Annotated in this window: 19 protein-coding genes and 1 pseudogene; 9 read left to right on the top strand and 11 right to left on the bottom strand. The window is 71.7% G+C overall.

What is annotated here, in order from left to right; translation table 11 throughout:
* Together ACWDSL_RS25670 and ACWDSL_RS25665 are read right to left on the bottom strand one after the other, a co-directional pair.
* Nucleotides 1–7057 (bottom strand): type I polyketide synthase (locus tag ACWDSL_RS25670; RefSeq protein ID WP_450489162.1); only part of this gene is annotated, 7057 nt, incomplete at its 3' end.
* Between the two features lie 386 nt (nucleotides 7058–7443).
* On the bottom strand, nucleotides 7444–8481 hold the full coding sequence (locus ACWDSL_RS25665; RefSeq protein WP_450489160.1) for a GDP-mannose 4,6-dehydratase: 1038 nt from the start codon (nucleotides 8479–8481) through the stop codon (nucleotides 7444–7446).
* Nucleotides 8482–9249: 768 nt separating this feature from the next.
* On the opposite strand from ACWDSL_RS25665, the gene ACWDSL_RS25660 reads away from it, so the two are divergent.
* From ACWDSL_RS25660 to fxsT, 8 genes are all read left to right on the top strand, one after another.
* Complete coding sequence (locus ACWDSL_RS25660; RefSeq protein WP_450489158.1) at nucleotides 9250–9852, top strand: LuxR C-terminal-related transcriptional regulator; 603 nt, start codon at nucleotides 9250–9252, stop codon at nucleotides 9850–9852.
* Nucleotides 9853–10083: 231 nt separating this feature from the next.
* Complete coding sequence (locus tag ACWDSL_RS25655) at nucleotides 10084–10299, top strand: hypothetical protein (RefSeq protein WP_450489156.1); 216 nt, start codon at nucleotides 10084–10086, stop codon at nucleotides 10297–10299.
* A 42-nt stretch (nucleotides 10300–10341) separates the two neighbouring features.
* Nucleotides 10342–17505 (top strand): SDR family NAD(P)-dependent oxidoreductase, encoded by a 7164-nt coding sequence (locus ACWDSL_RS25650; protein ID WP_450489154.1) that lies wholly within the window; start codon nucleotides 10342–10344, stop codon nucleotides 17503–17505.
* On the top strand, nucleotides 17436–17636 hold the full coding sequence (locus ACWDSL_RS25645; protein ID WP_450489152.1) for an acyl carrier protein: 201 nt from the start codon (nucleotides 17436–17438) through the stop codon (nucleotides 17634–17636). Before ACWDSL_RS25650 ends, ACWDSL_RS25645 begins: the two co-directional genes overlap by 70 nt.
* 2 nt (nucleotides 17637–17638) lie before the next feature.
* Nucleotides 17639–18433, top strand: a complete 795-nt coding sequence (locus ACWDSL_RS25640) for a thioesterase II family protein (RefSeq protein ID WP_450489164.1) — start codon at nucleotides 17639–17641, stop codon at nucleotides 18431–18433.
* A 120-nt stretch (nucleotides 18434–18553) separates the two neighbouring features.
* Complete coding sequence (locus ACWDSL_RS25635; RefSeq protein WP_450489150.1) at nucleotides 18554–20149, top strand: VMAP-C domain-containing protein; 1596 nt, start codon at nucleotides 18554–18556, stop codon at nucleotides 20147–20149.
* Nucleotides 20150–20178: 29 nt separating this feature from the next.
* Entirely contained in the window at nucleotides 20179–21291 is a 1113-nt protein-coding gene (locus ACWDSL_RS25630) for an AAA family ATPase (protein ID WP_450489148.1), read from the top strand.
* Nucleotides 21284–25783 (top strand): FxSxx-COOH system tetratricopeptide repeat protein, encoded by a 4500-nt coding sequence (gene fxsT / locus ACWDSL_RS25625; protein WP_450489146.1) that lies wholly within the window; start codon nucleotides 21284–21286, stop codon nucleotides 25781–25783. Before ACWDSL_RS25630 ends, fxsT begins: the two co-directional genes overlap by 8 nt.
* A 29-nt stretch (nucleotides 25784–25812) precedes the next feature.
* Here the strand turns inward: fxsT and ACWDSL_RS25620 are convergent, their stop codons facing one another.
* The 3 genes from ACWDSL_RS25620 to ACWDSL_RS25610 form a co-directional block, all read right to left on the bottom strand.
* On the bottom strand, nucleotides 25813–27735 hold the full coding sequence (locus ACWDSL_RS25620; RefSeq protein ID WP_450489144.1) for an HEXXH motif domain-containing protein: 1923 nt from the start codon (nucleotides 27733–27735) through the stop codon (nucleotides 25813–25815).
* 56 nt (nucleotides 27736–27791) lie between these two features.
* The gene (locus ACWDSL_RS25615; protein WP_450489143.1) at nucleotides 27792–27953 is read right to left on the bottom strand and encodes a hypothetical protein; all 162 of its coding nucleotides are present in this window, start codon (nucleotides 27951–27953) and stop codon (nucleotides 27792–27794) included.
* Between the two features lie 130 nt (nucleotides 27954–28083).
* Nucleotides 28084–28440: an effector-associated domain 2-containing protein gene (locus ACWDSL_RS25610; protein ID WP_450489141.1), complete on the bottom strand. Its 357-nt coding sequence runs from the start codon at nucleotides 28438–28440 to the stop codon at nucleotides 28084–28086.
* Between the two features lie 106 nt (nucleotides 28441–28546).
* Between ACWDSL_RS25610 and ACWDSL_RS25605 the strand changes: the two genes are divergently transcribed.
* The gene (locus tag ACWDSL_RS25605) at nucleotides 28547–29161 is read left to right on the top strand and encodes an O-methyltransferase (RefSeq protein ID WP_450489139.1); all 615 of its coding nucleotides are present in this window, start codon (nucleotides 28547–28549) and stop codon (nucleotides 29159–29161) included.
* Here ACWDSL_RS25605 and ACWDSL_RS25600 read toward each other — a convergent pair.
* The 6 genes and pseudogenes from ACWDSL_RS25600 to ACWDSL_RS25575 form a co-directional block, all read right to left on the bottom strand.
* Complete coding sequence (locus ACWDSL_RS25600; protein WP_450489137.1) at nucleotides 29136–29810, bottom strand: hypothetical protein; 675 nt, start codon at nucleotides 29808–29810, stop codon at nucleotides 29136–29138. The genes ACWDSL_RS25605 and ACWDSL_RS25600 overlap by 26 nt on opposite strands.
* A gap of 16 nt (nucleotides 29811–29826) precedes the next feature.
* Nucleotides 29827–30300: pseudogene (locus ACWDSL_RS25595) on the bottom strand (3-hydroxyacyl-CoA dehydrogenase family protein); the annotation flags it as partial.
* Between the two features lie 76 nt (nucleotides 30301–30376).
* Nucleotides 30377–31600, bottom strand: a complete 1224-nt coding sequence (locus tag ACWDSL_RS25590; RefSeq protein ID WP_450489135.1) for a cytochrome P450 — start codon at nucleotides 31598–31600, stop codon at nucleotides 30377–30379.
* 45 nt (nucleotides 31601–31645) lie between these two features.
* On the bottom strand, nucleotides 31646–34906 hold the full coding sequence (gene fabD, locus ACWDSL_RS25585; protein WP_450489134.1) for an ACP S-malonyltransferase: 3261 nt from the start codon (nucleotides 34904–34906) through the stop codon (nucleotides 31646–31648).
* Entirely contained in the window at nucleotides 34890–36173 is a 1284-nt protein-coding gene (locus ACWDSL_RS25580) for a cation:proton antiporter (protein WP_450489132.1), read from the bottom strand. The genes fabD and ACWDSL_RS25580 overlap by 17 nt, the downstream gene beginning before the upstream one ends.
* Complete coding sequence (locus tag ACWDSL_RS25575) at nucleotides 36170–45712, bottom strand: SDR family NAD(P)-dependent oxidoreductase (protein WP_450489130.1); 9543 nt, start codon at nucleotides 45710–45712, stop codon at nucleotides 36170–36172. The genes ACWDSL_RS25580 and ACWDSL_RS25575 overlap by 4 nt, the downstream gene beginning before the upstream one ends.
* Between the last annotated feature and the right edge of the window lie 44 nt (nucleotides 45713–45756).

Here is a 45756-nt window from a genome sequence, read left to right as displayed (position 1 = left end):
TGGCGAGCGAGAGCGCGACATCGGCGGTGTCCGCCCCGGGGTCGGTGTCCACGCGGGCCGCCAGGCGGGCGGCCTGGGCCCGCAGCGCCGCGCGGCCACGGCCGGAGAGCAGCCAGACGACGGATCCGTTGCCACCCCGGGGTGCGGTCTCCTCGGGCTCGGGGGTGGGCGGCGTGGGCTGTTCGACGATCAGGTGGGCGTTGGTGCCACTGATCCCGAACGAGGACACACCCGCCCGGCGCGCCCGGCCGGTCGACGGCCACTCCACCGCCCGGGTGAGCAGTTCGACCTCGCCCGCCTCCCAGTCCACATGCGACGACGGGGCGTCCACATGCAGCGTGCCCGGAAGCACACCGTGCCGCATCGCCATCACCATCTTGATCACACCCGCCACGCCCGCCGCGGCCTGGGTGTGCCCGATGTTCGACTTCACCGACCCGAGCCACAGCGGTCGTTCGCGATCCTGCCCGTACGTGGCCAGCAGCGCCTGCGCCTCGATGGGGTCGCCCAGCGTGGTGCCCGTACCGTGCGCCTCCACCGCGTCCACGTCCGCCGCCGACAGACCGGCGGTGGCCAGCGCCTGGCGGATCACCCGCTGCTGGGACGGGCCGTTCGGCGCCGTCAGACCATTGGACGCGCCGTCCTGGTTGACCGCCGAACCCCGCACCACGGCGAGCACTTCGTGACCATTACGGCGCGCGTCCGACAGCCGCTCCAGCACCACCACACCCACGCCCTCGGACCAGCCCACACCGTCGGCCGACTCCGCGAACGCCTTGCACCGGCCGTCCGGCGACAACCCCCGCTGCCGCGAGAACTCGATCAACGACGCGGGTGTCGACATCACCGTGACGCCGCCGGCGAGCGCGAGCGAGCATTCGCCCTCCCGTAGCGCCTGTGCCGCCAGGTGCATGGCCACCAGCGAGGACGAACACGCGGTGTCCACGGTCACCGCCGGCCCCTCCAGGCCCAGCGTGTACGACACCCGGCCCGAGGCCACGCTCGGGGACGTGCCGCTGCCCAGGAAGCCCTCGAAGTCGCCGCCGCCCGCGAGGACGGTGCCGTAGTCGTTGTACATCACTCCGGTGAACACGCCGGTCCGGCTGGAGCGCAGCGACACCGGGTCGATCCCGGCCCGTTCCACCGCCTCCCAGGAGGTCTCCAGCAGCAGCCGCTGCTGGGTGTCGGTGGCCAGCGCCTCGCGCGGGCTCATATTGAAGAAGGCGGCGTCGAACTCGCCCGCGTCGTGGAGGAATCCGCCACCACGGGTGTACGTGGTGCCGTGGTGGTCGGGGTCCGGGTCGTACAGCGTCTCCAGGTCCCAGCCGCGGTTGGCGGGCAGCCCGGAGATCGCGTCGGTGCCCTCGCTGACCAGCCGCCACAGCTCCTCGGGCGAGCCGACGCCGCCCGGATAGCGGCAGCCCATGCCCACGATCACGATGGGGTCCTCGACAGCCGTGACGGGATTCGGCCGTGCCGGGTCGGGGGCTGCCGCGGCACGGCTGCCGAGGAGTTCATCGCGTACGTGGACGGCGAGCGCGGTGACCGTCGGGTAGTCGAAGACGGCGGTGGCCGAGGTGCGCAGCCCGGTGGCCGCGCTCAGCCGGTTGCGCAGCTCGATCGCGGTCAGCGAGTCGAACCCCAGGTCCTGGAAGGGGCGGTCCGGGTCCACAGCCTCGGGGCCCGCGTGCCCGAGCACGGCGGCGACCTGGGCCCGGACCACGTCCACCACGGCCCGGGTGCGCTGGTCGCCGTCGAGCCGGGCCAGCCGCTGCGCCAGCCCCGAGGCAGTCCCCGAGCCCGCCACCACCGCCCGGCGGTGGGCCTTGCGGACCAGTCCGCGCAGCAGATGCGGTACGTCGGCGGAGGCGCGCAACGCCGCCAGGTCGAGCCGTACCGGCAGCAGAACGGGGTGGCCGCTGGAAACCGCGGTGTCGAACAGGGCGAGGCCCTGCTCGGGCGAGAGGGCGGGGGTGCCCATACGGGCCAGCCGCCGCAGGTCGGTCTCGGTCAGGGTGCCGGTCATCCCGTCCGACAGGGCCCAGGGCCCCCAGGCGAGGGACTGGGCCGGCAGGCCCTGGGACCTGCGGTGGCGGGCGAGCGCGTCCAGAAACGCGTTGGCCGCCGCGTAGTTGCCCTGGCCGGGAGTGCCGACGGTGCCGGCCAGCGACGAGAAGACGACGAACGCGGACAGCTCCAGCCCGTCGGTCGCCCGGTGCAGGGCCCAGGCCGCGTCGACCTTGGGCCGCAGCACGGCGTCCATACGCTCGGCCGTCAGCGAGCCGATCATGCCGTCGTCGAGCACTCCGGCCGCATGCACGACCGCGGTCAGCGGATGCTCGGCCGGGATCCCCGCCAGTACGGCGGCCAGGGCGGCGGGGTCGGCCGCGTCGCAGGCCACGACGGTCGCGTCCGCCCCGTGGTCGGCGAGGTCGGCGACCAGGTCGGCGGCGCCCTCGGCCGCGCCGCCGCGGCGGCTGAGCAGCAGCAGATGGCGTACGCCGCGCTCGGCGGCCAGATGCCGGGCGACCAGGGCGCCCAACCCGCCGGTGCCCCCGGTGATCAGGACCGTGCCGTCGGTGTTCCAGCCGGGCTCCGGATCCGCCGCGTTGCCCGTGTCCGCCGCATCCGACACGGGGGCGGTGACCCGGGCGAGCCGCGGGGCCAGCACGGTGCCCTGGCGGACGGCCAGTTGGGGCTCGTCTGCCATCAGCGCCGACGTGGGAAGGACGGCCGAGGGGTCCTCGGGGTCCAGGTCCAGCAGGGTGAACCGGCCGGGTGCCTCGGCCTGCGCGGAGCGCACCAGGCCCCAGACGGCCGCCGCGGCGAGATCGACGGGCGCGCCCGCGTCTTCGCCACGGGATTCCCCGGACGTGGCTGCTCCGCGGTCGGCGGCCACCGCCCCGCGGGTCACGAAGACCAGCCGGGTGCCCGCGGGCCCCTCCTCGGCCGACCAGACGCGCAGCAGATCAAGCGCCCGTGACGTCAGCGTACGGACCGCGTCGGCCGTCTCCTCGGCGGTGTCGTCGAGCATCGGGACCAGCACCGCACCGGGCGATACGCCATCCGGCCCGGTCAGCACGGCAGGGTCAGCCGGGTCAGCCGGGTCGTCATGGACCCGCGCCTCGGTGCCGGCGGCCCATAGCGTCTCGGCGAGGCCCAGGACGTCCGGGCCGAGCACCACCACGGGCCCGGACGCGGCCACCGTCGCCGTCCCGTCCGTCGCCGAGGCGGGCAGCGGCGTCCAGTCCACCCGGAACAGCGAGTCCCGCCCGGCCACGGCACCGTCTCCGGGGCCGTCGGCCGGCATGGTGCGCAGCGTCAGCGCCTCGACGGAGGCGACGGGTTGGCCGGAGGGATCCGCGACCGCGATCGACAGGGTGTCGTCAGCGGCTCGGGACATCCGTACGCGTATCTCGGACGCGCCGGTCGCGTGCAGGGACACGCCCTCCCACGAGAACGGCAGGGCGGTCCCCCCGCCGTCGGGGTCCGGGTCCCGGCCGGGGTCGGCGAGCATCGCGTGGAGGGCGGCGTCGAGCAGCGCGGGGTGCAGTCCGAACGAGCCGTCGGGGGCCTGGGCCGTAGGCTCCAGCGCCACCTCGGCGAACGTGTCCGCACCGCGTCTCCAGGCGGCCCGCAGCCCCTGGAAGAGCGGCCCGTACTCGAGGCCGTCCTCCGCCGCCAGCCGGTCGTAGAGCCCGTCGAGCGAGAGAGGTTGCGCATCGGCCGGCGGCCACTGGGCGGCGTCGAAGGTGATGTCGTGTCCGCCGGTGGTGAGCACGCCCGTGGCGTGCCGGGTCCAGGGCAGCTCGTCGGTGCCCTCACCGTCACCGTCACCGTCGCCGTCGCCGTCGCCGTCGCCGTCGCCGTCGGGCCGGGAGTAGAAGTTCAGGGTCCGCCGGCCGGACTCGTCCGGGCTGCCGACCCACATCTGCACCTGGACGCCGCCGTGTTCGGGCAGTGCCAGCGGCGCGGCGAGGGTCAGGTCCTCGACCCGGTCGCAGCCGACCTCGTCACCCGCGCGGATGGCCAGCTCCAGGAAGGCGGTCGCGGGCAGGATGGCGGTGCCGCGTACGGCGTGGTCGGCCAGCCAGGGGTGGGTCCGCAGGGAGAGCCTGCCGGTGAGCAGGAAGCCGTCGGAGTCCGCCAGGGACACGGCGGCGGCCAGCAGGGGGTGGTGCGCGGCGCCCATGCCCGCGGCCCGCATGTCGCCCGCCGGAGTGGCGAGGCCCTTGGGCCAGTACCGCCGGCGCTGGAACGGATAGGTCGGCAGGTCCACCCGGCGGACGCCGGTCCCGGCGAAGTAGCGGTCCCAGCCGACCGGGACGCCGCGTACGTAGAGCCCGGCCAGCGCGGTGGTGACGGCCACCGGCTCCGGGCGGCCCGGCCGCAGCAGCGGGACGGCGGCGCCGGGACCCTCAGCATCCTCGTCCAGGTCCCCGTCGGTGGCGGTGTTGTCGAGGCAGGTCCGGGTCAGCGCGGACAGGACGCCGTCGGGGCCCAGCTCCAGGTAGGTGTCGACGCCGTGTCCGTGCAGCCAGCCGATGCCGTCGGCGAACCGCACCGCCTGGCGTACGTGGTCCACCCAGTAGTCGGCGGACGTCAGCTCCTGCACGGTGGCCTGGGCGCCGGTCAGGTTCGATACGACCGGCACGACCGGCGCCCGCAGCGACAGCTCCGCGACCACGGCGCGGAACTCCTCGAGCATCGGCTCCATGTGGGGCGAGTGGAAGGCGTGGCTGACCCGCAGCCGCTTGGTCTTGCGGCCCTCGCCCGCGAAGTGCGCCTCGATCTCGGCCACCGCATCCTCGTCGCCCGCCACCACGACGGCCGAGGGGCCGTTGACCGCCGCGATGGAGACGTGGTCGGCGCGCCCGGTCAGCAGCGGCGCCACTTCGGACTCGGTGGCCTGTACGGACGCCATCGCCCCGCCGGCCGGCAGCTCCTCCATCAGCCGGCCGCGTGCCACGACCAGCCGCGCCGCGTCGGCCGGCGAGAACACCTCGGCCACGTGGGCGGCGGCGATTTCCCCGATGGAGTGCCCGGCCAGGAAGTCAGGGGTGATGCCCCAGGACTCGACCAGCCGGAACAGGGCGACCTCGACGGCGAACAGCGCGGGCTGGGCGTATGCGGTGCGGTCCAGCAGGGCGGCTTCCGGGGTGCCCTCGGCGGCGAAGAGTATGTCGCGCAGCGGGCGGTCGAGCCAGGTGTCCAGCGCGGCGACGGTCGCGTCCAGCGCCTGGGCGAACACCGGGAAACGCTCCGCCAGTTCGCGCCCCATGCCCGGCCGCTGGCTGCCCTGCCCGGCGAACAGGAAAGCCAGCTTCCGCGTGGCTCGTGCGGTGCCCCTGACCAGGCCGGCGGGGGAATCGCCCGAGGCCAGGGCGGACAGCGCGGCGGCCGCCGTGGCGCGATCGCCCGCGGTGACGACGGCGCGGTGTTCGAAGCCCGCGCGGGTGGTGGCCCGCGAGAAGGCGAGGTCGGCGAGGTCGAGCCCGGGGCGGGCGTCCAGGTGGGCGTGGAGCCGGGCGGCCTGCTCGCGCAGCGCCTCGGGGGTCCGGCCCGACACAGGCAGCGGCACCACGCCCGGGTCGAGCGTCACGACGGGTTCGGGCAACTCGGCGGGGTCGGCATCCGAGCCGAGCCCAGCCGCAACGCCATCGGAACCGGTCGGCTCGTCCTCCCCTGGTACCTCGGCGGGAGCGGGGGCTGGGGCCTGTTCGATGATGGTGTGGGCGTTGGTGCCGCTGATGCCGAACGAGGAGACCCCGGCCCGGCGCGGCTCGCCGGTGACCGGCCAGGCGGTCGGCTCGGTCAGCAGTTCCACGGCGCCCGACTCCCAGTCCACATGGGTCGAGGGCCGGTCGATGTGCAGGGTGCGCGGCAGCACCCCGTGCCGCATCGCCATGACCATCTTGATGATGCCCGCGACACCGGCCGCGGCCTGGGTGTGCCCAAGGTTCGACTTCACCGATCCGAGCAGCAACGGGCCCCGGTCGCCGCGGCTCTGACCGTACGTGGCCAGCAGCGCCTGGGCCTCGACCGGGTCGCCCAGCGTCGTACCGGTGCCATGCGCCTCCACCGCGTCGATCTGGTCGGCGGACAGCCGTGCGTTGATCAGCGCCTGCTCGATCACCCGCTGCTGCGAGGGGCCGTTGGGCGCGGTCAGGCCGTTGGACGCGCCGTCCTGGTTGACGGCAGTGCCCCGCACCACCGCCAGCACCTCGTGTCCGTTGCGCTGCGCGTCCGACAGCCGTTCCAGGACGAGTACGCCGACTCCCTCGGCCCAGCCGGTGCCGTCCGCGGTGTCGGCGAACGAGCGGCAGCGGCCGTCGGCCGACAGCCCGCCCTGGCGGCCGAACTCGATGAAGGTGGCCGGGCTCGACATGATGGTGATGCCGCCCGCGAGCGCCAGCGAGCACTCCCCCGCGCGCAGCGACTGGGTGGCCAGATGCAGGGCCACCAGCGACGACGAACACGCCGTGTCCACGGTGACGGCCGGTCCGACGACACCGAAGGTGTACGAGAGCCTGCCGGACATGACGCTCGTGGTGTTGCCGGTGAGCTGGAAACCCTCCACACCGTCGGCCGGGCCCACCCGGTAGTCCTGCGCCATCGCGCCCACGAACATGCCGGTCCGGCTGGAGCGGAGGGTGCCCGGTTCGATTCCGGCCCGCTCGAACGCCTCCCAGGCGGCCTCCAGCAGCACCCGCTGCTGCGGGTCCATCGCCAGCGCCTCGCGCGGCGAGATCCCGAAGAAGTCCGCGTCGAACTCGGCGGCTTCATGCAGGAATCCGCCGGAGACGGCCGTCCCGGCCAGCTCGCGAGGATCCCAGCCCCGGTCGGTCGGCAGGGCGGTGATGCCGTCCGCACCGGACTCGACCATGTGCCACAGGTCCTCCGGGCCATTCACCCCGCCCGGGTAGCGGCAGCTCATGCCGACAATGGCGATCGGCTCCTGTGCCGCGGCCTCGATCTCGCCCAGCCGGCGTCGGGTTCGCCGCAGATCGGCGCTCGCCCGCTTGAGATAGTCCCTGAGCTTCTGTTCGTTGTCCATCTCACTCAACCCGTCTCGACGCTGGCGGCAGGCAATCCGCACAGGCAGGGGAGGGATTCGTCGCGACCGAACCCACCGGACATACGCGGCCGGGGTGGCGCCGGGGCCACCGACCGGGGCCGCGACCGACCGTTTCCCCCCACTCGGGAAACGGCGGTCGGCGGCCCCTCGGGGTGGCCACATGTGGAGGCGGTCAAGGGCTCCCCTCGCCCAGTGTCATCACGGGCCCGCGAGGAAACCCCTAGTTCCTCGTCCCCGGTGGCCGGGGAACCGATGGAGCGCGCGAGAACACCAGGGAATACCTGGGATTGCGAGGGGAACACGGGGGAACACGACAATGCCCGGTGGCGTTGGGACACGCCACCGGGCAACCTATGCGGCGGCATTCACCAGCTCGTGGCCGAGAGGAGATCGCCGTAGTCGCGTTCACGGGAGGCCTGGCGGAGGTCGGACTCCACCATCATGTTCATCAGTTCACGGAAGTCCACGGTCGGCTCCCAGCCCAGCTCGGTGCGGGCCTGTGTGCTGTCGGCACACAGCGTCTCCACCTCGGCGGGGCGGACCAGGGTCGGGTCGATGGCCACGTAGTCCTCCCAGTCCAGGTCCACGGACTCGAAGGCCATGCGCACGGCGTCGCGTACCGAATGGATGCGACCAGTGCCCACCACATAGTCGGATGGCTCGTCCTGCTGGAGCATCAGATGCATCGCACGGACATAGTCGCCGGCGAAGCCCCAGTCGCGTACCGCGTCCAGGTTTCCCAGGAAGAGCTTGTCCTGGAGCCCGAGCTTGATCTGGGCCACCGCCAGCGAGATCTTCCGGGTCACGAACTCCGCGCCACGGCGCGGCGATTCATGGTTGAACAACATCCCGGAGACGGCGTACATCCCGAAGGACTCACGGTAGTTGCGGGTGATGAAGTGGCCGTACGCCTTGGCCGCGCCGTACGGGCTGCGGGGATGGAAGATCGTGGTCTCCCGCTGCGGTGTCTCGGTGACCTTGCCGAACATCTCCGACGACGACGCCTGATAGAAGCGGATCCCTCCGCTGCCACCGCCGCCACCGCGGGACTTGTCCAGCCCGCTCACCATGCGGATCGCCTCCAGCATCCGCAGCACACCCATGGCGTTGACCTCGGTGACCAGTTCGGACTGCTGCCAGGACATCGGTACGAACGAGATGGCGCCGAGGTTGTACACCTCGTCCGGCTGCACCGCGTCGAGGGCCGCCACCAGGCTCGCCTGGTCCATCAGATCGCCGTCGACAAAGGTGACGTCCGAGGCCAGCCGGCTGATCCGCAGCTTTCTGGGATTGGCCTGGCCTCTGATCAATCCCCAGACTCGATACCCTTGCGCAAGGAGGTGCTCGGCCAGATACGAGCCGTCCTGGCCGGTAATTCCGGTGATCAACGCACGCTTGGACATAAAGGATCCCTTCCACGACCACGGAAAGACCGTCGAGTGGTTTTTTCACGCAGTGAGCGGTACAGGGAATTCGACGCATTCCACTGCTTGAGGCACACCCGCAATGGCCATGGGTCGGCTGCCCGGATCCGAATGCGAGGTTGTCTAGCTCAACCTTCACAGCCGCTCCGGAATGATGTCAAGGAAGCGCGAATACGCTAGGGGATTTCCGAGACTTGGGGCGCGTCGCCGGGTTCGCCACTATCCACATCCTTGCAGGCAGCGAGGGGATACCGGCCAGTTCGAGGCCCGTAAGTGATCGTGATCAGGTCCACGCACCGAGACTCCCGGCACACCGCGATCATGCCCTCCTCTTACACTCAACACCCCATGAACAAGGGGCCCGTACGGGTGACCGACGCGGGCAACCGGGCAAGAACGGTCACCACAACGTGGCATACGGGCAGCGAAAGAGGGCACGGTTCCGATATACACTTGGAACTGAACCTAACACCCGTCACTGTGCCCCTTTTCGATACGACCGGTTTGACGCTCATGGGGGCAGCACGAAACGTGACCGCACAGCTGTCGCTGAAAGCAGGCTTAAAGCACGGACAATTGACGTCGTCGAGGCCGATTATCAGGTCAGCGCCCTGATCAATTCACGGGCAACGCCCCTCGCGTCGTCGTTGAAACGACCGAAAGAGGTGACTCCTCTTGGCTCTCTCCCACACCATCCCGGTGACTTCCTCGACCTCCCGTCAGAGTGACAACGGGATCCGGACTCGCGTGGCCACGACCGAGCACGGCACGGGCATGGCCACCCTCGACTCGGACCTGCGGGTCCAGGCGGGCAACGACGACTTCTTCCGCTGCTTCGCCGGATCCTCGGCCGAGCTGTGTGGGCGGAACCTGTTCGAGCTGCTGCGCCCCAGCTCGCCCGCAGTCCTCCGGGAACACTTTCTGAGGCTGCACGACGGCCGGCGGACCCGCTTCAGCGAACGGGTCGTGGGACACCGTTCAAGCGGACACCCGTTCTCGGGCGTACTGACCGCCACCGCCGTCCAGGGCTCATCGGACGGACTGTCCGCCATCGTCGTCCTCGTCAAACCGGACAACCACACACCAGAGGACGAACCCGGCACCCAGCGCCGCCTGCTGCTCTCCCCTCTGGAGGCCCGGATCCTGGAAGGCGTGGCCACCGGCGCCTCGACCATCCAGATGGCCTCCAACCTCTATCTCAGCAGGCAGGGCGTCGAATACCACGTGGGCTCGATGCTCCGGAAGATGAAGGCCCGTAACCGCGCGGCCCTGATATCCCGCGCGTACGCGGCCGGCATGCTCACCGTGGGCACCTGGCCGGCCCGGGTCGTCTCGGACTTCGTGAAGTAGGGCAACCTCCGGGACGGACTTTGTCAGTCACCCCCGGGGACGGGACAGGCGACACCCTTCGCCGAACCTGGCGCCGAACCACTTCGGCGCACTCCCCCATCCCCTCCGCGAGGACAGCAGCACCATGGCAAAGCTCGTACAGTTCGACCGGATCAGCGGCCCCGAGGTCTCCCCTCTTCGCTCGGCTACGAGGCCACGGGCGTCGACCCGGTCCAGGCGGCGGGCGTGTGGATGGCCTACATCACCGCGTACGGCGCCCTCGCCGAAGGTGGCCAGGTGCGCTCGGGCGACCATGTGCTGATCACCGCGGCCTCCAGTCGTCACCGACGACGAGGACCTCCCCCCTTCGACCTCGCGGACATCGTCGAGGCCCACCGCTACATGGAGTCCAACGTCCAGGTCGGCAAGATCGTCGTCAGGGTCACACACGAGGACGGCACGGTCTGACGGCGGCATCAGCGGGGGCGCGCATGGGTACTGTCCGCAGGGATGCCAGAAAAGACGATCTCCAATGCGCGTCCCCCCTTCACTCGTGAAGAGCGGTCCGGCGATATCGCCATCATCGGGCTCAGCTGTCGCTTGCCGGGTGGCATCGCGGCGCCCGAGGAGTTGTGGGCCGCGCTTGCCGCCGGGCGCGATCTGGTCGGTGAGGTGCCGGCGGACCGGTTCGACGCGCGCCGCTTCGTGGCCGACGATCCGCGGCGTCCCGGCAAGTCGTACTCGGCCGCGGGCGGGTTCCTGGACGACATCACGGGTTTCGACGCCGCGTTCTTCGGGTTGTCGCCGCGCGAGGCGAGCCGGATGGACCCGCAGCAGAGGCTGCTGTTGGAGATGGCCAGGGAAGCCCTCGACGACGCCGGTGTGGATCCGGGGACACTCGCCGGATCGGAGTCCGGGGTCTATGTGGGGGTGAGCAACGGCAACTACGGCCAACTCCAGTACGCCCGCCCCGAAACGGTCACGGCGTACACGATGGCGGGCTCGGCGCTGTGCAACACCGCCAACCGGATCTCGCATCTGTTCGATCTGCGGGGGCCGTCCATGGCGGTGGACACCGCCTGCTCCTCGTCCCTGGTCGCCCTGCACCAGGCCTGCGCACAGCTCCGCGCCGACGAGGGCGGTATCGCGCTGGCGTGCGGTGTCAACCTGCTGCTGAACCCGGGGGATTTCATCGGGTTCTCCAAGGCGTCCATGCTGTCCCCCAGTGGCCGCTGCCGCTCCTTCTCCTCGCACGCGGACGGATACGTCCGTGCCGAGGGCGGCGCGGTGGTGGTGCTCAAGCGCCTCGCCGACGCACGGGCGGACGGGGACACCGTGCACGCCGTGGTCCTCGGCACCGGAGTGGGCGCGGACGGCCGTACCCCTGGGCTCTCGCTGCCCAGCGCGGAGGCTCAGGAGACGCTGATGCGTCAGGTGCACCGGCGGGCCGGGGTGCGGCCCGAGGACCTGGCCTATGTGGAGGCTCATGGCACCGGCACCCAGGCAGGCGACCCGATCGAGTGCCGGGCGCTGGGCGGTGCCCTCGGCGTGGGCCGCCGCACCCCGCTGCCGATCGGCTCGGTGAAGTCGAACCTCGGCCATCTGGAGTCCGGGGCGGGAATCGCCGGTCTGCTCAAGTGTGTGCTCATGCTGCGGCACGGGGTGATTCCACAGTCTCTGCACGCCGAACCGCTCAACCCCGCCATCGACTTCTCCGCGCTGGGCCTGGAGCCGGTGGCCGCGCCGCGGGCGCTGCCGCCGGGAGCGCTCGCGATCAACTCGTTCGGCTTCGGCGGGGCCAACGCGCACGCCGTTCTCGGCCCCCCGCCCGCGCCCCGTGTGCCCGCGCCACCGAAGGCGAGGCCGTTGCCGGTGCTGGTCTCGGCGGCCACTCCTCAGGCGCTCAGCGAGGCCGCCTTACGCACCGCCGCGCGGCTCCGGGACACCGACTCGTTCTACGACCTCGCCTTCACCAGTTGCGTTCGGCGCGGACACCACCGCGAACGGGTTGCCGTGCTGGCGGACAGCCCCGGCCAGGCCGCAACCCTGCTGGAAGCGTTCGTCGAGGGCACCCCGGTGCCCGGCGGTGCGGCAGGACAGGCGAGTCCGGGGCCCGTGGCATTCGTGTACTCCGGAAACGGCGCGCAGTGGGCGGGCATGGGCGCGGAACTGCTGGCGAGCGAACCGGTGTTCCTCGACGTGGTCACCGAGGTGGACGCCGAACTGGCCGGGCACCTGGGCTGGTCGGTGCTCGAGGCCCTGCGATCCATGGATCCGGGGCCTGAGCTGGACCGGACCGAGATCGCCCAACCGCTGCTGTTCGCGGTGCAGATCGGGCTGACCGCACTGCTGCGGGAGCGCGGCATCCGGCCCGCCGCGGTGGCGGGACATTCGGTGGGCGAAGTGGCCGCCGCATACGCCTGCGGGGCCTTGGACCTGGCGGCGGCCTGCCGGGTGATCGCCGAACGCGGTCTCGCCCAGGCGGAGACGGCGGGTGACGGACGGATGGCGGCGGTGGGACTTCCGGCCGCCGAGGCCGCCGAGCTGATCGCCGGCCGGGACCTGGAGCTGGCCGGCGTGAACAGTCCGTCGGACGTGACGCTGTCCGGGGCCGCCGAGGAACTGTCCGCGCTCGGTGACGAGTTGCTTCACCGCGGGGTCTTCTTCCGGGAGCTGCCCCTGAACTATGCCTTCCACAGCCGGTCCATGGACTCGATCCAGGACCGGCTGCACACCGCGCTGGCCGGATTGGCGCCACGGCCCGGAACCGTGGCGTTCGTCTCCACCGTCACCGGTGGCACGCTGCCGGGCACCGGGCTCGACGCCACGTACTGGTGGCGCAACATCCGGGAGCCGGTGCTCTTCGGACCGGCCGTGACCACGTTGGTGGACGAGCACGACTGCGGCACGATCGTGGAGGTCGGCCCCCACCCGGTGCTGCTCGGCTATCTGCGCAGGCAGTGCGCCACCGCGGACCGGCCGGTGACCACGGTCGGCTCGCTGTCCCGCGCAGCCCGCGACTCGGCCTCAGTGCCAACCACCTACGCCACGGTGCTCGCGGCCGGGGCCGACATCGACTGGGACGCCTGGTTCCCGGTGCGCGGCCGGGTGGTGCCGCTGCCCGGCTACCCGTGGCAGCGGGAGCACCACTTCAACGGCGCCGCCAACTGGTGGTCGGCGGGATCGGGCGGCGAGGAGGAGTCGGGACACCCGTTGCTCGCCGACCGGTTGCCGAGTGTGGAACCCACCTGGCGGACACCGGTCGAGCCGGCGCGGCTCGGCTGGCTCGGCGACCACCGGATCGGCGGGGTGGTGGTGATGCCGGGCGCCGCGTATCTGGAGATGGCGCTCGCGGCCGGCCGAACCACCCACGAGGGCGCGCTGGAGATCACCGGACTGGACATCGGCAAGGCGCTGGTGCTGCCGTGGGACGACCCGAGCGCCACCATCTCCGTACAGACCTGGCTCATCGGCGAGGTGGCCCGCATGGCCTCCCGCCGGGGCGACGAGGACTGGCAGGACCATGCGAGGGCGCGCGTACGCCGGTTGCACACCGGGCCGCCCGCGCCGCTGGACGTGGCGGGCATACGGGCAGCGGCACAGACCGAGATCTCCGGGGAACAGCACTACGCGCGGATGCGCCGGGTCGAGCTGGAGTACGGGCCCGCGTTCCGCGGTGTCCAACGGCTCGCCGTCGCCGACGGTACGGTGCTCGCCGACTACGCCAATCCGAGCGGGGCGCAGGAGTTCTACGCACACCCGGCCCTGGTCGACGCCACCCTGCAGTCCATCGGGGCGCTCCTCCCCCGCGCCGAGAACGGGCAGGTCCACCAGTTCCTGCCGACCGAGTTCGAGCGGGTCCGGTTCTGGCGCACCCCCGCCGACCGGGGCGTAGCGCTGATCCGTGCCCGCGGCCTGTCGCTGCGTGAGGCGGTGGTGGACATCACCGTCGCGGATCCGGACGGCACCATAGCCATGGAGCTGCACGGTGTCCGCGTACGCAGGAACAAGGCGGCGGGGAGCGGCGTCGACCGCATCGTCAGCACCCTCCGGGCGGCTCCGCTGCCCGGGGCCACCGGCCCGACCGGGCTGCCGACCGCCACCGAGCTCGCCGCAGCGCGGGCCGGGCAGGTGGCGGCGCTGACCGCGGCGGCCCGCCGCTATGACAGCCCTTCATTCGTTCGCCGCGTCGCCCATCTGACCGGCCACTTCGTGGCGGCCGCTGTCGCGGAACTGGAGGCGAGCGGCGCGCGGCCGGGGAACCGGCGGCTGTACGAGAAGCTGCGGGCGATCGCCGAACGGGAAGGTGTGCTGGGCCGGACACCGGAACCGGGCCGACTGGTCGCCGAGCTGCTGCGGGACTTCCCCGCCATGGCGCCGGAGCTGCTGTTGTACGCCCGGTGTGGTCCGCAACTGGCCGGGGTGCTCACCGGGGACGTGGATCCGATGCAGTTGCTGTTCTCGGACACCGAGCGGCTGGCCGAGCTGCACTACACGACCTCCGTGGCACATCAGTATCTGAACCGGATGGCCAGGGAACTGCTCACCGGGCTGGTCGATGCCTGGCCCGCGGACCGGCCGCTGCGGATTCTGGAGGTCGGCGCCGGCACCGGGTCCACCACCGCCTGGCTGCTGCCCCGGTTGCCCGCCGATCGCACCACCTACGCCTACACGGACATCTCCAGCGCGTTCTTCCCCCGAGCCCGCCACCGGTTCGCCGCATACCGGTACCTCGACTACCGGACGCTGGATCTGGACGGCGACCCCGCCGAACAGGGCTTCGCCGCCGCTTCCTTCGATCTGGTGATCGCCGCCAACGTCCTGCACACCACCACCGATGTGCGCCGCGCCGTCGGCCACGTCGCCGAACTCCTGGACAGCGGTGGCCGGCTGCTCGCCGTGGAGTTCCACGACAACGACCTCTTCGCCCCCTGCTACGGGCTGCTCGGGTCGGCCACCGGCTTCACCGACACGGAGCTGCGCGAGGACACCCTGCTCGCCCGTGAGCAGTGGCCCGCGGTGCTGCGCTCCGGTGGGTTCACCAGCGTGGTCCAGCTCGGCGAGGAGCCGGCCTGTTCGGTGCTGTTCGCCGACCGGGGCGTGCGAGAACAACACCCACCGACACCTTCGGACGCTGCGCCCGGTCACTTCCTCGTCGCCGCGGACGGTGTCGAGGGCCTGCCCGACGCCGTGGTGGCGCGGCTGCGCACACTGGGCCGCTCGGTGAGCCGCGTCGACGCCGCCACCGACGCCGAGCGCTGGGGCGCCGCGCTCAGCGGCACCGAGGAGAGCGTCGGGATCGTGGTCATGCTGGGCGAGCAGGCCAGTGGGGACGCGGCCCGCGCCGTGGATCCGGTGGTCCGGCAGGCGGCGGTCCTCAGGGCGATGGTCACCGCTTGCCAGGCGTTGCCGGAGAGCCGTGAGGTGCGGGCCTGGGTGCTGACCGGCGGCGAGCGCACCGCAGTCCCCGAACACCCCGTACCAGCCGCAGCCTGGGCCCAGGCGCGCACCCTGACCAGCGAGAACCCTCTGCTGAGGGTCCGCAGGGTCACAGTGGCCCGCGGGGCGACCGAAGCGGACGTGTGCGCGGAACTGCTCGCCGAGACCGACGAGGACGAGGTGGTGCTCACCGCGGGCGGGCGCTTCGTACCGCGGATCACCGAACGCCGCCCCGCCACCCACACCGGCCACCCCTTCGCGCTGGCCGTGGCGGACGACGGACCGGCCTGGACGGCGGTGACCGTGCCCGCACCGGGACCGGGAGAGGTGGTCGTCGAGGTACGGGCGGCGGCGCTCAACTACGCGGATGTGATGGTCTCCCGGGGGCTGGTGCCGCCCATGGCCGAGGCGCCGGACACGGGAATCCCCCTGTTGGGCCTCGAATGCGCCGGAGTCGTGACCCGCGTCGGCGCCGGTGTGACCGACCGGGCCGTCGGCGATGGGGTGATGGTCGCGCACTCCGGGAGCCTCACCTCATATCTGCACTGCCCGGCCCGGCTCACCATCCCGGTCCCCGAGGACATGCCGTTCACCGAGGCGGCCACCATCCCGACGGTGTTCGCCACCGTGCACTACGGCCTCGACTATCTGGCCCGGCTCCGCGCGGGCGAGACGGTCCTCGTACACGGGGCCGCCGGCGGGGTGGGGCTGGCCGCGCTGCGGTACGCCGAACACGTCGGGGCCACCGTCGTCGCCACCGCGGGCAGCCCCGCCAAGCGCCAGTTGCTGCGCCTGCTCGGCTACCGGCATGTGCTGGACTCGCGCAGCCTCGGCTTCGCCGACGAGGTCCGCGAGATCACCGCGGGGCGCGGGGTGGACGTGGTGCTCAACTCGGTGGCGGGCGAAGCGCTGGGCCGCGGGATGGAGTTGCTGCGCCCGCACGGGAGGTTCGTGGAGCTCGGAAAGCGCGACATTCTCGCCGACAATGCGCTCGCCCTGCGTCCGTTCTCCCGTGACCTCTCCTTCTTCGGTGTCGACCTCACCAGTCTGCTCCAGGGCGACAGCCCGGTGGCCGAGCAGATGGTCGCCGAACTGACCGAGCGCGTCGGGTCCGGGGTCTACCGGCCGCTGCCGCATGTCACCTACCCGGCGCAGCAGATCGCCGAGGCGATGGCACTGCTGCGGGACTCCCGGCACATCGGCAAGATCGTCATCACCTTCGACCCCACGGAACCGGTCCCCGTCCGCGTTCCGCGGCCCCCGGTCGCCCTGGACCCCGAGGCGACGTACCTCGTCACCGGCGGGCTGGGCGGTTTCGGCGCGGCCACCGCCCGCTGGCTGGCCCGGTGCGGGGCCCGGCACCTGGCGCTGGCCTCCCGCAGCGGCGCCGCCCACCCGGAGGCCCGTACCGTGCTCGACCGCGTCGCCGAGGAGGGGGCGACGGCGACCGCCTACGCCACCGATATCACCGACCCCGCGGCCACCGGCGCTCTGCTGGACGCGATCGAGGCCACCGGCCATCCGCTGCGGGGTGTCGTCAACGCCGCCATGGTGCTCGACGACGTCCTCGACGACGCCACCGCGGTGGAGCTCGACGACGAGCGGACCCGCGCGGTGGTGAGCCCCAAACTCGCCGGGACGGCACACCTGGACCGGCTCACCCGCGAACTGCCCCTGGACTTCTCCGTGTTCTACAGTTCGATCTCGGCGCTCGCCGGCAATCTCCGGCAGAGCACCTACGCCGCCGGCAATCTGGCGGGCGAGGCGGTCGTCCGGCAGCGCCGGGCCGCGGGGCTGCCGGGACTCGCCGTGCAGTGGTGCGCCATTTCCGACACCGGGTACGCGGACCGCGCCGGTATGGTCGAGACCATGCGACAAGCCGGTTTCGGGGAGCTCGACTCCGTCACCGCCACCCGGGTGCTCGGCGAGCTGATCACCGATCCCGATGTGGACGTCATCATGGTGGGCAACACGGACTGGGCACAGACCGCGAAACTCCTGCCCACCGTCGCCGCGCCGCGCTTCACCGAGGTGCTGACGCGCACGACGCCAGCCCCTGTGACGCCGCTGACGCCGACGGGAACATACCGGAGCTGGTGCGCTCGCTGGCCGAGCCGGAGGCGCTGGGCATCGTCACCGATGTGCTGGTCTCGGCACTGGCCACGGTGCTGCAGAGCACATCGGAGCGGATCGATCCGGACACCCGGCTCGACCAGCTCGGCCTGGAGTCGCTGATGGCGGCCGAGCTGAGCTCCGTACTGCAGCGCAGGCTGGGCTGCGTCGTCCCGGCGATGGAGCTGGCCACCGCGGCCGGCGTACGGCAGCTCGCCCCGCGCATTCTCGGGCGTATCAGGCGGGGCGCGTGACCATGCCCCCGCCCTTCCCCGCCGTGGACCTCAACCGCCTCACCGACCGGCAGACCGCTCGGATCCGGCTGTACTGCGTTCCGCCGTCCGGCGCGGGCTCGGAATTCTTCCTGCCCTGGGTCGCCGAATTCTCCGAACTGATCGACCTGGTCGCCGTCCAACTGCCCGGCCGCGGCACCCGCGTCGGGGAACCGTCGATCACCGATATCAACTGGGCCGCCGCGGGCATCGCGGAAGCGATAGCCGCGGACCTGAGCCATCGGCCACCCGCCGACGGTTTCTACGCGGTCTTCGGCCACAGCTTCGGCGCGCTGCTCGCCTTCGAGGCCACCCACCGGCTCAGCGCGGACCTGCGCACCGAACCGGATCTGCTCGCGCTGTCCGCCGTTCCACCGCCGAACCGCGACGGTCTCGACGACCACATCGCGCGCAACCTCGGCTCCGGAATCGCCGCCATCACCGAGATCATGGGCTGGGAGCAGCCGACCGACGACGCGCTCACCCGGACCGTCTACACCCCCTTCCTCGCGGATGCGGTCGCCCTGCTGCAACACACACGGCAGATCTGGCCGACACTGCGCGCGCGACTGAGCGTCTTCGGCGGAAATGACGACCCGATGGTCGACCCCGAGTCGCTGTACGAATGGAGCGCGTGTACGACGGCCGACACCCGGGTTCACCGTTATCCCGGAGGCCACCACTACCTGCGCACCCAAATCCCCGAGGTGGTCGCTCAGCTCACGCAGGACCTGCTCGCCGCGTACCGGAATCCGGCTCAGCGTCCGGGGTCCGTGTGATTCATACACGGATCGTGCCCAACCAGCCGATTGTGCCTCTACGCTAAACGCTCGTGACGATGGGTATGCCGAACAAGCGCGATGCACGAACGCGTTTGTCGGGTGCGAGGGGGGACGCACGTGTCGGAGCGGTTCGCGGAAAACCGTGCGCGGCGCCGGGTACTGGGGGAGATGGTGAATGTCTTAGGAGACTCGGCGGCACTGGCCGACGCCCGAGGGCGGCACCAGTGGCGGCGTGAGCTGTCCGAGGAGTTCGGCGGGCTGGAGCTGGAGCCCTATCCGACCGCTCATCAGGAGTTCTTCGAGGCGGTGCGCGCCTGCGGCGAGCGCTCCGGCGGCCTTGAGACGCTAGTGGAGATCACCGGCTTTGTGGCCCCGGCACTCCCCCATCGGCTGCGGCCCCTGGTCGATGAGTGGGACGCGGCCGATCTGTACCGGGGGCGTGACTGGTCGGCGCTGCGGCAGGCGCTCGACATCGGCATACCGGAGTTGAACGCGATCGTCGCCGAGGTCTGCGGGGACCGGTTCCGCCTCCCTCCCCACTGCACCACCGCCTGGCATGCCTTTCTCCATCTGGCCTGCCGCAACACCCCGCCCGGGAGTCTGCCGCCCAGCATGGTGCTGCTGGAGCACCTTGCCCTGCACGCGGATCTGGCGGCCTCGGTCGGCGAGTTGTACGCCTGGAATGAGCACTTCGCCCACGAGTGGGATCTCGCCGACGGCGAGGACGGGCTGATCGCGATGCGCGCGGGCCTGGCCGGTGGCCATACGGCTGATGTTCTGCACTGCGGCGGCCCAGGTGTCCGAGGAGTGGACGGGCTGGACGCCGAACCGGAGCGCCCGGTGATCAGGCTGTACGTCAAGGTGGCGCCCGATCTGACCCCGGTGGACGCCAAGGGCAGAAAGCAGGGCCGCCGAGAGGCGCGTTACACGCTCGCCGCCCGGGTGCGCTACGCGGAGTCCTCCGGGCTGCACCGGGAGCCGCAGGGCGAGCCGGGCGAACTGGTGACACGCAGCAGGATCCCCGTCGCGGTCGCGGAGCTGCTGACCCGGATGGCGGAGCTGTGGCAGTCGCGTGCCGAAGACGTGGTGTTGGAGTTCTTTTTACCCACGGAGCTGCTGAACGAGCCCGTCGAGTGGTGGAATCGGAACCCCCAACTAGGCTATGCGAACCCCATCTTGAGCAAGTACCACGAGATATTCATCCACAGCCTCGAGCGAGTGCAGCGGCGCGAGCTCCATCATGCTTGGCGCATGCGCTGGGCCCGGTGGCGGAGTCGGCCCGAGCAGGCGGACGTCCACTGGTGCGACGCCGAAGGTCGCTCGACCGATGAACACCTCGCCTTGCTGGACGCGCGGATCGGGCGGCGGGACGAGGTGGTGGCGATGGTGCTCAGCGAGCCCCCGAGGCCGAGAAGCGGCCTTGGTCTGCGCGAGCTGCGGCTCGGGCTCGATCTCGGGGTCCCCGTGCTGATCCACCATCGTGCGGACAGCTTGTCGGAGGCCTTCCGCAGCGTGGTTCGCGAAGGACTGGCCGAGGACGGACTGTCGAAGCTTCCCGAGCGTGCGAGACAGTGGAAGAGCGACTGCGCCGCAGGTGGAATCGGTTCACAGGATGACCCGGTCAGGGATCTCAGCGTGATCTGGGACAACCCCGAACTGCTCCTGGACGGTGGGCCGTGTGCTCCCGCCACCTTCGTAGGGGGGATCGATTGAACACGCCCGAGAGAACCGGAGGGGCGGACATGCCGGCCGCCACCGCCGCAGTCCGGTACCAGGGGACGGGAGCGGTGCTGCCCGATGTCCCGTACGAGGAGCGCCAGTGGCCGGACGGGCCGCGCTGGCGGACCTTCCAGGGCGGGCCCTGTCTGCCTCAGCCGCCCGACGACGACGAGGCCGACCGGCGGCTCGGCCCCATCGGCGCGGTGCGCAGCCCATCGGCGGAGGAGGTCCGCCTGGTCAACGCGGCGATTCTGCTGCGGCGTCCGCTGCTGGTCACCGGCCGCCCCGGCGTGGGCAAGTCCACCCTCGCCTATCGCATCGCCCGTGAGCTGCGACTGGGCCGGGTGCTCCAGTGGCCCATCACCTCCCGGACGACCCTCGCCTCGGGTCTGTTCGAATACGATGTGATCGGCCGCGCCCAGGCGGGCCAGGCCTGGTACGCGGCGCGGCAGCACAGCGGCCCGGCGGACGGCCCGGACGGGGGCGGCGACCCGGCTTCCGGTGACGAAGCCCGCGTGGACATCGGCGAGTTCATCCAGCTCGGCCCGCTGGGCACCGCGCTGCTCCCCCACCGCTTACCGAGGGTCCTGCTCATCGACGAGCTCGACAAGGGCGACGCCGACCTCCCGAACGATCTGCTCACGCTCTTCGAGGACGGCTGGTACGCCGTGCCCCCACTCGTCCGGGTGAAGCGCCGGTCCCCCGAAGTGATCGTCCACACCGCGGATCCGGGCAGAAATGCCCCCATTGTGGACGGGCTTGTCACCACTCGATCATTCCCTCTGGTCATCATGACCTCGAACGGGGAGCGCGAGTTCCCGGAGGCGTTTATGCGTCGCAGCCTCCGATTCGATATACCGGACCCGGGCCCGGAGGCACTGGGCGAGCTGGTCGCCGCGCACTTCGCCGACCAGTTGGGCGATATGCACGACAGGCTGGTCCGGGACTTCATGACACGCAGCGAGCAGGTGCACGGCCTGGCGGCCGATCAGCTGCTCAACGCCGCCCATCTGGCGACCTCCGGCGCGTATACGCCTGCCGAGGGCGACGACGCCGAGTGGCAGGCCCTGCTCAGGGCCATCTGGCACCCGCTGAGTACCGACGTACGCGCCGACGGGGCGGAACCGCGTGCCTGAACGTCCGCCGGTTCCCGAGCGGTCCGGGGCGGACGGTGCGGCTGACGGCCCTGCCACCCCCCCGGGCCACGGACGTCTGCCGGTCGGCGGGCTACGGTGGTGGGAGGTCGCGGACGCTCTGTGGCTGGCCCGCCACCACCCGGAGCTGGCCGGGCCGTCGCGCTCCGACGCGTCGCCGCCGGCCGACGAGCCGCCGGCGCCCGGGGAGCCGCGGCCCACCATGCCGACACCGCCCGCCATGTCGGCACCGGAGCCGGAACCTGATGCCGCTGGGCGCTCCACGTCGCCCACGGGCGGCGGTAGCGAACCACAAGGGCGGTTACCGGAGGGCCTTCCGCAGCCAGAGCCGCCACCACCCCCCGTGGTCCTTCCCGCCGATCACCCCGCGCCCACCCGATCAGCCCGCTTATCCGACACCCATGCCGTCCGGCGGTGGCCACCACCGCGACCCGGCGCCGCCGACGGCCTCCCCACGGCCGAGGTGGCGTCCGCGTTACGCCCCCTGCGCCAGTGGACGCGTTCGACGCGCCACCAGGAGCTGGACGAGGAGGCGACCGCCGAGCGGCTGGCCGAGGCCCCCGGGCTGCCCCCGGCGATGAGCCCGGGAAACGAACGCCGCTGGGACGCGGTCCTGGTGGTGGACGCGGGCCCGCAGATGACGCTCTGGGCCGCCCTCGCCCGGCGCCTCATGGCGGCGCTGCGCCACCACGGCGGCTTCCGCGATCTGCGGCTGCGCTTCATGGACACCCACTCCGACCGCCCGGGCGAGGTCGTGCTGCGGGGCCCGAACCGCCGGTCGAGGCCCCAGCCGCCGAGGAGCGTGGCCGATCCCACCGGGCGCCGGATCGTGCTCGTCCTCACCGACGGCCTCGCCCCCGCCTGGCGCGCGGGCGCCGTCCAGGAGGCGCTGGCCATATGGGGCCGGCATCAGCCCGTGGCCGTACTCGCGACACTCCCGCAGCGGCTGTGGCACCGCACCGCCCTCGACCCACGGCGAGTCCGGCTGCGCGCCTCCGGCCCCTGGGCCGGGAGCGCCCGCATGGACTGGGAGTTCACCGAGGCCCCTATCGCGGAGTCGGCCGCGGAAGCGCCCCCCGGTCGGCGCCCGGTCCCGGTGCCCGTCCTGGAGGTCGCCGACGAGTGGATCGCCCCCTGGGTCCGCTTCATCGCCGGCGAGGGGCCGCGCTGGACCGAGGTGGCCGCGCTTCTCGTACCCCCGAACCGATCCGAGGCACCCGCCCCGCGGCCGGAGCACACCAGGCCCCTGGCCGGCGCCGTGGAGCGCGTCGCCCGTTTCCGGGTGTGGGCCTCACCGGAGGCCTTCTCGCTCGCCGCCCGGCTGGCCGCGGTCCCGCTCGACCTTCCCGTCATGTACGCCGTTCAGCGCCGCACCCCGCCCCGAACGGGCCCGGCCCATCTGGCTGAATTCTTTATGAGCGGCCTTGTCGAACCCGTGCCCGAGAGCGGTGGGAATTCTTTTCTCTTCGGCCAGGGAGTGCGTGAGGAGCTGCTCGCCTCGAGCACCCGGCAGGCAACGGAAATGGCGTCGAGGATCGCCGCGGAGTTTCTGGCACCACACAGCGGTGCGGCCCGTGAGCTGCTGATCCACCTCAGCGGTGGGGACGTTCCGCCGGAACCCGAGGTCACCGGGGACAACCTCCATTTCCGAGAAATAGAACATGTCGTATTGGAGGCGCTGTCCGGGGCCCATTTGCGCCGGGCTCGCCGAATCCAGCACGTCATTCGCACCACCCGCGCTTCATCGGATCAAAGGATTGCCCCAACGGCGCGCGGAGAGAGCAACCCTGCCGAACACAACGAAGGCCCTGTCACAGTGAATATTCCAGGAACGCCCGAGACGCCTGTCCCCTCACAGCAGGGAGGTGTAGGCGGCGACGGCGCACTTCGAGGAGGTACGAATTTGACCGCGGTTTCCCAGGGCGCGACGACTCCGGATTCGGGCGCGTCGCTCGAGCGAGGCTCCTCCGGACCGTCGACACGCCCCGCCGTCTGGGGGAACATGCCGCCGCGGAACCTCGTCTTCACCGGGCGCGAGGCACTGCTCGAGCGTTTGGAAGGTGATCTCCGTGACGGCCCGACCGCGGTGCTTCCGCATGCGCTGCACGGCATGGGCGGTGTCGGAAAGTCCCAACTGGCCCTGGAATACGTTTATCGACATGCCGCCCGATACGACGTCGTTTGGTGGATTCCGGCCGAACGGCCCACCCAGATCGCCCAGGCGCTGGTGGAACTCGCCCAGCGGCTGCACCTGCCGGTGACCGCCGAGGCCATCACCGCGGTGCCCGCGGTCCTGGAGGCGCTGCGCACCGGGAATCCTTACGGAAATTGGCTGCTGGTGTTCGACAATGCGGAAAGTCCGGAATCGGTACAGGAGTTCTTCCCGAGCAGCCCGGCAGGCGGTCCTTCCGGTTCCATTCTGGTCACCTCCCGCAACCCCCAGTGGAACACGCTGGCCCATCCACTGGAGGTGGATGTGTTCAAACGCTCCGAGAGCATTCAGCTCCTGCAGCGTCGCAACCCCGATCTCCCCAACGCGGAGGCGGACCAGCTCGCGGAGGTCCTTGGCGATCTGCCGCTGGCGGTCGAGCAGGCATCGGCCTGGCGGGCGGAGACCGGAATGCCGGCAGCGGAATATCTGCGGCTCTTCGAGGAGAAGCGGGCCGAACTGATGTCGGTGTCCCCGCCGACCCACTACGAGCAGACGGTGGCCACCGCGTGGAACGTCTCGCTGGACCATCTGGCGAGCAAGAACCCGGCGGCGCTGCAACTGCTGCAGATCTGTGCCTACTTCGCCTCCGAGCCGGTGGCCCGGTCGCTGTTCTCCGGCGCGGCCGTCGAACCTATCGCCCCGGACCTTGACCGGGCGCTGACCGACCCGCTGCGGCTGGGCCGCGCCATCCGGGAGATCAACCGCTACTCCCTGGCCAAGATCGACCACCGCAGCAACTCCATCCAGATGCACCGTCTGGTGCAGGCCGTGCTGATCGCCCGGATGACCGAGGAGCAGCGTGAACGGATGCGGCGCGGCGCCCATATGCTGCTTGCCGCCAATGCCCCGCGCGACGCCGGGGACCCCGAGCACTGGGGGCGGTTCGCCGATCTGTATCCGCATGTGGTGGTCTCCAGGGCCGTGGAGTCGGACTCCCGGAACGTGCGGCAGATGGTCATCAACCTCGCGCAGTACCTCTACTTCTGGGGCGACCACGAGGCCGCGCGCGACTTCGGCCAGCACGCGTACGACATCTGGCGGGAGAAGTACGGGGAGGGCGATCAGCACACCCTGCTGCTCTGCCGCGATCTGTGGTACGTGCTGTGGCGGATGGGCCGCTACCAGGAGGCCTCGGACCTGAGCGAGCGCATGCTGGCACAGGTGCGGGAGCTCGGCACCGACGCGGAGGAGGAACTGCTCTCCACCCTCGGCCAGGTGGCCGCCGACCGCCGTGCCCGGGGCGACTTCCGGGGATCGCTGGAGATCTCCGAGGAGGTGTACGACCGGGCCGTGCGGGCGTATGGCGACGAGGACCCGCTGACGCTGACCCATTCCCACAACATGGCCGTCGCGCTGCGGGCTTCCGGCGAGTTCAACCGCGCGATGGAGCTCGACCAGGAGACCTATCGGCGCACCGTGCTGCTCTTCGGCGAGGAGACGTACGACAGTCTGCTCTCGGAGACGGGGCTGGCGCTCGACCGGCGGGAGGCGGGCGAATACGCCCTGTCAGCCCGGATGTTCGAGGAACTGGTCGACAAGTTCCGCAGAGTCTTCGGCGAGATGAACCCGAACACGCTGCGCACCGTGGGACGGCTGGCGGTCTCCCGGCGCAAGGCGGGAGATCACCCGGGAGCGCTGGAGCTCAGCAGGCCGGTGCGCAAGGCCCTGACCGAGCGCTACGGCGAGCGGAGCCCGGACTCCTTGATCTCCTCTCTCAACCTCTCCGTGGATCTACGGCAGTCGGGAGCCCTCGACGAGGCCATGCAGCTGGGGCAGTCGACCAGGGAGCTTTACGAGGAGGTCTTCGGCGAGGACCACCCGGACACCGCCGCGGCCGATGTGGACCTGGCCATCACCCTGCGGCAGCTCAACGAGGTGGACACCGCGCGCGCCATCAACGAGTCGGCACTCCGACGGGCCCGGGCGGCCCTTGGCGACACCCACCCCTATGTGCTGATCGCCTCCGCCAATCTGGCCAGTGACATGTTCGCGCAAGGTGATGCCGCCGCGGCCGCCGAACTCGACCGCGAAAACCTCGAGGTGATCAAGGCCACCCTGGGCGAAACACATCCGACGGCGCTGGTCGTGATGGGCAACCTGGCCTGTGATCTCAGGGCGCTGCGCCGAAACGACAAGGCCGACACCCTGCACGCCACGGCGGTCAAGGAGCTCCAGGCCAAACTCGGCGAAAGCCACCCCGCCTGCGCCGACACGGCGGCCTGGCGGCGCGGCAACTGCGATGCCGACCCCATGCCGCTCTGAGGTCACCGGCCGCGAGCCGGGCGTCGGCCTCAGGCCGGCGACTCGGCCGCACGGCCGATCCATGCGGCCACCGCGACGGGATCCGCAGGCTCTCCCGTCGCCTCCCCGATCGCCCGGTGCACCGCACGGACCAGTTCCGGGCACCGAAGCAGCACCAGGCCGGCCGCCCGGTGCCCGCCGGAAGAGTCCAGCGCGAGCCGCAGCCCCGCCCAGGCGCCGGCGGTGGAGTGGAAGACCGCCCCGCCGCCGGGCGCCGGGCCCGGCCCGGCGCTGATCTCCCGCGCGTACAGCTCCCGCGCGGCAGTGGCGTCTCCGGCGACCAGGAGCAGATCGGCGGGCCTGGCGCCCTCGACGGTCGCGGCAAGGCGCTCGGGATCCGCTCGGAGCTTCGCGAGTGCGGGTTCCATGAGCCGCATCCGGGTGAGGACGGCCCGGGCGTCCAGGTTCCTGGCGGTGGGGTCCGGCGCCAGGCGGGGCGCCGGGCAGCCTTGCCAGGGGATGGCCCGCGGAAACGGGCGGCCGGTGTGGCCGCCCGCGATCCAGTGCTCGACCAGCTCTGCCACCAGCGAGGGATCCGGTGCCAGATGGTGCAGCCGCCAGCTCACGGCGTGGTCCTCGGCCACCCGCTCGGCCTCGCCCACCAGCGCCTTGGGGACGGAGGCGTCCGCCCAGTCCGACACGGTCTCGGCCAGCTGCCCCAGGAATCGGCGGCCGAGCCGGGTCAGCTCCCGATCCTTGCTCAGCGGAGGCAGCACCCGCAGCAACTGCTCCCTGCGCAGGGCGAACTCGAATTGGGCCAGCGCCGCCTCGTCCGGCGGCGCACCACCGCCGAGCACATACCCGCGCCAGAACCGGGCCACGGCACAGAAGGCGTAGACCCCGTGCAACATCCCGTTCAGCGGTCGCGGGTCGTCCCGCCACGGCGCATACAGCCGCGGCTGGTTCTCCTGCGTGTGCAGGGAGTACATATGCATCAAGGCGCTGAGTTTGCTGTGCTGGGTCTCATGCGTGAGGATCGCCGCGAACTGGGCCGCGGCAGCGGGCTCCACCGCCGTCGGTTCCGAGGCGGCGAGGCCACCCATGCCGCCGCCCATGGTGGCGCTGTGCCAGCGGAAGGGCGTCGACGCGGGCAGCGGCTCGATGGAGCGGAGGCAGGCGGCGACATCCTCGGCCGCCTGCGGATCCGCACGCCCCAGCAACAGCCAGGCATGACATAGCAGTTCACCCCAGCGGTCGGCCTGCTCGCCCGGCGACGGCGAATGCTCCGCGGCGGGGTCCGCGGGGAAGAGGCGATACGGGCCGAGGTCGCTGAGGTGAACCTTCTTCGGTCCTTCTGGGAGTTCGAGTACGAACGTGGTCGGCGGCTGCCATCCGGGGGCGGCCCGTCGGCAGGGAAAGGCCACGTGGAGCATTTCGCTGCCGTGGCGGAGCGTCAGCGCGGCGCCGTCGAAGTCCGCCTGTACGGCCCCCGGACCCGCCGCGCCGGAGAGGGAGGCACGGCCCAGCGAGGGAAACCAGACCGTCCCCGAGCGCGAGGGGAGGCGGAGGGAGAAGGACAGGCCGGTCCGTATCGCGGAAGCCGCGGCGATGAGATGCAGTTGCCCGGTGTCCGCCCACAGGGGCGGATCCTCGTCCGGCGAAACCCCACCCTCACGTAATCGGCGCAGCGTGTGCTGGAGCCAGACGCCGGTCTCCGGCAGCAGCAGGAGGTCGTCGGTCACCGCCCGGCTCAGCCGCTCGGCCTCGCTGAGCAGTTCCCATGCGTGGTCAAGGTGTTCCAGGGGGCCGATGGCATCGGGACGGTCGGCCGCCATGGCCATGAGCAGTCCCAGCAGAAGCAGCCGATGGCTGCGCTCCGCGTCCCAGAGGTGGGCGATGACCGCCGCCCCACCGCCACCGGCGGCCAGGGCGTCGAAGTGGCGCGGGGGAAGCCCATGTCGTGGAGCACGCACCGAAGTCGGAGGACGGTGCCGCTGGAAAGGATCTTCGCCGCCGCTGCCGACTGGTGTCACATGTTCCAACTGGTCTTGGTGTCAGCGGCGACGAAAGCGCCCGAACCGCAGAGCTTCCGCAGCAGCTGCGCTTCGATCTGATCCCACTCCAGACCGCGTAGTGCGCGTAGGTTCTCAAAACTGACGCCCGTCAGATCGAGCAGTTCCGACTCGATCACGGTCCCAGGCCGATCCATCCCGCGCTGACCTCCCCGATTCCGGGCCTGACCTCTCCCGTCCACCCATCATGTCCCAGCACGGGAGCGACGGGTAGCCGCGTCTCGGACACCTTTTCATCAGGGTCACCGCTCAACCGCCGTCGAAACCGGGCATTTCGGCCAGCACCGCGGCCAACTCGCCCAGCGCGTACGACCCGGAGTCCACCATCTCGACGGCCTGCCACAGCAGGGTGAGACCGCCGGGAAAGGCCAGACAGGTCTCCACCACGCCCACCAGGTCCACCCGGGTGATCGGCGATCTGGGCAGACTGCCGTGGATCTCGGGTGGGAGCAGTCCGAGGACCTGGGCGCGTGCGGCCGGATCGGACATCACCGGGACCGCTTCCAGCGCCAGAACCAGCCGCTTGCGCTGCTCGAGGCCGGGCCGGGCGCCCGGCCTCGCGGGCGGCTGTGGGCCCTGACCCTCGCCGTGTCCTCGCTCCGGCATCCGTTCGCCCCCTTCGACGCCCGGAAATGGACTCTATCGCCGATGACGAAGCCCAACAACGATTTCACGAACCGATCCGTTGTCGTCCGTTTCCGCTATCCGGGAAATGTCGCTGCGCGAGGACGACGTTCTGCGTGAATTGCGCGAGCGGACCGACGAACTGCCCATGAGGCGGGCGATGCAGGTCATGGCCGAAGAAGGACAGCTCCTCGGCTTGCTGGGTCGGGATCACCGGGGCCGCGAGGTGCTGGAGATCCGGACTTTCACCGGCTACAGCACGCTGTGCATGGCGCGCGCCCTGCCCTCCGGCGGGCGTCTGGTCACCTGTGACACCAGCGCCAAATGGCCCGACAGCGGCGTCGAGTACTGGAAGCGGGCCGGCGTGGCCGATCGAATCGAGGTCCGTATATGCGACGCCACGGAAACGCTCACGACCTTGCTCGACGAGGACGGAGCCGGCGCCTTCGACCTCGCTTTCATAGACGCCGACAAAGCGAATTACCGCGCCTATTTCGAGAAGTGCTTCGAACTTCTTCGGCCCGGTGGTCTCATCGTGGTCGACAACACGCTTTTCTCCGGGCGGGTCGTCGACGCGGCCGCTCAGGACCCCGACACGGTCGCCGTCCGCGAGCTGAACTCCGCGCTGCGGGACGACGGCCGCGCCGACATCTCCTTGCTGCCGATGGCCGACGGCATCACGCTGGTACGGAAGCGGCCCTGACGTCCGCCGCCCGGCCGTCCGCGGGGGCCATGCGGTCCGCGGTCAGGTCCGGGGCGGTCAGGTCGATCGTCGCGTGCGGCTCCCGCCGGTCCGCGGCCAGATGGAGCCGCCGCAGGCCGTCGACGTCCGTCTCGGGCAGCACGGCCAGGCAGTCGCAGCTCTCGTCGCCGAAGCCGGCGAACCGGTAGGCGATCTCCATCATGCGGTTCCGGTCGGTCGGCCGGAAGTCCGCGACCAGATGCGCTCCGGCGCGCGCAGCCTGGTCGGTGAGCCAGTTGATGATCGCCGCCCCGGCGCCGAACGAGACCACCCGGCACGAGGTCGCCAACAGCTTCAGATGCCAGGCGCCCGGGTGGGTCGCCGGCAGCATCACGCCGATCGCGCCGTGCGGCCCGAAGCGGTCGGTCAACGAGGCGACCAGGACCTCGTGGTGGGGGTCGGCGATCAGCCCGCGCAGCGCGGCGTCGGAGTAGTGCACCCCGGTGGCGTTCATCTGGCTGCTGCGCAGCGTCAGCTCCTCGACCCGGAGCAGTTGCTCGTCGGTCGCCCGCTCGATCCGCATCCGCAGGTCGAGCGAGCGCAGGAACTCCTCCGTCGGGCGGGTGAACGAGGACTGTTCCTCCTCCCGTTCGAAGCCGGCCTGGTACATCTGGCGGCGCCGCGGCGAGGGAGTCGACGAGGTTGTCGATCCCGATGAGGTCGGCGGTGCGCAGCGGGCCGGTGGGATGGCCGAGGCAGCCCTCCATCATGAGCAGGTCCACCACGGCGTCGACGGTGGTGTCGGCCGTCTGCGGGCCCCGGCTGACCTCGACCATTCTGATCAGATACGAGGGGTTCATGAAGTGGGTGCCGGCCAGGTCTTCGGGCCGCGCGGTCCAGCCGGCCATCTCCGCGATGGGGATGCCGGAGGTGTTGGAGATCAGCGGGGTGCCGGGCCGTACCGCGGCCGAGAGCTCGGCGAACACCTTCGCCTTGATGTCGGCCGACTCGGTGACCGCCTCGATGACCGCGGTCGCCTCCGCGACCTCCGGGAGCGCCACGGTGCAGGTCAGCTCCCCCTGCTCCCGGTCCGTCGGCAGCGCGCCCATCAGCTGGGCGTGGCGCAGCTGCTGATGGATCCGGGCGCGCGCGGTCTCCAGTGTCCCGTCGATGTTCGGTCGGATTGGTCGTATGACTCAGAAACTCCGTTCCTGATGGGGGGCACAGTCGGCTCGCTCAGAACCGGACCGGCAGCTTGGCCGGCCCGCGCAGGCTGATCCGGTCGTTCCACTCGACCTCGCCGTACAGCCGCAGCCCGGGGAAGCGCCGCACCAGCTCACCGATGGCGATCTTGGCTTCGAGGCGGGCCAGCGCGGCGCCGAGGCAGAAGTGGATGCCGCTGCCGAAGGAGAGGTGACGGCGCGCGTTCTGCCGGTCCAGTTTCAGCTCTTCCGCGTCCGGTCCGAAGAACGCCTCGTCCCGGTTGGCCGCTGCCAGGTTGGCGAGGACGAACGACCGGGCGGGGATCACACGCCCGCCGACCTCGTAGGGTTCGAGCGTCACGCGCCTGCTGATGGCCACCGCCGAGTCGTAGCGCAGCATCTCCTCGACGGCGTTCTCCTCCAGGTCCGGCCTGGTGCGCAGGAGTTCGAGCTGGTCCGGGTTGCGCAGCAGGGCGACGGTGCCGTTGGAGATCAGGTTCACGGTGGTCTCATGACCGGCGACATAGAGCAGTGTGACCTGGGCGACGAGCTCGTCGTTGCTGAGCACGTCCCCGTCCTCCTCCGCGGCGAGGAGCGCGGTGAGCAGGTCGTCGGCGGGGTTGCGCCGCTTCCAGGCGACCGCCTCGCCGACCAGGGCCGCCAGCTCCACATCGGCATCCTTGACGGCGCGCAGCACCTCCGGTCCGGTGACGGGTTCGACGGAGCGCATCAGAGTGTCGGTGAGTGCGCGCAGCCGGTCGTTGTCGGTCGGCGGCATCCCGAGCATTTGCGAGATCACGGTGAACGGCAGCGGGAACGCGAGCGAGGGGACCAGGTCGCCGCCTCCCTCGCAGGCGAGTTCGTCGAGCGCTTCGCCGACGAGGTCGCGGATCAGCGGCTCCATGCCCCCGATCGCGCGCGGGGTGAACACCTTGGAGACCAGCTTGCGCAGCCGGGTGTGGCCGGGTGGATCGCGGTCCAGCATGGCGAGCCCCTTCAGCCGTGGCTCGATCGGCACATCCGCCCACTCATAGGTCTTGCGGAACGGGCCGGGGCCGACCTGGCCCTGCTCGACCGACATCCCCGAGCGCAGCAGGGCGTGCACATCGTCGTAGCGGCTGAGCATCCAGAAGCCGAGCGGGTGTTCATGGACCGGCACAGCCTTACGCAACTCGGCGTAGTGCGGGTACGGGTCGTTCTTGAATGCCGGCGTGAACGGGTTGAACACGACGGACTCGTCCGGCGACACGGCGGTCATGGGGATCTCCTGGCTGGGTGAAGCTGGGTGGAAGGGGCTGTGGCATCAGGGCGTGGTGCGTCCGATGGCCATCCGCTCCAGCTGCTCCAGCCGCTCGGTGATGTGGGTGGCCGCGCCCTCCATCAGGGTGTCGGCGATGGCCTCGACCGTGCGGGCCCGCCAGGGGTGCAGTGCGGTGCCGGCGACGGCCTGGTTGAACGCGCCCATCGCCGGCCCGCAGTGGACCAGATAGTCGACCTTGGACTGCTGATCGCCCGTCACCGCGAGCCGCAGGCCCCGCGTGAAGTAGCCGCGGAACACCTCGGCCAGCGCCCCCTTCGGATCCGTGTCCGCCACCGCCGCCGGGGAGCGCTCACCGTGCAGATATCGGTCGAGCACCTGGGCCTTGGTGTCGTCGTCGAGTTGAGCGAGGGAGTCGTGCCGCCGCCAGAGTTCGTACAGCCGGGCGGCCCGGGCGGGGAAGAAGAGCCCGCGCTTGAGGTAGCGCGCCTGCACCCCGGCCTCGAACAGGTCGCCCCACGGGGCGTTGTCCACCTCGTGCTCCCGCGCCTCCTGGAGGATGTCCTTCACCCGGTCGCTGGTGGCCGCCTCCACGGAGCACTGGTTGACCGAGCCGGTGAGTACGAAGTCGGCCCCCATCAGGAAGGCCGCCGCGGCCGCCGCGGGGGTGCCGATGCCACCCGCGCAGCCCACGTGCACCCGGTGGCCGGGCAGGGCCGCCTCGTCGCGCAGCCGGAGCACCGCCGGCAGCAGGGACAGCAGATCCGCCGTGCTGGTCAGCCAGCCGCCGTCCGCCTCGACGCAGAGGTCGTCCGCCATCGGCCGGCCCGCCGCGGCGCCGGCCTCCTGCTCGGTGACCGCTCCCGCCTCCACGAGCCGGCGCACCAGTGGTTGCGGGGGCGGGGCGAGGAACTGGGCGGCGAGGTCGGCCCTGGACACCTTCGCCACGATCCGGCCGCCTTTGAGCCGGAAGCGGACCAGCTCCTCGGTGATCAAGGGGTATCCGGACGCCTCGACCAGGTCGGCGCCGTGCCGCAGCAGCAGATCGACCAGCGCGCCCTCCTGCTCCGGCGCCCTGTGCTGGTAGAGCAGATTGACCCCGTACGCCCCGCCGGGGCCCAGTTCGTCGACCACCGCGCGCAGTTCGCGCTCGACCTCGTCGAGGGTGAGGCCACCGGTGCCGAGGAAGCCCAGCAGGCCCGCCTTCGCGGCGGAGCGGAGCAGCTGCCTGCCGGACACGCCGCCGTACATCGACCCCACCAGATAGGCGCGCCGAAGCCCGTACCGCTCCCGGAAGCCGGCCGCGCCGAGCGCGTCGGCGGCGATCGCCGGGGCTTGGTGCACCGGGGCCCGGTGCGCCGGTGAGGTGTCCGCGGCCGGCGGGGCACCGGCCGCGGACGAGGCCGCGCCGTCCGACAGCGGGGCGGCCATCGGGAGCGGTTCGGCGGCGGCCCTGATACGGGTGATCAGCTTGGTCAGCACCTGACCGGGTCCGAGCTCGACGAACTCGAAGTCGCCCTGGCCCATCAGTCTGCGCACCGTGTCGGTCCAGCGCACCGGCGAGGTGATCTGTGCCGTCAGCCGCTCGCCCAGCGAGTCGGCGGTGTACGGCATGGCGTCGACGTTGGCGAGCACCGGGATCGTCGGCGGGTGCAGGGTGAACCCGTCGAGGAAGCGGCCGAATGCCTCGGCGGCCGGCCGCATATAGCGGGAGTGCAGGGGTGCGCTGACGTTGAGCCGTACGGTGCGGGCGCCGGCGGCCTCGAAGGCGGAACAGGCCGTGTCGATCTGCTCGGCGGGGCCGGAGAGGACGAACTGGTCCATGGCGTTGTAGTTGGCCAGGTCCAGGCCGTCGAGACCGGCGCCGTCGAGGACGCCGGTGACGGTCGCCTCGTCGACCCCGACCACGGCGGCCATCGAGCCACCGTCGGCGGCGGCCATCAGCTCACCGCGCCGCTGCACCAGCCGCAGCCCGGTCTCGAAGTCGAAGACCCCGGCGGCGAACAGCGCGGCGTACTCGCCGAGGCTGTGCCCGATCAGACAGTCCGGCGGCGTCGGGTCCTCTTCGATGCGCGCGAGGTAGGACAGCGCGCCGACCGTGTAGAGCGCGGGCTGGGTGAACTCCGTACGGCCGAGTTGGCGCTGCGGGTCCTTGAGGCACAGCTCCTCGATCGAGTAGCCGAGCACGCGGTCGGCGATCGCGGTCTCCTCGGGGAACCGCTCGAACAGGCCCTTGCCCATCAGCCGCCGCTGCGACCCCTGTCCCGGGAAACCGTAGACCTTCATTCCGTGCACCTTCCTCGACGGCCGCGTCGGTGCCGCGCGCAGCCGGACCTCTTCCAGCAGATCGGTGTCCTTGCCGAACGGGTTGAGCAGCGGCAGTGATTCGGAGCGCGTCCCCTCGGGGAGGTGGAAGCGCACGAAATTGTGCAGGCTGCTCGACGGCCCGAGGTCGAGATAGCGGAACTCGCCCCGCTCCCGCAGCGCCGCCATGGCGAGCCCGAACTCGATCGGCTGCCGGGCGACCTGCCAGAAGTGTTCCGCGCCCGGCCGCTCCACCAGCCCGCCGTCCACACAGGAGATCCAGGGGATCCGGGGCGGTGTGAGCGTCACCCCTGTGAAGTTGTCCCGGCATCCGTCGAGCACGTCGTCGACCAGCTGGGAGTGGAAGGCGTACTCGACCGGCAGGCGAATGTACGGCACATCGGCGGCCAGCAGCGCGGCCTCCGCTCGGGCCAGCACCTCCTCCGCGCCCGAGACCACGAAGTTGCCCGGATAGTTATGGGCGGCGATCTCGCATGCGCGCAGCGCGGGCACCCGGTCCAGCACCTCGAGCTCGGCGAGCACCGCGAGCATGCCACCGGGCGGGCTGCCGCGCAGGGCGGCGGCCTGCCGGGTCAGCAGCCGCAGACAGTCGGCCGGGTCGAGGCTGCCCGCGACGACGGCCGCCGCGTACTCGCCGAGGCTGACGCCGAGGACGTAGTCCGGTGTGATCCCCAGCGCCGACAGGGTGTCCGCCAGCGCGAGTTCCAGCATGACGATCGTCGGGTGGGTGATCCGGGTGTCGATGAGTGGTTCGCTCTTGGACTTCCCCGGATCGTGGATCCGCGCGAGCAACGACTCGCCGAGTTCCTCGGCCACCACGGCGTCGTAGCGGAGCAGCGCCGTGCGGAACACCTCGTTGTGGTCGAAGAGCTCCTTGCCCATCTGGTAGTACTGCGAGCCCTGACCCGGGAACATGAAGACGACGGGCAGGGATCCCCCGCCACCGTCACCGGGGCTCTGCCGCTCAGCCCGTGGCAGCACGCTGGACCTCCTGTCGTGGTTCCCAGACAGCGCCGGCCGCCAGGAACCGGTCGATCACCGTCAGCATCGGGCCCGTCATGGCGGTGGTCACCAACGCCATCACCATCAGGGAGAGATACAGGGCGGGGCTGATCACCCCGGCGTTGAATCCGGCCTGCAGCAGAACGATCTCGGTGAGCCCCCGGGTGTTCAGCAGAGCGCCCAGGCGCAGCGCCTCCGTACGCCCCTCACCACCCCGGCGCGCGAAGACATACGTGCCGCCGATCTTGGCGAGCGCGGCGAGGGCCGTGGCCACGATCGCCACGAGCCACGGCATACCGGTGGCTCCCTTCCACACCTTGAGACCGGTGGTGACGAAGAGGACCGGCACCAGCCACAGGCCCAGGGTGGACACCCAGCGGACCGGCGCGTCCCAGTGCGCCGAGCCGGTCGGGATCATCAGCCCCACCACGAAGGCACCGAAGATCGCGGTGAGCCCCCAGGACTCCGCCACCGCGGCGACACCGAGCGCGCCCCCGCCCAGCAGCACGGTCACCACCCATGGCAGCCGCGCGCAGAACCGCTCGGCCGCGGGGAGCAACAGCAGCCGGCGGACGAGCGCGGTCGCCGCCAGACCAAGTACCAGGACGACGCCCGCGGTCGCGATGCCCTTCGCGCCACCGCCCTTGGCGAGGCCGAGCACCACCGCGAGCGCCAGCCACGCCAGCGCGTCGATGATCACTGCCGAGGTGAGTGCGAGCCCGCCGACGCGGGTGGTGGTCAGGCCGCGGTCGGCGAGGATCCTGGCGAGCACGGGCACGGCCGAGACCGTCATCGCGATCGCCAGCATCAGCACAAACGCGGGGGTGGGTGCGTCCCCGCGGAACTCGGGACGGTCGTACCACAGAAGCCAGCCGGCGAACGCCAGACCGGCCACCACGGACGGCACCAGGCTGCCCATGGTCGTCCAGGCGATCGCCCGGTCCTTCAGCCGCGAACCGTCGAGGCGCAACTCGTGGGCGACACCGATCAGGAAGAACACCACCCCCGCATGCCCGGTCTGGCGCAGCACCTCGAGTACGGGCCCCGGCAGCAGGACCGACTCGGCATGTGGCCAGACCAACCCGAGCAGGGCGGGCCCCAGCAGCATGCCCACCGCGATCTCGCCGACGACCGGGGGCTGCCGGAGCGCGCGCGCCGTCAACCGGCCCAGATAGCCGACCAGCAGCACGACGGCGACGGCCGCGAGCGCGTGGCCGGCCACCAGGAACATATGAAGCGTGATCATGCGGGCCTCGTTTCTGCCGCGCCGGCGGTATCCCCCGGCTGGTAGCTGTCCCAGAACAGACCGGCACCGGTTCCGGCGGACGCGGGGGCGGCCTCGGTCGCCCCAGCCCCACCGGTCCCCTGGGTCCCCTGGGTCCCCTGGGTCCCCCGGATGACGATCCTTCGGTTCAGTGCGGGTTCCGGCAGCGGTGCCCGGGTGCCGTCCGGGGCGCCCGCGGGTGCCGGGGCGATCAGCAGATGCGCGTTGGTGCCTCCGTCGGCGAAGCAGTTGAGCGCGGCGACCTCGGACGAGCTCGGCCACGAGCGGGGTTCCCGGGGGAAGTACAGCGACGAGGCGGCCAGGTCGAAGTGGGCCGGTGGCTCCTGCCCCGACCGGAACGGCACCTGCTCCCGGTGGTGCAGCATCAGCACCACCTTGATGAAGGCCGCGATCCCCTCGGCGGCCAGCGGATGGCCGATGTTCGGCTTGATCGAGCCGAGCGCCATCCTCCCGGGCCGGCCGGTGCCATAGACCTGCTCGACCGCCTTGAGTTCGAGCAGATCGGTGACGGTGGATCCGGAGCCGTTTGCCTCCACCCAGCCGATGTCCTCCGGCCGGTGGCCGGCGCGGTCCAGCGCCTCCTTCATGACCTCGGTCTGCGCCTGAAGGTTCGGCGTGGCCGGTCCCGCGGTCCGCCCGTCGTTGTTGATTGCGATGCCCTTGAGCACCGCCAGCACCCGGTCCCCGTCGGCCCGGGCGCGGTCCAGGGACTTGAGTACGACGACGCCGACCCCCTCGCCGAGCACCAGACCGGCCGCCCTGCGGTCGAACATATGGAACTCCGCCCCCGGGTTGAGCAGTCCGCGCCGGCCGAACACCTGGTGTGCCCGGTCGTCCGCGAGCAGGCTCACCCCGGCGACCACGGCCGAATCGATGTCTCCCGCGCGCAGCGCCTGGGTGGCCATGTCCATCGCCACCAGGGCGGAGGAGCAGGCGGTGTCGATGACCAGGCTCGGGCCCCGGAAGTCGAAGAACTGGGAGAGGTTGGCGGCGAGGTAGTTCTGGCCGGTGACCACGACCGGGTTCTTCGCCCGCTCCAGCCGCTCGGCGTCCGGCATATGGCCGCCCCGGCCACCGACGTACACACCGATCCGGCGGCCCTTGAGCTCGGCGGGCCGGTACCCGGCGTGGTGTACGGCCCTGTTCACCTCGTCCAGCAGCAGCAGCGCCTGCGGGTCCATGGCCGCGACGTCCGCCTCGGACAGCAGGAAGGACTCCGGATCGAAGCGCAGCTCGTCGGGGAGAAGTCCCGCGTGGTAGTCCATCGGCCGGCCGAAGCGCTGCTCGGGGATGGGGCGCAGCGCGGAGCGTCCCTGCCGCAGCAGCTGCCAGTACTCGGTGGCGGACGCGGCCTCGGGGAAGGTGCAGGACAGCCCGATCACCGCGATGTCCGCGGTGGTCCGGGCCGGCTCCGCGGCGCGCTGCGCCGTGACCGGAGCGGCAGCGACGGTACCGACGGCGGCCGGCGCCGCCTCACCCCAGGTGAACGCCGGTGTGTCGGCCGGATCCTCGCCGAAGGCGGTGGCCAGCTCCTGCGGATGCTCCTCGGCCAGGTAGGCCGCGAACTCATCGGCGCTGGGGTACTCGTACAGCGCCGTCGGGTCGATCGACACATCGAGTTGTTTGCCGAGGGTCTGCATGAGCTGCGAGACCAGGATCGATTCGATGCCGTAGTCCTGCAGCGGCACCTCCCCGGAGAGCCGGGCCCGGTCGAACCGCAGTTCCGTCGCGACCTGGTCGAGCAGCCATGAGGCCACCGCGTCGACCGCTTTTCGGAGCCCGTCAGGCGGCGTCGCAGCCGCTGTCGGCGGGGCGGGTGCGATGGCGTCCGGATCCGGGCGGCGGTCCGGGTCCGGGCTCAGCCGACGGTCGGTCAGCCGCTCCGGACGCCAGTCGGCGCCCGGCCGTACCACCGCGGGCAGGACCACGCGCGCACCGCAGGCGAGCGCCCGCTCCAGCAGTTCGAGTCCCTGCTCGTCCGTCAGCGCGGCCAGCCCGGAGGCCTGGTAGGCGGCGCTGCGCGCCTGTCCCATGCCGGTGTCCTTCCAGCTCGGCCATTGCACGCTGACCAGCGGCAGGCCGTACGGGCGTGCCTCGGCGACCGCGTCCAGGTAGGCGTTCGCCATCGCGTAGTCGCTCTGTCCGACCGCGAGCGCGGGTACGACGGCGGAGACCGAGGAGTAGAGCACGAACAGGGCCGGCGGCTCGTCGCGGAAACACTCCACGAGCGTGTCGAGGCCGAAGATCTTCGGGCCGATCACCCGCTCGATCCCGCTCCATGGCTTACGTACGAAGGCGGGGTTCTCGGCGTCGCTGAAGCCCGCGCTGTGGATCACTCCGCCGATCGGGCCGAGCTGGGACTTGGCCTCGGCCAGCGCCGCGGCGGTGGCCGCCTTGTCGTCCAGCGCCACGCTGAGCACCAGCAACTCCACGCCCTGATCGGCCAGTTCGGCGAGGGGGCGCAGCTTGCGGCCGAGCGTGGTGTCCGCCGCGATCTGGGCGGCCCATTCGGCCCGTGGCGGCAGCGCCTCGCGACCGGTGAGCACCAGCTTGCGCACACCGTGGCGGGCGACGAAGTGCCGGGCGGTCAACAGGCCGACACCACGGGTGCCGCCGGTCACCCAGAGCGCGTGGCCCTCCGGGAACCGCAGCTCGTGCCGCGGGCCGGTGGCCAGTTCGGCCAGCCGGGCCTGGTGGCGTACGCCGTCGCGGTAGCCGATCCGGCCGGGCGAGTCACCGGTCTGGAGCTCATCGGCGACCCACCGGCACAGCTGCTCGTCCGTGGCGTCGCCCATCTCCACCTGCCGGGAGCACACATGGCGGTACTCGCTCTGCAGCATCCGGTACAGCCCGGCCCGCGCCGCGCCGCCTCGTCCGGCCGCCGTGCCCCGGGAGACGAGGAGCGCGGTGAGCTCGCGCTGATTCCTGTCCACCGCGCGCTGCAGCCAGCTCACCCAGGTGGTCAGCCGGGAGTGGTCGGCGGGCTCGCCCGGATCCGCGCAGCCGGCCAGGTCGACCACCGCGTCGAAGCGGTCGCCTCGGGTGTTTGCGGCGAGCTGTTCGGGGGTGAGTACTTCCGCACCCGGCAGGGTGGCGGCGAGCCGGGTGGCCAGCCCCTCGGTCCCCGGCGCCACCAGGACGGCGGTCCGGCCGGGCAGCGGGGTGTTCAGTGTCAACTCGGCGGGCTCCCACTGCGTGGTCAGCAGCAGCCCGTCGGCACCGGTCGGGGCGGCCGGCTCGGCGTCCGCGGCCGCCAGCCAGACCCGCTCGCCGTCGAAGGGATAGCCGGGCAGCGACACCCGGCGGCACCGCGCTCCCTGGTGCAGGGCCTGCCAGTCGACCTGCCGGCCGGACGTCCAGGCCTCGGCGTACGCGGCGGGATCGGCGGGCAGCGGCCCGGCGGCCGGGGCCTTGCGCGGATCGACGACGCCGGTCCAGCTGTCGGCCGGTGCGGCACCGGCGACGAACTCGTCCAGGCTCCGGATCAGTTCCGGCAGGTCCGTGAACCGGATGGCGAGGCGGTGTGCCATCGCCTCACGGCCGGTCTGGAGCGTCCAGGCGAGGTCGCGCGGCGCGCATGCGGCGTCCCGCAGATGCGTCGCAAGGCGGCGGGCCTGCGCCACCAGCCGGTCGGCTTCGCGGGCGGAGACCACGGCCAGCTGCGGGCCCGCCGGGGCGGTGGCCGGCTCCGGCTCGCCGAGGTATTCCTGCAGGATGACATGGGCGTTGGTGCCGCCGGCGCCGAACGAGCTCACGCCCGCGGCCCTCGGCCGCACCGTGCCGTCCGCCAGCGTATGCCGCGGCCACGGCGCCACCTCGTGCTGAACCTCGAACGGGGTGGCCGCGAAGTCGATGTTCGGGTTGATCTCGGCGGAGTGCAGCGAGGGGGCCAGCTCGCCATGGCGCAGCTGCAGCAGCACCTTGGTGACCGCCGCGATACCGGCCGCCGACTCGGCGTGTCCGATGTTGGACTTCACCGAACCGATCGGCAGCCGCTCCGGCATGTCGCCCCGGAACGCCTGCATCATGCCGGCGATCTCCACCGGGTCGCCGAGCGAGGTGCCGGTGCCATGCGCCTCCACATAGCTCAGATCCGCGGGCCGCATGCCCGCGCGGTCGAGCGCGGCGCGCACCAGATCGCCCTGCGCCTTGGGGTTCGGCACATTGAACCCGCGCCCCGTGCCGCCGTGGTTGACCGCCGACCCCTTGACCACGGCCAGGATCCGGTCCCCGTCGGCCACCGCCGCGTCGAGGCGCTTGAGCAGCACCGCCCCGGAGCCCTCCGACGGGACGTATCCGGTGCCACCGGCCCCGAAGCTGCGGCACCGGCCGTCCTCGGAGAGGAAGCCACGCCATGCGAGCTGCAGATACTTCGCGGGATGGCTGGTGATGTTGACACCGCCGGCCACCGCGACCTCGCAGTCGCCGTTACGGATCGCCAGACACGCCTGGTGGATCGACACCAGCGCGGAAGAACACATCGTGTCGAGGCCGACGCTGGGCCCGGAGAAGTCGAAGAAGTACGACACCCGGTTGGCCACCGAGGCGAACGACGAGTGCGGCGGCAGCCCTTCGCCGCGCAGCGCCTCCTGCACCCCGTACAGCTGGTACTGGCCGTACATCATGCCCACGAACACACCCGTGCGGGTGGCGCGCAGCTGCTCACGGGTGTAGCCCGCGTCCTCCATCAGATGCCATACGGTCTCCAGGAACACCCGCTCCTGGGGGTCGGTGTGCTCGGCCTCGATCTGCGACATCCGGAAGAACAGCGGGTCGAAGCGGTCGGCGCCGCGGATGAACCCTCCCCACTTGCCGTACGTCTTGCCGAACGCCGACTTGTCGGGGTCGTAGAAGCGGCTGTTGTCCCACCGTTCGCGGGGGATCTCCTCGATGCTGTCCCGGCCCGCCCGGAGGTTGCGCCAGAACTCGTCGACGTCGTCGGCCTCCGGGTAACGGCCCGCGACGCCGATGATGGCGATGTCGTCGCTGACGGCAGCGGGCCGCGGCCGCACCGGGGCGGCCTCTTCGGCGACGGCTTCCGCTTGGGCGAACGCGCCGGGGTGCGCGGCGGTCAGGTGGTCCGCCAGCTCACGGACGGTCAGATACTCGAACAGCAGGGTCTTCGACAGCGGGCCGAGGCGGTCCTCGAGCTTGCGGGTCACGCCCAGCGTGATCAGCGAGTCCACGCCGTAGCTGTCGAACGGCTCGGTGGGGATGACCTCGGACTCGGGAAGCTTCAGCTCCTCCGCCATGATCCCGATCAGCCACTGCTCCGCCGCGGCCTGGGAGCCCGTGGAGTCCGCGGCCCCGGAGTCTTCGGCGACCGCCTTCGGCCGGGGTGTTTCAGTGGCGGGCGTGGCCGGTGTCCAGGCCGGTTCTTCGTTGAGGGCGGTCAGGATACGGTCGGGGTCGCCGGGCGCGAGCAGCACCCGCGCCGCGGAGCCGGCCAGGGCGCGCTCGAGCGCTTCCATGGCGGGGCCGGTGCGCACCACGCGCATGCCCGTCTCCCGCGTCATGCGCCGCAGGTCGGCCGCCTCCACCCGCATCCCGCCGTCGGCCCAGACCGGCCAGGCCGCGGCCAGGGTGCGCCCGTGCCGCAGCCCCTGCCGTCGCTGCTCCTCCCGGCGCTCCGCGAAGTGGTCGAGGAACGCGTTGGCGAAGGCGTAGTCGGTCTGGCCCACGTTGCCGAAGGCCGCCGCCGCGGACGAGAAAGTGACGAAGTAGTCCAGCGTGTCGTCCCGCGTGGCCTCGTCCAGCCACACCGTGCCCTGGACCTTGGCGGCCAGCACCGCGTCCACGTCGGCCCGGTCCTTGCCGTGCAGCAGGCCGTCCCTGAGCACCCCGGCGAGGTGCAGCACACCGCTGATCGCGCCGTGCGACCGGCGCACCTCGGCGATCAGCGCACGCACCGAAGCGGCGTCCGCGACATCGGCTCGCACCGTATGCGCCCCGATGGCCTCGATCCGCGCCAGCGCCGCCGGATCCGGAGCGCCGCGGGAGACGAGCACGATCGCGCCCGCGCTCGCCCGGGCCAAATGCTCGGCGAGCAGCAGGCCGAGTCCGCCGGTGCCGCCGGTGATCACATGGGCGCCCGAGCCCGTGAACGGTGCCGCGCCGCCGGCCGGCAGGCTCAGCCGGCGCCAGGCCGCGCGGGTTCGTCCGCTCCCGTCGATCCGTACGTCCGGCTCGCTCTCCGCGCGGAGCTCGGACACCACCGCTTCGGGCAGGGAACCGGCGGCCACGGCGAGGACGCCGAAGCCGATCGACGGGTGTTCCCGCCGGACACTGCGGCCGAACGCCGCCATCGCGGGGTGAGCGGGCGAGGTGGCGGGCTCACGGTGGACGTAGAGGTAGCGCAGCGCGCCTCGGCGTTCCCGCTGCCATGTCTGCAGCAACGTCAGCGCCCGGTGGAAGTCGTGCTCCGCGGCCGCGTGTTCATCGGCGAGGTGCACCACGTGGTACGGGCCGGTGGCCGCGTCGAGGGCGAGGGAGGCGTCCGGCTCGATGCGGCGGACGGTGGCGCCCGCCGCGCTCAGCGCGTCGCACACCTCCCGCCCCTGCCCCTGGGCGTCGGCTCCGAGCACCAGCACGGTGCCCGCCAGTTCCCGCCGGGCGGGCGTGGCCGGCTGGCGGACCGGTTCGAAGGCGAGGACCGCGTCCCCGGCCGGTACGGCCCGCAGCGTGAACCCGTCGATCGCGGCGACCACCGCGCCGGCCTCGTCGAGCAGCATCACGTCGAAGCGGAGCGGCCCGGCGGCGGGGGTCGCATAGGCGTGGAGCCGCTGCGGCAGCGCGTCGTAGATCCTTACCGATTCCACCGAGAACGGCATATACGGCACCGCGCTGGTCAGGTCGTCCGCGCCGGGCGCGAGCCGGGCCGCCGTCTGCAGCGCGGCGTCGAACAGCGACGGGTGGAAGGCGTACTCGCCCGCGTCCGCGGACCGCGCCGCGGGCAGCCGCAGCCTGGCCAGCACCTCGCGCTCGCCGATGGCGAGTTCCTCGATCACCTGGAAGCTCGGACCGTAGGCGAAGCCCAGCCGCGAGAACATCGCGTAGCACTCGGCGCCGGAGTGGACGGTCGCGCAGCGCGAGCGCACCCGCGCCGGGTCGACCGGGTCCGGACGCCGTCCGGCGCCCCCGGCGACCAGGGCGCCGCGGGCATGTGTCGCGCCGCCGTCCGACCTTACCTCGAACGAGGAGCCGTCGAGCCGGACGGTCAGCCGGTGCTCGGCGGTGCCGTCGGGCAGCCGCACCGGGGCGGCCCAGGCCAGGCCGTCGACGCGGCGCACCGGCTCGCCGGTGGCGAGTTCGCCGGCCAGCCGGGCCATCTCCAGATACGCCACGCCGGCCAGCACCCGTTCGCCGCCGACGATGTGGTCGCGGAGGAAGAACTCCTCCCCGGTCAGTGTCTTGGCGTAGGTGTGCCGGTCGGTGGTGGCGTCCAGCAGCGTCGGGTGCAGCCGGGCGGCGGGCTCCGATGCGAACCAGTGGCGGGTGCGGGCGAACGGGTAGCTGGGAAGGTGCACCCGGCGGCGGTTGGCGCCGCGGTGCAGCGCCGACCAGTCGACGTCGGCGCCCGCCAGCCAGTCGGCCGCGAGGGCGGTCAGGTCGCGAGTGGTGTCGGCCGCGCGCGGGGTGACGTCCCGTCCGACCGTTCCCGTACGCACCGCCGACGGCCGGTCGGCGAGGTGAGCGATGAGCTCGGCCCGCAGGGCGGCGGTGCCGTCGGTCACCACCGTGAGCCGGTGCGCCATCGGCTCACGGCCGGTCTGCAGGGTGTACGCGAGGTCTCCCGGCGCGATGTCGCGGTTCTTGAGGTGGTCGACGAGCCGCCTCTCGACGTCCCGCAGCGCCTCCGGCGTCCGGGCCGAGAGCGTGAACAGGTACTCGGCCTCATCCAGGTGTTCGTCCTGGTCACCGAATTCCCGCATATCCGGTTCCTCCATCACGACGTGCGCATTGGTCCCGCCGAAGCCGAACGAGCTGACCCCGGCGCGCCGCGGCAGTTCGCGCCCGTCGGCGTGCCGCGGCCGGGGCCAGGGCCGGGTGGTGGCGGCGATCTCGAACGGGCCGCCGTCCAGCTCCAGATACGGGTTGGGCGCCCGCAGGTGCAGGTTGGCGGGGATGGTGCCGTGCCGCATGGCGAGCACGACCTTGAGCAGTCCGGCGATACCGGCGGCGGCCTCGAGGTGGCCGATGTTGGTTTTCACCGATCCGATGGCACACCCGGGTCCCGAAGCGGGGCCGTCTGCCGCGCGGAGCCTGCGGAAGGCGGTGCTCAGCCCGGAGGTCTCGATCGGGTCGCCCAGGGCCGTGCCGGTGCCGTGCGCCTCGATATAGCCGATGGTCTCCACCGGCACATCGGCGTCCCGGTAGGCCTCGACCAGCAGATCGGCCTGGGCGTCCGGGTTGGGCGCCGTCAGCGATGTGGTGCGCCCGCCGTGGTTGGCCGCGGTCGCCTTGATCACCGCGTGCCGGGCGTCGCCGTCGCTCCGCGCCCGGCCGTCGGGCTTGAGCAGGACGACACCGGCGCCCTCGCCCCGGACATAGCCGTCGGCGCGGCTGTCGAAGGTCTTGCAGTGTCCGTCGGCGCTGAGCATTTCGCCCTTGCTCAGCACCTCGTACACCGACGGCATGAGCATCACATTGACCCCGCCGGCGATGGCCAGATCGCAGGTGCCGTCGCGCAGCGCGGCGCAGGCCTGGTGCAGGGCGACGAGCGAGCTCGAGCAGGCCGTGTCGATGACCATGCTGGGGCCGCGCAGATCCAGCAGGTAGGAGACCCGGTTGGCGATGATCGACGCTGCTGAGCCGGTCGCGGTGTGGCCCTGTGGCCCGTGCCCGGCGGCCCGTTGCAGCTCCAGATACTCGGTGTTGGCTACGCCGATGAACACCCCGACCCGCCGTCCGGCCAGGTCGGACGGGCGGTAGCCGGCGTCCTCGACGGCCGACCAGACGACTTCCAGCAGCAGCCGCTGCTGCGGGTCCATCAGCTCGGCCTCCCGCGGCGAGATGCCGAAGAAGGCGGCGTCGAAGCGGTCCACGTCGGGCACGAACCCGCCCCAGCGGGAGTTCGGCTGCTGCCGCCAGTCCCAGCGGTCCCCCGGCACCTCCCCCACCAGGTCGTCCTCGGCGACCAGGTGGTCCCAGAACTCCTCGAGGTCGGCAGATCCCGGCAGTCGTCCGCCCATGCCGATCACCGCGATGTCATCGCGGTGCGCCGGGGATTCGGCCGGTGCCACAGCGGAGGCGGCGGCGGGCGCCGGTGCCGCGTCGCCGAATCGCGCGGCCAGCCGCGCCGCGTGTTCCTGCCACAGGTGTTCGGCCAGCGAGGACAGCGTGCCCTTGCGGTAGAAGAGCGTCGGGTAGACCTCGATCCCGTACGCCTTGCGGAGCTCGACGCTGAGGGTCGTGAAGTTCACCGAGTTCATGCCGACCTCGCCGAGGGGGTCGTGCGCACCGATGTCCTCCGGGCGCGCCCCGGTCAGGCGGCCGACCATCGCGGCCAGCTCGCCCCGCAGCGCCCCGACGGGCCCGGTGGCCG

It is taken from the genome of Streptomyces sp. NPDC000941, from assembly GCF_053599555.1.
This window is presented reverse-complemented; position numbering and strand designations above follow the sequence as displayed.

What these genes read in the sequence shown, in the direction of transcription:
- ACWDSL_RS25665 (WP_450489160.1), bottom strand. Translation starts at nt 8,481, where the DNA reads ATGTCCAAGCGTGCGTTGATCACCGGAATTACCGGCCAGGACGGCTCG.
- ACWDSL_RS25655 (WP_450489156.1), top strand. Translation starts at nt 10,084, where the DNA reads ATGGCCTACATCACCGCGTACGGCGCCCTCGCCGAAGGTGGCCAGGTG.
- ACWDSL_RS25650 (WP_450489154.1), top strand. Translation starts at nt 10,342, where the DNA reads ATGCCAGAAAAGACGATCTCCAATGCGCGTCCCCCCTTCACTCGTGAA.
- ACWDSL_RS25640 (WP_450489164.1), top strand. Translation starts at nt 17,639, where the DNA reads ATGCCCCCGCCCTTCCCCGCCGTGGACCTCAACCGCCTCACCGACCGG.
- ACWDSL_RS25630 (WP_450489148.1), top strand. Translation starts at nt 20,179, where the DNA reads ATGCCGGCCGCCACCGCCGCAGTCCGGTACCAGGGGACGGGAGCGGTG.
- ACWDSL_RS25610 (WP_450489141.1), bottom strand. Translation starts at nt 28,440, where the DNA reads ATGCCGGAGCGAGGACACGGCGAGGGTCAGGGCCCACAGCCGCCCGCG.
- ACWDSL_RS25605 (WP_450489139.1), top strand. Translation starts at nt 28,547, where the DNA reads ATGTCGCTGCGCGAGGACGACGTTCTGCGTGAATTGCGCGAGCGGACC.
- ACWDSL_RS25600 (WP_450489137.1), bottom strand. Translation starts at nt 29,810, where the DNA reads ATGTACCAGGCCGGCTTCGAACGGGAGGAGGAACAGTCCTCGTTCACC.
- ACWDSL_RS25590 (WP_450489135.1), bottom strand. Translation starts at nt 31,600, where the DNA reads ATGACCGCCGTGTCGCCGGACGAGTCCGTCGTGTTCAACCCGTTCACG.
- ACWDSL_RS25580 (WP_450489132.1), bottom strand. Translation starts at nt 36,173, where the DNA reads ATGATCACGCTTCATATGTTCCTGGTGGCCGGCCACGCGCTCGCGGCC.
- ACWDSL_RS25575 (WP_450489130.1), bottom strand. Translation starts at nt 45,712, where the DNA reads ATGGTCGGCCGCCTGACCGGGGCGCGCCCGGAGGACATCGGTGCGCAC.